60 protein-coding genes and 1 riboswitch (2 of these 61 cut by a window edge) are annotated in these 55064 nt (G+C 66.3%); of the genes, 21 read left to right on the forward strand and 39 right to left on the reverse strand.

All coding sequences use genetic code 11. From position 1 onward, the window contains the following. From ABWY06_RS08380 to ABWY06_RS08400, 5 genes are all read left to right on the forward strand, one after another. Nucleotides 1-175: the final stretch of an SMP-30/gluconolactonase/LRE family protein gene (locus ABWY06_RS08380; RefSeq protein WP_353925111.1), read on the forward strand. The gene continues 710 nt to the left of window position 1, outside the view; the window shows 175 of its 885 coding nt (coding positions 711-885); its start codon lies beyond the left edge, outside the window; it ends in the stop codon at nt 173-175. Between the two features lie 59 nt (nt 176-234). Next, nucleotides 235-1206, forward strand: coding sequence for a TRAP transporter substrate-binding protein (locus ABWY06_RS08385; RefSeq protein WP_353925112.1), 972 nt, complete (start codon nt 235-237; stop codon nt 1204-1206). Nucleotides 1207-1273: 67 nt separating this feature from the next. Further along, complete coding sequence (locus ABWY06_RS08390; RefSeq protein ID WP_353925113.1) at nt 1274-1801, forward strand: TRAP transporter small permease; 528 nt, start codon at nt 1274-1276, stop codon at nt 1799-1801. Further along, nucleotides 1802-3082, forward strand: coding sequence for a TRAP transporter large permease (locus tag ABWY06_RS08395; RefSeq protein WP_353925114.1), 1281 nt, complete (start codon nt 1802-1804; stop codon nt 3080-3082). Nucleotides 3083-3148: 66 nt separating this feature from the next. Next, complete coding sequence (locus tag ABWY06_RS08400) at nt 3149-4063, forward strand: EamA family transporter (protein WP_353925115.1); 915 nt, start codon at nt 3149-3151, stop codon at nt 4061-4063. Between the two features lie 32 nt (nt 4064-4095). Here the strand turns inward: ABWY06_RS08400 and ABWY06_RS08405 are convergent, their stop codons facing one another. Continuing rightward, on the reverse strand, nt 4096-4839 hold the full coding sequence (locus ABWY06_RS08405; RefSeq protein WP_353925116.1) for a FadR/GntR family transcriptional regulator: 744 nt from the start codon (nt 4837-4839) through the stop codon (nt 4096-4098). A gap of 118 nt (nt 4840-4957) precedes the next feature. Between ABWY06_RS08405 and ABWY06_RS08410 the strand changes: the two genes are divergently transcribed. From ABWY06_RS08410 to ABWY06_RS08430, 5 genes are all read left to right on the forward strand, one after another. Continuing rightward, a complete protein-coding gene (locus ABWY06_RS08410) occupies nt 4958-5839 on the forward strand; it encodes an aldose 1-epimerase (protein ID WP_353925117.1) in 882 nt (293 codons plus the stop codon). A gap of 150 nt (nt 5840-5989) precedes the next feature. Continuing rightward, entirely contained in the window at nt 5990-6625 is a 636-nt protein-coding gene (locus ABWY06_RS08415; protein ID WP_353925118.1) for a tetratricopeptide repeat protein, read from the forward strand. A gap of 193 nt (nt 6626-6818) precedes the next feature. Next, nucleotides 6819-7298 carry a hypothetical protein gene (locus tag ABWY06_RS08420; protein ID WP_353925119.1) on the forward strand — a complete coding sequence of 160 codons (480 nt, stop codon included), beginning with the start codon at nt 6819-6821 and terminating at the stop codon, nt 7296-7298. A 227-nt stretch (nt 7299-7525) separates the two neighbouring features. Further along, the gene (locus ABWY06_RS08425) at nt 7526-8800 is read left to right on the forward strand and encodes an outer membrane protein transport protein (protein WP_353925120.1); all 1275 of its coding nucleotides are present in this window, start codon (nt 7526-7528) and stop codon (nt 8798-8800) included. A gap of 70 nt (nt 8801-8870) precedes the next feature. Continuing rightward, on the forward strand, nt 8871-9488 hold the full coding sequence (locus tag ABWY06_RS08430) for a response regulator transcription factor (RefSeq protein ID WP_353925121.1): 618 nt from the start codon (nt 8871-8873) through the stop codon (nt 9486-9488). Here the strand turns inward: ABWY06_RS08430 and ABWY06_RS08435 are convergent. From ABWY06_RS08435 to ABWY06_RS08470, 8 genes are all read right to left on the reverse strand, one after another. Beyond that, complete coding sequence (locus ABWY06_RS08435; protein WP_353925122.1) at nt 9457-11232, reverse strand: hybrid sensor histidine kinase/response regulator; 1776 nt, start codon at nt 11230-11232, stop codon at nt 9457-9459. The two genes, ABWY06_RS08430 and ABWY06_RS08435, sit on opposite strands and share 32 nt — an antisense overlap. A gap of 3 nt (nt 11233-11235) precedes the next feature. After that, a complete protein-coding gene (locus ABWY06_RS08440; protein ID WP_353925123.1) occupies nt 11236-12315 on the reverse strand; it encodes a lipase secretion chaperone in 1080 nt (359 codons plus the stop codon). Between the two features lie 87 nt (nt 12316-12402). Further along, nucleotides 12403-13329, reverse strand: a complete 927-nt coding sequence (locus tag ABWY06_RS08445; RefSeq protein WP_353925124.1) for an esterase/lipase family protein — start codon at nt 13327-13329, stop codon at nt 12403-12405. Between the two features lie 403 nt (nt 13330-13732). Further along, on the reverse strand, nt 13733-14284 hold the full coding sequence (locus tag ABWY06_RS08450; RefSeq protein WP_353925125.1) for a glutathione peroxidase: 552 nt from the start codon (nt 14282-14284) through the stop codon (nt 13733-13735). Nucleotides 14285-14481: 197 nt separating this feature from the next. Then, complete coding sequence (locus tag ABWY06_RS08455) at nt 14482-15267, reverse strand: glutathione S-transferase family protein (protein WP_353925126.1); 786 nt, start codon at nt 15265-15267, stop codon at nt 14482-14484. A 67-nt stretch (nt 15268-15334) separates the two neighbouring features. After that, on the reverse strand, nt 15335-15460 hold the full coding sequence (locus ABWY06_RS08460) for a hypothetical protein (protein ID WP_353925174.1): 126 nt from the start codon (nt 15458-15460) through the stop codon (nt 15335-15337). Continuing rightward, on the reverse strand, nt 15457-16659 hold the full coding sequence (locus ABWY06_RS08465; RefSeq protein WP_353925127.1) for an MFS transporter: 1203 nt from the start codon (nt 16657-16659) through the stop codon (nt 15457-15459). Before ABWY06_RS08465 ends, ABWY06_RS08460 begins: the two co-directional genes overlap by 4 nt. A gap of 49 nt (nt 16660-16708) precedes the next feature. Beyond that, the gene (locus tag ABWY06_RS08470) at nt 16709-17122 is read right to left on the reverse strand and encodes a MarR family winged helix-turn-helix transcriptional regulator (protein ID WP_353925128.1); all 414 of its coding nucleotides are present in this window, start codon (nt 17120-17122) and stop codon (nt 16709-16711) included. 168 nt (nt 17123-17290) lie between these two features. On the opposite strand from ABWY06_RS08470, the gene ABWY06_RS08475 reads away from it, so the two are divergent. After that, complete coding sequence (locus tag ABWY06_RS08475; protein ID WP_353925129.1) at nt 17291-17629, forward strand: four-helix bundle copper-binding protein; 339 nt, start codon at nt 17291-17293, stop codon at nt 17627-17629. Between the two features lie 149 nt (nt 17630-17778). Here the strand turns inward: ABWY06_RS08475 and ABWY06_RS08480 are convergent, their stop codons facing one another. The 10 genes from ABWY06_RS08480 to cobO form a co-directional block, all read right to left on the reverse strand. Then, nucleotides 17779-18504, reverse strand: a complete 726-nt coding sequence (locus ABWY06_RS08480; RefSeq protein WP_353925130.1) for an adenosylcobinamide-GDP ribazoletransferase — start codon at nt 18502-18504, stop codon at nt 17779-17781. A 28-nt stretch (nt 18505-18532) separates the two neighbouring features. Beyond that, a complete protein-coding gene (cobC, locus tag ABWY06_RS08485) occupies nt 18533-19111 on the reverse strand; it encodes an alpha-ribazole phosphatase family protein (protein ID WP_353925131.1) in 579 nt (192 codons plus the stop codon). Further along, nucleotides 19108-20163 carry a nicotinate-nucleotide--dimethylbenzimidazole phosphoribosyltransferase gene (gene cobT, locus ABWY06_RS08490; RefSeq protein ID WP_353925132.1) on the reverse strand — a complete coding sequence of 352 codons (1056 nt, stop codon included), beginning with the start codon at nt 20161-20163 and terminating at the stop codon, nt 19108-19110. The genes cobC and cobT overlap by 4 nt, the downstream gene beginning before the upstream one ends. 83 nt (nt 20164-20246) lie before the next feature. After that, nucleotides 20247-20768, reverse strand: coding sequence for a bifunctional adenosylcobinamide kinase/adenosylcobinamide-phosphate guanylyltransferase (gene cobU / locus ABWY06_RS08495; RefSeq protein WP_353925133.1), 522 nt, complete (start codon nt 20766-20768; stop codon nt 20247-20249). Then, a complete protein-coding gene (locus ABWY06_RS08500; RefSeq protein ID WP_353925134.1) occupies nt 20761-22266 on the reverse strand; it encodes a cobyric acid synthase in 1506 nt (501 codons plus the stop codon). The genes cobU and ABWY06_RS08500 overlap by 8 nt, the downstream gene beginning before the upstream one ends. Continuing rightward, a complete protein-coding gene (gene cobD, locus ABWY06_RS08505) occupies nt 22263-23255 on the reverse strand; it encodes a threonine-phosphate decarboxylase CobD (protein ID WP_353925173.1) in 993 nt (330 codons plus the stop codon). Before cobD ends, ABWY06_RS08500 begins: the two co-directional genes overlap by 4 nt. Before the next feature lie 10 nt (nt 23256-23265). Further along, nucleotides 23266-24243, reverse strand: coding sequence for an adenosylcobinamide-phosphate synthase CbiB (gene cbiB, locus ABWY06_RS08510; RefSeq protein ID WP_353925135.1), 978 nt, complete (start codon nt 24241-24243; stop codon nt 23266-23268). Between the two features lie 40 nt (nt 24244-24283). Then, entirely contained in the window at nt 24284-24967 is a 684-nt protein-coding gene (gene bluB, locus ABWY06_RS08515; RefSeq protein ID WP_353925136.1) for a 5,6-dimethylbenzimidazole synthase, read from the reverse strand. Next, a complete protein-coding gene (locus tag ABWY06_RS08520; protein WP_353925137.1) occupies nt 24964-26274 on the reverse strand; it encodes a cobyrinic acid a,c-diamide synthase CobB in 1311 nt (436 codons plus the stop codon). Before ABWY06_RS08520 ends, bluB begins: the two co-directional genes overlap by 4 nt. Further along, nucleotides 26271-26882: a cob(I)yrinic acid a,c-diamide adenosyltransferase gene (cobO, locus tag ABWY06_RS08525; RefSeq protein ID WP_353925138.1), complete on the reverse strand. Its 612-nt coding sequence runs from the start codon at nt 26880-26882 to the stop codon at nt 26271-26273. The genes ABWY06_RS08520 and cobO overlap by 4 nt, the downstream gene beginning before the upstream one ends. A 223-nt stretch (nt 26883-27105) precedes the next feature. Further along, a riboswitch (cobalamin riboswitch) is annotated at nt 27106-27293 on the reverse strand. A 133-nt stretch (nt 27294-27426) separates the two neighbouring features. Here cobO and ABWY06_RS08530 point away from each other — a divergent pair. Together ABWY06_RS08530 and ABWY06_RS08535 are read left to right on the forward strand one after the other, a co-directional pair. After that, nucleotides 27427-28290, forward strand: a complete 864-nt coding sequence (locus tag ABWY06_RS08530; RefSeq protein WP_353925139.1) for a hypothetical protein — start codon at nt 27427-27429, stop codon at nt 28288-28290. Between the two features lie 63 nt (nt 28291-28353). Next, a complete protein-coding gene (locus ABWY06_RS08535; protein WP_353925140.1) occupies nt 28354-29175 on the forward strand; it encodes a metallophosphoesterase family protein in 822 nt (273 codons plus the stop codon). 8 nt (nt 29176-29183) lie between these two features. On the opposite strand, the gene ABWY06_RS08540 is transcribed toward ABWY06_RS08535, so the two are convergent. From ABWY06_RS08540 to ttcA, 6 genes are all read right to left on the reverse strand, one after another. Continuing rightward, complete coding sequence (locus ABWY06_RS08540; RefSeq protein ID WP_353925141.1) at nt 29184-29846, reverse strand: O-methyltransferase; 663 nt, start codon at nt 29844-29846, stop codon at nt 29184-29186. A 57-nt stretch (nt 29847-29903) separates the two neighbouring features. After that, complete coding sequence (locus ABWY06_RS08545) at nt 29904-30425, reverse strand: C40 family peptidase (protein WP_353925142.1); 522 nt, start codon at nt 30423-30425, stop codon at nt 29904-29906. Nucleotides 30426-30503: 78 nt separating this feature from the next. Next, nucleotides 30504-31139 (reverse strand): C40 family peptidase, encoded by a 636-nt coding sequence (locus tag ABWY06_RS08550; protein ID WP_353925143.1) that lies wholly within the window; start codon nt 31137-31139, stop codon nt 30504-30506. 65 nt (nt 31140-31204) lie between these two features. Then, a complete protein-coding gene (locus tag ABWY06_RS08555; protein ID WP_353925144.1) occupies nt 31205-31972 on the reverse strand; it encodes an NAD-dependent deacylase in 768 nt (255 codons plus the stop codon). A 98-nt stretch (nt 31973-32070) separates the two neighbouring features. Then, the gene (locus ABWY06_RS08560) at nt 32071-32742 is read right to left on the reverse strand and encodes a DNA-3-methyladenine glycosylase I (RefSeq protein WP_353925145.1); all 672 of its coding nucleotides are present in this window, start codon (nt 32740-32742) and stop codon (nt 32071-32073) included. Nucleotides 32743-32798: 56 nt separating this feature from the next. After that, nucleotides 32799-33623 carry a tRNA 2-thiocytidine(32) synthetase TtcA gene (gene ttcA, locus ABWY06_RS08565; RefSeq protein WP_353925146.1) on the reverse strand — a complete coding sequence of 275 codons (825 nt, stop codon included), beginning with the start codon at nt 33621-33623 and terminating at the stop codon, nt 32799-32801. A gap of 149 nt (nt 33624-33772) precedes the next feature. Between ttcA and ABWY06_RS08570 the strand changes: the two genes are divergently transcribed. From ABWY06_RS08570 to ABWY06_RS08580, 3 genes are all read left to right on the forward strand, one after another. After that, entirely contained in the window at nt 33773-34369 is a 597-nt protein-coding gene (locus tag ABWY06_RS08570) for a DNA-J related domain-containing protein (RefSeq protein ID WP_353925147.1), read from the forward strand. Between the two features lie 166 nt (nt 34370-34535). After that, entirely contained in the window at nt 34536-35135 is a 600-nt protein-coding gene (locus ABWY06_RS08575; protein ID WP_353925148.1) for a Yip1 family protein, read from the forward strand. A 425-nt stretch (nt 35136-35560) separates the two neighbouring features. Then, entirely contained in the window at nt 35561-36055 is a 495-nt protein-coding gene (locus ABWY06_RS08580; RefSeq protein ID WP_353925149.1) for a SprT family zinc-dependent metalloprotease, read from the forward strand. Nucleotides 36056-36062: 7 nt separating this feature from the next. On the opposite strand, the gene ABWY06_RS08585 is transcribed toward ABWY06_RS08580, so the two are convergent. The 11 genes from ABWY06_RS08585 to ABWY06_RS08635 form a co-directional block, all read right to left on the reverse strand. Then, the gene (locus ABWY06_RS08585) at nt 36063-36560 is read right to left on the reverse strand and encodes a P-loop nucleotide/nucleoside kinase family protein (RefSeq protein ID WP_353925150.1); all 498 of its coding nucleotides are present in this window, start codon (nt 36558-36560) and stop codon (nt 36063-36065) included. Nucleotides 36561-36617: 57 nt separating this feature from the next. After that, nucleotides 36618-36923 (reverse strand): NIPSNAP family protein, encoded by a 306-nt coding sequence (locus ABWY06_RS08590; RefSeq protein WP_353925151.1) that lies wholly within the window; start codon nt 36921-36923, stop codon nt 36618-36620. Between the two features lie 49 nt (nt 36924-36972). After that, the gene (locus ABWY06_RS08595) at nt 36973-37584 is read right to left on the reverse strand and encodes a LysE family translocator (protein WP_353925152.1); all 612 of its coding nucleotides are present in this window, start codon (nt 37582-37584) and stop codon (nt 36973-36975) included. Between the two features lie 132 nt (nt 37585-37716). Then, nucleotides 37717-38079: a DUF6463 family protein gene (locus ABWY06_RS08600; protein ID WP_353925153.1), complete on the reverse strand. Its 363-nt coding sequence runs from the start codon at nt 38077-38079 to the stop codon at nt 37717-37719. A gap of 49 nt (nt 38080-38128) precedes the next feature. Further along, nucleotides 38129-38482 (reverse strand): DUF1801 domain-containing protein, encoded by a 354-nt coding sequence (locus ABWY06_RS08605; RefSeq protein WP_353925154.1) that lies wholly within the window; start codon nt 38480-38482, stop codon nt 38129-38131. Between the two features lie 94 nt (nt 38483-38576). Then, nucleotides 38577-39194, reverse strand: a complete 618-nt coding sequence (trhA, locus tag ABWY06_RS08610; RefSeq protein WP_353925155.1) for a PAQR family membrane homeostasis protein TrhA — start codon at nt 39192-39194, stop codon at nt 38577-38579. Nucleotides 39195-39445: 251 nt separating this feature from the next. After that, the gene (locus ABWY06_RS08615) at nt 39446-40627 is read right to left on the reverse strand and encodes a CaiB/BaiF CoA transferase family protein (protein WP_353925156.1); all 1182 of its coding nucleotides are present in this window, start codon (nt 40625-40627) and stop codon (nt 39446-39448) included. A 45-nt stretch (nt 40628-40672) separates the two neighbouring features. Then, nucleotides 40673-42310 (reverse strand): AMP-binding protein, encoded by a 1638-nt coding sequence (locus tag ABWY06_RS08620; protein ID WP_353925157.1) that lies wholly within the window; start codon nt 42308-42310, stop codon nt 40673-40675. Between the two features lie 63 nt (nt 42311-42373). Next, a complete protein-coding gene (locus ABWY06_RS08625) occupies nt 42374-43201 on the reverse strand; it encodes an amidohydrolase family protein (RefSeq protein ID WP_353925158.1) in 828 nt (275 codons plus the stop codon). A gap of 49 nt (nt 43202-43250) precedes the next feature. Continuing rightward, nucleotides 43251-44390: an acyl-CoA dehydrogenase family protein gene (locus ABWY06_RS08630; RefSeq protein WP_353925159.1), complete on the reverse strand. Its 1140-nt coding sequence runs from the start codon at nt 44388-44390 to the stop codon at nt 43251-43253. A 217-nt stretch (nt 44391-44607) separates the two neighbouring features. Beyond that, entirely contained in the window at nt 44608-45900 is a 1293-nt protein-coding gene (locus ABWY06_RS08635) for a dicarboxylate/amino acid:cation symporter (protein WP_353925160.1), read from the reverse strand. A 391-nt stretch (nt 45901-46291) separates the two neighbouring features. Between ABWY06_RS08635 and ABWY06_RS08640 the strand changes: the two genes are divergently transcribed. The 5 genes from ABWY06_RS08640 to fhuB all read left to right on the forward strand — a co-directional run bounded on the left by ABWY06_RS08640 (nt 46292) and on the right by fhuB (nt 52093). Then, entirely contained in the window at nt 46292-47290 is a 999-nt protein-coding gene (locus tag ABWY06_RS08640; RefSeq protein ID WP_353925161.1) for an AraC family transcriptional regulator, read from the forward strand. A 381-nt stretch (nt 47291-47671) separates the two neighbouring features. Next, the gene (locus ABWY06_RS08645) at nt 47672-48376 is read left to right on the forward strand and encodes a 4'-phosphopantetheinyl transferase family protein (RefSeq protein WP_353925162.1); all 705 of its coding nucleotides are present in this window, start codon (nt 47672-47674) and stop codon (nt 48374-48376) included. A 92-nt stretch (nt 48377-48468) separates the two neighbouring features. After that, nucleotides 48469-49230: an ATP-binding cassette domain-containing protein gene (locus ABWY06_RS08650; RefSeq protein WP_353925163.1), complete on the forward strand. Its 762-nt coding sequence runs from the start codon at nt 48469-48471 to the stop codon at nt 49228-49230. Continuing rightward, nucleotides 49230-50090 carry an ABC transporter substrate-binding protein gene (locus ABWY06_RS08655; protein ID WP_353925164.1) on the forward strand — a complete coding sequence of 287 codons (861 nt, stop codon included), beginning with the start codon at nt 49230-49232 and terminating at the stop codon, nt 50088-50090. Before ABWY06_RS08650 ends, ABWY06_RS08655 begins: the two co-directional genes overlap by 1 nt. Next, nucleotides 50087-52093: a Fe(3+)-hydroxamate ABC transporter permease FhuB gene (fhuB, locus tag ABWY06_RS08660; RefSeq protein ID WP_353925165.1), complete on the forward strand. Its 2007-nt coding sequence runs from the start codon at nt 50087-50089 to the stop codon at nt 52091-52093. Before ABWY06_RS08655 ends, fhuB begins: the two co-directional genes overlap by 4 nt. 399 nt (nt 52094-52492) lie before the next feature. On the opposite strand, the gene fhuF is transcribed toward fhuB, so the two are convergent. The 3 genes from fhuF to ABWY06_RS08675 form a co-directional block, all read right to left on the reverse strand. Further along, complete coding sequence (fhuF, locus tag ABWY06_RS08665) at nt 52493-53239, reverse strand: siderophore-iron reductase FhuF (protein WP_353925166.1); 747 nt, start codon at nt 53237-53239, stop codon at nt 52493-52495. A gap of 58 nt (nt 53240-53297) precedes the next feature. After that, complete coding sequence (locus tag ABWY06_RS08670; RefSeq protein ID WP_353925167.1) at nt 53298-54605, reverse strand: lysine N(6)-hydroxylase/L-ornithine N(5)-oxygenase family protein; 1308 nt, start codon at nt 54603-54605, stop codon at nt 53298-53300. A gap of 146 nt (nt 54606-54751) precedes the next feature. Then, nucleotides 54752-55064 carry the final stretch of a GNAT family N-acetyltransferase gene (locus ABWY06_RS08675; RefSeq protein WP_353925168.1) on the reverse strand. 698 nt of this gene lie beyond the right edge of the window, so 313 of the gene's 1011 nt are visible here — the last part of the coding sequence; the start codon falls outside the window, past its right edge — the gene reads right to left on this strand; its stop codon occupies nt 54752-54754.

A 55064-nucleotide genomic window follows, 5' to 3' on the forward strand; every position in this document is an offset into this window, starting at 1 on the left:
GGCCGTGCCGGTGAAAAAACCGACCATGTGCGCCTTCGGCGGCAGCCGCCTGGACACCCTGTACGTCACCTCCATTCGCCCCGACGGCGACCTGACCGACCAGCCCCTGGCCGGGGCGGTGTTCGCCCTGCAAGCGGGGGTCAGCGGCCTGGAGGAGACCTGCTTTCACGGCTGAACCTGATCACTGCATCCACCCAACACCGACATCACAAAAACAAGACCGGAGAACCACCGATGAACGTCAAACGCACCCTGCTCACCCTCGCCGTGCCTGTCGCCTTCAGCCTGTCGGGCTTGGCACAGGCGCTGGACATCAAGTTCGCCGACATCCACCCGGCCGGCTATCCAACGGTGGTGGCCGAGGAGAACATGGGTAAAAAACTGGTCGCCGCCAGCAATGGCGAGCTGACCTTCCGCATGTTCGCTGGCGGCGTGCTCGGCTCAGAGAAGGAAGTCATCGAACAGGCCCAGCTCGGCGCCGTGCAGATGGCCCGTGTCAGTCTCGGCGTGGTCGGGCCGGTGGTGCCGGACGTCAATGTCTTCAACATGCCGTTCGTCTTTCGCGACCAGGCCCATATGCGCAAGGTCATCGACGGCGAGATCGGCCAGGAGATCCTCGACAAGATCACCCAGTCCGAATTCAACCTGGTGGCACTGGCCTGGATGGACGGCGGCACCCGCAACATCTACAGCAAGAAGCCGGTGCGCACCCTCGAGGACCTCAAGGGCATGAAGATCCGCGTGCAGGGCAACCCACTGTTTATCGACACCATCAACGCCATGGGCGGCAACGGCCTCGCCATGGACACCGGCGAGATCTTCAGCGCCCTGCAGACCGGCGTGATCGATGGCGCGGAAAACAACCCGCCGACCATGCTCGAGCACAACCACTACCAGAACGCCAAGTACTACAGCCTGACCGGCCACCTGATCCTGCCCGAGCCGCTGGTGATGTCCAAGGCCACCTGGGAGAAGCTGACCCCCGAGCAGCAAGCCCTGGTGACCAAGGTGGCCAAGGAAGCACAACAGGAAGAGCGGGTGTTGTGGGACGCCAAGTCCGCCAGCAGCGAAGCCAAGCTGAAGGCGGCCGGCGTCGAGTTCATCACGGTCGACAAAAAGCCCTTCTACGACGCCACCGCGTCGGTCCGCGCCCAGTACGGCGCGCCCTACGCCGCGATGATCAAGCGTATCGAGGCCGTGCAGTAATCCCGTCACTCTGATAATGCCGCGGCGCCGGGTACAGACCCGGGCGCTGCGAGCGTGGTGAAGCCCCATGAGAAGTACGCTGCTGCAGTTTAACGACAGGCTCTACATGGCCTGCATCTGGGTCGCCGGCCTGGCCGTGCTGACCATGACCCTGATCATCCCCTGGGGCATCTTTGCCCGTTACGTACTGGGCACCGGTTCCAGCTGGCCCGAGCCGACCGCCATTTTGCTGATGGTGGTGTTCACCTTTATCGGCGCCGCCGCCAGCTACCGGGCCGGCGCGCATATGGCGGTGGCCATGGTGACCGACCGGATGCCCCCGCCGCTGAAGGCCTCTGCCGCCATCCTGGTGCAGCTGCTGATGGCGGTCATCTGCCTGTTTATGACCATCAAGGGCTATTCGCTGTGCAAGGCCACCTGGGGCCAGTACATGAGTGCGATGCCGACCCTGCGAGTCGGCCTCACCTATGCGCCGATCCCCCTCGGCGGCCTGCTGACCCTGGTCTTCGTGCTGGAAAAACTCTTTCTGGGCGACCAGAGCAACCGCCGGGTCGTACGTTTCGACCTGGTCGAAGAAAACGAAGGTGCCGCTTAAATGGACGCGCTAATCCTGTTGGGCAGTTTTATCGTCCTGATCCTGCTGGGCATGCCGGTGGCTTACGCCCTGGGGCTGTCGGCGCTGATCGGCGCCTGGTGGATCGATATTCCGTTCGATGCCCTGATGATCCAGGTCGCGGGGGGCGTCAACAAGTTCTCCCTGATGGCCATTCCGTTCTTTGTCCTGGCCGGGGCAATCATGGCCGAAGGCGGCATGTCCAGACGGCTGGTGGCATTCGCCGGGGTGCTGGTGGGTTTCGTGCGCGGCGGCCTGTCGCTGGTCAATATCGTCGCCTCGACCTTCTTCGGCGCCATCTCCGGTTCCTCGGTGGCCGATACCGCCTCGGTCGGTTCGGTGCTGATCCCGGAAATGGTCAAGAACGGCTACCCCCGGGATTTTTCCACCGCGGTCACCGTCAGCGGTTCGGTGCAGGCGCTGCTGACCCCGCCCAGCCACAACTCGGTGCTCTACTCCCTGGCCGCCGGCGGCACGGTGTCGATCGCCTCGCTGTTTATGGCCGGGGTGATGCCGGGCCTGTTGCTCAGCGCGGTGATGATGGGCCTGTGCCTGATCTTCGCGCGCAAACGCAACTACCCCAAGGGTGAAGTGATACCGCTGCGCCAGGCACTGAAAATCGCCGGCGAGGCGCTCTGGGGCCTGATGGCCATGGTGATCATCCTCGGCGGCATCCTCTCCGGGATCTTTACCGCCACCGAGTCGGCGGCGATCGCCGTGGTCTGGTCGTTCTTCGTCACCATGTTCATCTACCGCGACTACAAGTGGCGCGAGCTGCCCAAGCTGATGCACCGCACCGTGCGGACCATCTCCATCGTGATGATCCTGATCGGCTTCGCCGCCAGCTTCGGCTATATCATGACCCTGATGCAGATCCCGATGAAGATCACCACGGCGTTCCTGACCCTGTCGGACAACCGCTACGTGATCCTGATGTGCATCAATGTCATGCTGCTGATGCTGGGCACCGTGATGGACATGGCGCCGTTGATCCTGATCCTGACGCCGATCCTGATGCCGGTGATCCTCGGCATCGGCGTCGACCCGGTGCATTTCGGCATGATCATGCTGGTGAACCTGGGCATCGGACTGCTCACTCCACCGGTGGGCGCGGTGCTGTTCGTCGGCGCGGCGGTCGGCAAGGTCAGCATCGAAAGCACGGTCAAGGCCTTGCTGCCCTTCTATGCCGCCCTGTTCCTGGTACTGATGCTGGTGACCTACGTGCCGGCGATCTCGCTGTGGCTGCCAAGCGTGGTGCTGTAACCTCGACGCCCCGGGACGCGCCGCCCGGGGCGGCGTTTCCCATTGGTCCAAGGAATCCCGCCGCTGATGCCCGCCTCCGCCCCCTTCCCGCGCCACTTCGCCGTTTTGCTGTTGGCCTTGCTGGCCAGCGCCTTTGCCGCCAACCATATCGCCGCACGGATCGCCTTCGACCACGACACCGGCCTGCTGCTGGCGATCCTCTGCCGTTCGGGGGTAACCCTGCTGGTGCTCGCTGGCCTGCTGTTGTGGCAACGCCAGTCGCTGCGCCTGCCGGCGGCTACCTGGCGCTGGCAGCTGCTGACGGGGCTGCTGATTGCCATCCAGAGTTTCTGCATCTATTCGGCCGTGGCACGGATTCCAGTGGCGCTCGCGCTGCTGGTGGTGAACCTGGCGCCGATCCTGCTGGCGCTGCTGACCTGGGCCCTGGGCGGCGGCGCACCGAGTCGCCGCTCGGCGCTGCTGATGGGGCTGATCCTGGTCGGCCTGGTGTTCGCCCTGGATGTGCCCGCGCGCCTGGCCGGACAAGGCACGACCGACGCCCGCTGGTGGCAGGGCATCGGCTTTGGCCTGACGGCCGCCGCGGTGTTCGCCTGCGCGCTGCGCATCACCGATACCCGCTTGAAGCAGCTGAACGGCACCCTGCGCAGCACCCTGACGCTGCTGGTGGTGTTTCTCAGCACGGCGGTGGCCGGTCTCAGCGGCCTGTTGCCTGGCGGTCTGGGCTTGCCCACGGCCGCGCCTGGCTGGTGGGCGCTGGCCTGCCTGGTGCTGTTGTACGGGGTGGCGTTTTCCCTGCTGTTCGGCTGCATGGCGCGCCTGGACATCGGCCGCAATGCGCCGGTGATGAACGTCGAACCGGTGGCGGGGCTGTTCTTTGGCTGGCTGATCCTCGACCAGACGCTCAGCGGCGGCCAGTTGTTCGGCGCGCTGATCGTGGTCGCCGGGATCCTGTTGCTGACCTACCGGCGCACGCCAGGATGAGCGGAAACTCCGCCCCGGCCCCGGAGTGGGACTCAGGCCGGGGTTTCGGCTTCTTCGTGGGCCCGGCGCAAGCGCTCGCGGCTGTTGGTCAGGTGCAGACGCATGGCCGCCCGCGCCGCCTCGGGGTCCTGACGGGCGATGGCCTCGTAGATTTCCTCATGCTCGCGGCTCAGCCGCGCCAGGTAGTGCTGCTGGTCGTCGTGGGCGATGCGCGCGGAGTTCAAGCGGGTACGCGGGATGATGCTGGTCCCCAGGTGCGTCATGATGTCGGTGAAATAGCGATTGCCGGTGGCCTCGGCGATCTGCAGGTGGAACTGGAAGTCCGACACCACCGCATCGCTGGCATGGGCGGCGTTATGAAAACCGTCCAGCGCCGCGCGCATCAAAGCCAGCTCCTCGGTGCTGCGCCGCGCCGCGGCCAAGCCGGCGGACTCCACTTCCAGGCTGATGCGCAGCTCCAGAATCGCCATCACGTCGCGCAGGGTGACCACGGTCGCCGGGTCGATGCGAAAGCCGCTGGGGCTGGGGGTGTCGAGCACGAAAGTGCCGATGCCGTGGCGGGTTTCCACCAACCCCGAGGCCTGCAGCCGGGAGATCGCCTCACGCACCACGGTGCGGCTGACCCCCTGGGTCAGCATGATGGCCGACTCGGTCGGCAACTTGTCACCCCGCTTGATCAACCCATCGCGGATCTGCTGGGACAGTTCAGTCACCAGTTCCTGGGCAAGGCTGCGGTGCTTTCTGCGCACACGCGGCTCGGGGCTCGGGGTGTCCATATCGGTGTTCGGTCTCGGCTGAAGGGCAAGGCCCTTATGATAGCCCAGGCAGTTGTACGATGACACCGCCACGGCCGCGCCTGTGCGTGGGCCTTTACTCAGGCTCCAGGAGGTTGCCGTGTCCCCTGACTTCTTGACCCTCGCAGACGGCCTGACTCGCCTGACCCTGGCGCCCGCCTGCGGCGGCAGCATCGCCAACTGGCAGCTGCTTGCCGGCGGCCAGCCCCTGCTGCGCCATGCCAATGAACAGGCGCTGGCCAGCGGCCTGCCTCGCCAACTGGGCTGCTACCCGCTGGCGCCCTGGTCGAACCGCATCGCCGACGGCGGCATGGCCCTGCCGTCGGGCTGGCTGGCCCTGGCGGCGAACACCGACCATGACCCTTATCCCCTGCATGGCAGCGCCTGGCAGCAACCCTGGCAGGTGATCAAGCACGCCCCCCGACGCGCGCACCTGCGCCTGGAGAGCGACCAGCCGTTCGCTTACCGCGCCGAGCAAGTGTTCACCCTGCAGGGCGGCTGCCTGAACATTCGCCTGGACGTCATCCATCGGGCCTCCTTCAGCGCTTGGCATGGCCTTGGGCTGCACCCCTACTTCCCGCGCACCCCCGCGACCCGCCTGCTGGCAGCGGCCAAGGAGGTGTGGGTGGGCGAGCCCGGCCGGTTGCCGCACCGCCAGGTCGAGCTGCCGGCGGCCTGGGATTTTCGCCAGCTGAGTACGCTGCCCGAGACAACGGTCGACCACGGCTTCAGCGGCTGGAACGGGCACTGCCGGATCCTGCAACCAGACCTCGGCTACGCCCTGGACTGTGCCGCCAGCGGCGCCGACCACTACCTGCTGTATTGCCCCGCCGCGGCGCCGTTCTTCTGCCTGGAGCCGGTCAGCCATCCGATCAATGCCCACCATTTACCTGGCCGGCCTGGCCTGCGCCTGCTCGAGCCCGGCGAGTCTCTGCGCCTGGAGTGGCAGCTGCGCTGCTCGCCGCTCGACGAGGGTCACTGACCGCCCGCGACCGCATCCGGCACGGTACGCTTGGCCCGGAGCGACGAGTCAGTCACAACTGGACAAAACATAGCCAAATGCTATTGCCGTGCTTGCCGGTTTTTTGGAAAATCGCAGCCCCCCAACTGATCACTCTCAAAGGCCTTTGAAATGGACTTTCCCCTCGCCAAACGGCTTGCTCCCCTGTTGTTCTGCCTTAGCCTGGCCAGCGGCATTGCCGGCGCGGCCGAGTTCGAGAGCGAAACCTGCACCATTGAAGATGAGTACTCGGATCTGACGGGCACCGATGTGCTGCGTGCAGCCAAAGAGGGCCACGCCACGGCGCAATTCAGCCTGGCCTGGAACTATGAATCCGGCTCCGAAGGTTTCAAGCAGGACGAAACCAAAGCCACCCAGTGGTACCAGAAGGCCGCCGAGCAAGGCCATGTCTGCGCGCAGTTCAACCTGGCCCACGCCTACGAAAATGGCACCGGCATCGAGATCGACGAGGAAAAATCCTTCTACTGGTACACCCAGTCCGCCAAACAGGGTGACAGTGACGCGCAGTACAACCTGGCGGTGTCCTATGAAGAAGGCACCGGCACCAAGCAGGATTACGCTCAAGCCCTGGTCTGGTACCGCAAGTCCGCCGACCAGGGCGACCCGGATGCGCAATTCGAAGTCGGCAATTTCTACGCCAAGGGTTACTCGGTGAAAGCCGACCCCAAAGAAGCGCGCAAGTGGTATGAGAAGGCCGCGACCCAGGGCCATGAAGCCGCCTTCGATGCCCTGGAAGCCATGGACTGAAGGTAGCGGTTAAGCACAATGCGCTATATGCGTCATAACCGGGCAATAGAAACGATTTAAAAACAGCCATTTACGACGTAAAGATACCACTACACTTGAGGTTAAGCGGTCTACCGCTTCCGGCCGGGACCGACGTCCATAACTGCGCTGCCACGCACCCAGGTCCCGGCCGGTCTTCTTCAGTGAGGGCCTTATGGGTATCGCCGCCAGTGAACTGAGCCAGCACGTGATCCGCCCCACCCTGATTTACCTGGGGCGGCATAACGCCAGTGCCGAAGCCTTGTTGCTCGGGGCGGCGGCCAGCCAATCGGCCCTCGGCTGGGCTCTGGACGACCGCCGTGGCCATGGCCTCTACCGGATCGACGCCCGCCGCCATCAGCTGCTCTGGGACCGCCACTTGGCCCGTGACCCCGAGCTGGCCAGCCAGGTACGCGGACTCGCCAGCCAGCACGCCTTCCTGGCCGCACCGCACCTGGAACTGACGGTTAACCTGCGTTATGCCACCGCCATCGCCTGGATGCTGGTGGAGGCCGAACAGCTCCCCCTGCCCGCCGCCGACGACCTGCTCGGGCTGGCGCGCCTGTGGCGCCAGGTATTCCAACCCCAGGGTCGCCTGCGGGATTTCACCGATGCCTGGTCGCGCTGCGTCGGCACCCTGCCGCAAGTGGCCTGACTCCGGCCCAAGTCTGATGATGGCGCACCGACAGCGCCGCGCACCCGCCGCTCTCGCCTCCTGGCGAGACAACTGCGGAGCACTGCACAGTACTCGCTAAAAGGCCCTTAAAAACAGTCAGACTGTCAGACAATATCCTTATAAATCATAAGCTTCTGTAGTTGGCAGCGGTCTGGGAACTCTGCTAGTTTGCCTCCCCCGCTGCCTTCCCTGCACAGGAGTTCCCGATGAAACACGCCTGGATCAAGACCACCCTCGCCCTGACCATCGGCACCGTGGCCGGCCACAGCCTGGCCAACGGCATCGCCATTAACGAGCAAAGCGTCAGTGGCATGGGTACCGCCTTCGCCGGCCGTTCGTCCTCCGCCCAGGATGCCAGCACGGTGTTCGGCAACCCGGCCGGGCTGGCCAAGCTGAAGCGTCGGGAAGTCAGCGGCGGTATGGCCGTGGTCGATGCCAGCGTGGACATCCACGATGCCCAGGGGCCAGCCGACAGCAGCAACAAAGGCGATATGGTGCCGTTCGCCGCCGTACCCTTCGGTTACTTCGCCACGCCCCTGAACGACGACTGGCACTTCGGTTTTGGCCTCTACGTGCCCTTCGGCGTGATCAGCGACTACGAGAAGAGCTTCCAGGGCCGCTACAAGGGCTTGTACAGCAAGGTCCAGGTGGTGACGCTGCAACCCACCCTCAGCTACAAGGTCAATGAGCGGGTCTCCGTCGGCTTCGGACCGACCTTCAACACCATCGACGGCAAGCTGACCAACAACCTGGCGACCAAGGGCCTGCTGGGCGCCGAACGCGACACCAAGCTCAGTATCAAGGGCAACGACACGGCGCTGGGCTACAACCTCGGCGTGCTGGTCGACCTGACCCCGAGCACGGCATGGGGCCTGACCTATCACTCCAAGGTCGACTACAGCCTGGAAGGCCATACCCAGGTCAGCAACGCGCCGGCTGGTCTGAACCTCAATGGCAACTATGACGCGGGGCTGGACATCAGCCTGCCGGAGTCGGTGGATACCTCGCTGACCCATCAACTCGACGAGCACTGGACCCTCTACGGCGGCGCGACCTGGACCCGCTGGAGCCGCCTGGAACAGATCCTGGTGGAGAACCAGGGCGTACCGGCCTTGGGCCAGAGTCTGGGTTTCGGCACCCTGACCGAACAACTGCAGTGGGAAGACACCTGGTCCTACGCCTTGGGCGCCGCCTACCAGTTGAACCCGCAATGGGTGTTGCGTGCCGGTTTGGCGCTGGACGCCGCACCGACCACCAATGCCCAGCGCAGCGTGCGCATTCCGGTGGGCAACCGCAAGGTCGTCTCGCTTGGCGCCGGCTGGTCACCGAACCCGGACCTGACGGTGGATATCGCCTACTCCTACCTGCGGGAAAACGAAGCGCCGATCGACCAGCATGAATCGGATTTCCAGCCGGCCTACAGCGCCAAGTTCGAGAACAGTGCCCACGGTCTGGGCACGCAAATCACCTACCGCTTCTGATAGCCAAGGCTGATTGCGCTACACTCGCGCGGCGAGCATAACCACAAGAAAAAGCCGCGCGAGGTACGCCATGACAGCGCTCTGCACTGCCCTGCCCGAACAACTCTGCCTGTTGCTGGTGGATGACCATCGGATTTTCCTCGACGGCCTGAGCCTGGCCCTCGGCCCGCTGAGCCCGGGCCTGCAGATCCATACCGCACAAACCGCCGCCGAAGCCGAAACCTGCTTGGAGCAGCGTGATTTCGACCTGATTCTGCTCGACCTGCGCTTGCCCGATCTGCCGGGCCTGGAACTGCTGCAACGCTGGCAGCAGGCCGGGCGAATGACCCCGGTGGCGATCCTCAGCGCCAGCGATTCGGCCCAGGATGCCGAGGCCGCACTGGCCGCAGGGGCCCTGGGTTTTATTCGCAAAAGCGCCGACGGTGAGGACCTGCGCCTGGCCGTGACCCGGGTATTGCTTGGCGAGACCCTGCCGGCACCGCTGCAGGCGCCGGGCAGCGCCCCCACGCCCCGCCAGCGCGATATCCTGCTGCTGCTCGCCGAAGGCCTGCCGAACAAGGCCATCAGCCGCAAGATCGGCCTGTCCGAAGACACGGTGAAAACCCACCTGCGCGCCTTGTTCCAGGAACTCGACGTGCACACCCGCACCGCCTGCGTCAGTGCGGCGCGGCAGCGTGGCTGGCTGTGACGGCCGGTGGCAGCAACAAGCCCAGCGCCTGACGCAGCCGCGCCGGCAGCAGCGGCTTGGCCAGCAGCGTGACATGGACCAGGGAGCAGCGCTCCTGCAGTTCGGGGCTGACATCGGCACTGATCAGCACGGCCGGCAGCATCCGCCCGGTTCGCTCGCGCAAGGCCTCGATGGCGCTCAGGCCGTCTTCCGCCGCGGCCAGGCGGTAGTCACTGATCAGCAGCTGCGGCAAGGCCTCTGCCAGCACCCCGAGGGCCTCCGACAGGTCCGCGCAGGGCCAGACCTCGCAGCCCCAGCGCTGCAGTAAGCCAGCCAGCGCTTCACGACCCGCCGCGTCGTCCTCTAGCAGCAGAATCCGCCCGTCCAGCGCCTTGCCGAGCACCGGCGCTGGCGCGGCAGGGCCCGCGGCACTGAGGGCCAGGCGCAGGCGAAAACGCGCGCCCTGCCCCGGGCTCGACTGCAACACCAGCGAGTGTTCGAGCAGCGCCGCCAGTTGACGGACGATGGCCAGGCCCAGGCCCAGACCGCGTTCGACATTGCGCCCCGGGTTGTCCAGCTGACGGAACTCCTCGAACACCACCTGCTGTTCCGCCGCCGTCAGGCCGCGACCGTCGTCGCCCACCTCGAGCATCACCGCGTCGTCTTGCCGTTCGGCGCGCAACCAGATCCGCCGGGCCTGGGCATGGCGCTGGGCATTGTTCAGCAGGTTGCGCAACAGACGTTCGAGCAACAGCGGGTCGCTGCGCACCCAGAGCGGCGGGCAGTCGAGGTCGAGCGGCGTGCCCTCGGGGCCGGCGGCCAGCCGCGCCTCGTCGACCAGACGGCCAAGCAGAGGTTGCAGGTTTACCGCCTCGGGGCGCGCATGCACCCCGCCCGGCAAGGTCAGGCGGGTGTAGTCGAGCAGCGACTGCAACAGCCGGCTGAGCTGCTCCACGGACGTGCTGAGACGGGTGCAGACCTGGCGGATGGCCGGCTCCTGGGCCTGTTCGAGCAAATGTTGGGCGTACAACCCCATGGCATTGAGCGGCTGGCGCAAATCGTGACTGGCCGCCGCCAGCAGGCGCAACTTGCGCGAGTCGTCGGCCTCGGCGCGCAACCGCGCCAGGTCCAGCAGCCGCAGATTGAGCCAGGCGCTGCGCTGGCCCTGCTCCTGCAGGTAGGCGCCGACACTGCCGATCAGGTTGGCGCAGCCGAGAAAGAGTCCCTGGTAGGCGAGGCTCGCCCCCGCATCGGTCAGCAGCAGACCGAGCAGCAGGAACAGGCCACAAAAGGCCCAGGCCGCCAGGCTGGCGGCGCGAAACGACAGGCCCAGCAGCACATAGCCAAACAGCAGCAGCAGGAACAGGCCATCGTAGGGCATGGCCACGCCCTGGGCCCAACACAGGTGAACGATCAGGGCGACGCTGGCGCCGTTGATCACATAAGTCAGGCCATACAGCCGCTGCGCGCGACGCGCGGGACTCTGCGGGCGGCGGCAGTACAGGTAGGCCAGCAGCAGACTGGCCAGGGCCAGCAGACGCAGTGGCAGCACCGACAACGCCACGGCGTTGGGCATCAGGGCGAAGTCCAGCAGGGTGTAGACCAACTGAAACAGGACGGCCGAGCTGGCAATCAGCAACAGCCGCCGGCGCATGCGTTGGACCCGGTGTTCGAGGAACGCGGACTCCAGCTCGGGAGCAAAACGCAGCCCGCGAAAGCCCCGCTGCTGCTGGGCCAGCAGCAGGCGCTCGACCTCGGCGGTCATGTCTCAGAGACCGGGCGTCGGGTCGGCCTCGGTTTGTTTGGCGGCAATCGCGTCATAGGTCTCCACCCGGTGCTGGTCGTCGGCCGAGAACAGACGCTGGCGCAACTGCTGGGCCTGGGCGCGTTGATCGTCGACACCAAGGCCGGTACTGGACAAACGAGTCAGCTCCTGACGGTAACTGTCGTAGTGCTGTTGCCAGGCACGATCGGCGCGCTGTTCGGCGAGCAAACGCTCGACCGTCGGCGGATCATAGGTCATTGCCAGGACAGCGCGCACCTGCTCTTCGCTGGCACCGTCGCGCCACAGTTGCTCGCGTTGCGCCTGCTGCTCGAGGGCCTGGGCCTGGCGCAGTTCGCTGTCGCGCAGGGCCTGGGGCAGCTGTTCGCGCAACGCCTCCACCGCCTCGGCCTTGGCCGTGGCCGACAGGTCCTCGCGGGCCTGCAGGCTCATGGCGTCCAGGGTGTAGCGTGCATAGCTCTCCTCGGCGCCGAACAGGGCCTCGACGGCCGCGTCGCTCAGGTGCGCTCGACGCAGCTGGGCCAGGCTGTCAAAGGCCTGCTGCAAGGCCTGCAACTGACCGGCGGGCGCACCCTGTTGCGCCGCGCTCAGGGGTTGCTGCAGCAGCGCCAGGCTGGCGGTCTTGTACTCCAGGTAATCGCCCAGCAGGCGTGACAGCTGGCCCAAGGCCGGCTCCTGCAGACGCCCGCCGGCATTTTCCACCAAGGCGCCCACGGCGGCGTCCAGGCCGACCTGATCGGCGGCGCTGAGGAAATAATCGAAATAATCGCGAAGCGCCAGGTCCAGCACCAAGTTGCCGGCGGCATCGGTTTTCAGCTCACCGTCGATCTCGGTGCCCGCCATGCCCGGCACCAGCGGTTGACGCAGCGCCTGGGTGGCGAGAGGCCGCGCGGCCAGGAGCGCCGGCAATGGACGGGGCGCAGTCGTGGCTACAGCCGCGGAGACAGGCGCCGGGTTTGTCATCGCAGGCGCGGCAGGACTCGGCCAGCGCCCATACAGGGTCAAGCCGGCAGCGCCCAAGCCCAGCAGCAGGGCCAGGCCAGGAATCAGGAAGGAACGTGTCATTTGAACTCCAGCGACGGCGCCAGGCAGCGCCGAGGGGGGAACCATACGCCGCCAGCCGGACCCCGGGGCCCGGCCGCCGACGCCCTGTTAGACGCCCTTGAGTTTCAGGCGATTGGCATGCTGGCGGTACAGCGACACCGGGTCGCTCCAGCCGCGAACACCGAACAGGTGGTTGATCGCATCGACGTGGTTCATGTTGTAGCCATCGCCGAGCATCTCGCCCAGGTAGGTGGAGCAGGTGCCCACCAGGCCATCGTTTTTCTCGCCGGCGAACACCAGCCCGGTGATCGCCAGGAACGGATCGACGGCGTCGAACACGTTGGTGTACGCCGAGTTGCCGGTCCAGGAGTAGTAAAGAATGGTCTTGCCGCGCACGTTCTGCACCGCGCTGGACTTGGCGCAGTAGCTCGCGGTGTTGACGCCCCAGGGATGGCGACTGTTGAGCGCGGCGGTGCCGGGAGTGGTCAGGGTTTTCAGCGCGGCCAGGCCGTCCTGGTTGTTGTCGCTGCCCGACAGCAGGTTGATCACCGCACCGATGGCATTGGCGATGGCATTGGCCCCGCCTTCGACGCCACTGCCGGGCGGTACGATGCCGCGCAGCACGTCGGCGACCCTGGAGCCCTTGTTGACGCCATTGACCGAGGTCACCGAGGCGACCAGGTCCGGGCGCAGCGAGGCCGCCACCCGGGAAGTGGGCGACCCCTGGCTATGGCCGATCAGGTTGACCTTGCCGCCGTTGGCGGTGGCCCAGGGCACGATCTGCCGCGCCAGCTCGGCACCGCGCTGTTCGCTGTCGTTGAACGCGGCAACGCTGGCGACATAGACCTTGGCGCCGTCGCGCTCAAGGTTCCAGGGGATGGTGTGGAAGTAATTGACCAGGCCACCGAGGGTATTGAACCCGGTGACCCCGTGCACCAGCACGATGGGGTATTTGGTCTGGGTGTAGTTGGCGTGGGCTTCGACGGCTCCGAAGAGCGCCACACTCGCCAGGGCGGTGGTCAGTACACGACGCATAAGTGCCTCCTGTCATTTTTTATTGTTATTGAACGTCCGGGCACGCCGGGCAAGGCTGTCCGGCGTAGGGCGAGTCTAGGCACGCGCAGCGTCCCGGCCTATCGCCCAGATGGGTGAACCCAACCAAGGATGGCTAACGACAATTCCGCTCTGTGCTAGGGCCGGCCGTGCGGATAGTGTCCACAGGCCCTAGGCCCTGTGAACCATCACCTTGCAGGCGGCCAGGGTGACTCTGGCCCGCGCCTGGGCTGGGGCCATTTTTTGCGGCAACGCGGCGTGTATGGCGAGCTCGCGATCGCCAGCCGCGGCTCGATGTGTCGTGCGCCTGGGGCATAAAAACCACAGGCAAAAAAAACCGGGACTGGCGCCCGGTGCGTTCAGCAGGTGACGTTCTCAAGTCGGGTCAAGGCGGCGAGGCGATCGCCTGCTCCACCGCCTCGATCAGCGCCGGATCATCGGGTTTGACCTTGCTGCCAAAACGGCTTAACACCCGGCCCTGGCGGTCGACCACGTACTTGGTGAAGTTCCAGCTCGGCGCCTCGCTTTGCGCCGCCAACTCACGGAACAGGGGAATGGCGTCGGCGCCGCCAACGACCTGGGGCTCGGTCATGCTGAAGGTCACGCCGTAATTGAGGAAGCAGACCTTGGCGGTTTCATCGCTGTCCTGCGCCTCCTGACGGAAGTCATCCGAGGGTACGCCCAGTACCTCGAAGCCCTGGTCCCTGTAACGCTGATAGAGGGCTTCAAGCCCCTTGAACTGCGGAGTGAAACCACAATGGCTGGCGGTATTGACCACCAGCAACGGCTTGCCGGCAAAGCGCTCACAAAGGTCGATAGACGCCTTACCGCGCAGCTGGGTCAACTCGCCCTGGAGCAGCGGCGGGCATTCGGCGGCCTGCAGCGTGGACGCGCCAAGTAACACAAGCAGGGCCAACAGTGGGCGCAAAGGGTTCATCGGACTGACTCCAGACAGGACAGATCAGACCCTAGCAGATCCTCGTATTCCGTTGCAGCGACAGCCGTCCACGGGACTCCCAGGCTCAGCCGCAGAGCTCCGACACAATAGCAGCAGGCCCGCGATCAAACCGGGGGCGGTTACGCCGGGCTTATCCGCACCCGTGCCACCGGCTCGATTGGGCGCCGGCACCAGCGTCATTGCCCGTTCGGCAGCGCCGGCGGCGAAGGCGGAAAATACGCCCGCCCGCGCTGCACTTCCCCGTCCAGGAAGGCCTCGAGTCCATGGCGAAAGGCGAATTCGATTCGCTCACCCCGCCACTGATGGCGCAGCTGCTTGGTACTGGCCCGGGCACGGGCGAAGGCCTCTTCCACGGCGACGGCATCCTGCTCGCCAATAGGGGTTTGCCGGATGCGCCTCATCCAGGCCGACAGCGTGGGGAAGGCATCCACTGCAACGCCCAGGGGGACCACACCGACCAGTTGGGCGTACAGCGCGATATCGGCGAGGCACAATCGGTCACCACAGAGGAACCGCTGCGAGCCAAGCTCGCGCTCGAACTGCGCCGCCAACGCCCGCACTTCATCGGCCCCCTGGGCGGCCATGGCACTCGCCAACGGCGCGTCCTTGCAGATCACCTTTCCGGCGAACACTGCATAGATGGCGGCGTCGAGGGTGCTGTCGCAGAGCGCCTCCAGCTGCCTGGAGCGTGCGCGCTGCCCAGGTTCAGCGGGCAGCATGGGGTTCGCCGGGTAGGCCTCTTCGAGGTATTCGCAGATCACCCTGGAGTCCCAGATCACCCGATCGCCATCCTGGAGGATCGGCACCTCTCCACGCGGCGACTTCAGCTTCAGTTCGGCGCTGGCGCCCCCTTCGCCGAACAGCCCCTCCATGACGCAGCTGTAGACCAGACCCTTATGGTCGAGCGCCATCTTCACCTTACGGGAATAGGGAGAAAACGGATTCCAGAACAGGATGATCATTGGCGCTCCTAACAATCGCCGGCCAGGGCGTGTCGCCCCACTCTACCCCATGGACAGGCCAGTCTTCCTAGCAAATCCCCACCCCCAGTTGCAGCAGCGCCAGGCCGCCGCGCTGCCAGGCCCAGGCGATCAACCCCAGCACCAGGAGCAGCAGGCCCAAGGCCAAAACGCCCCAGAGTCGCGGGCGGTTCACGCCGGGCTCATGCGCAAGCGCGCCACCGGTTGTTCGCGCACCGGCCAGTTGAGCGCGGCCGCCAGCAGGCTGAGGCCGATCGACAGCTGCCAGACCAGGTCATAGCTGCCCGTACGGTCGTACAGGTAACCGCCCAACCAGCCACCGAGAAATGCCCCGAGTTGATGAAACAGAAACACGATGCCGCCGAGCATGGACAGGTTACGCACGCCGAACAGGGTCGCCACCGTGCCATTGGTCAGGGGCACCGTGGACAACCACAGCAGCCCCATCGCCACGCCAAAGGCGTAGGCACTCCAGACGCTGAGCGGCGCCATGACAAAGGCGCCGATGACCACCGCGCGCGCCAGGTAGAGGGCAGTCAGCAGCCGCGGCTTGGACATCCGCCCACCCAGCCAACCGGCCAGGTAGGTGCCGAACACGTTGAACAGCCCCACCAGCGCCAGCACCGTGGTGCCGACCAGGGCCGGCAAATGCTGGTCGACCAGATACGCCGGCAAATGCACGCCGATAAACACCACCTGGAAACCGCAGACGAAAAACCCCAGGGCCAGCAGCCAGAAACCCGAATGTACCGAGGCTTCGCGCAGCGCCTCGCCCAGGGTCTGTTCATGGGCCTGGGGCGGCAGCGGTTTGTCGTGCAGCAGCCGGGTCAACGGCAGGATCAAGGCCACCAGCACACCCAGTACCAGCAGGGCCGTCGACCAGCCCAACCAGCCGATCAGGCCGAGGGTACCGGGCAGCATGGCGAACTGGCCGAAGGAGCCGGCGGCACTGGCGATGCCCATGGCCATGCTGCGCTTCTCGGCCGGCACCGCCCGCCCGACCGCGCCGAGGATCACCGAAAAGGAGGTGCCGGACAGACCGATACCGATCAGCAGACCGGCGCTCAACGACAACCCCAGGGGCGACTCGGACAACCCCATGCACAGCAGGCCGACCGCGTACAGCACCCCGCCGACCAGCACCACGCGGGCCGCGCCAAAACGGTCGGCCAAGGCCCCGGTGAAGGGCTGGGCCAGGCCCCAGATCAGGTTCTGCAGGGCGATGGCAAAGGCAAACACCTCGCGTCCCCAACCGAACTGCGCGCTCATCGGCGGCAGAAACAGGCCGAAGCCGTGACGCGTGCCCAGCGACAGGGCCAGGATCAACGACCCGCCCACCAGCATCCACAGACTTGCCCGCCAGACCGCCGTCATCATTCACTCCAAATAAGGGTATATACCCGCTTAACCGCATAAATCAACGTCAGTCCAGGTGTTCAAGATCATCCAATAGCACCAGCAACGCCTGGCGCTTGTCTTCGCCCAGGTAGTGGCCGACCTGCACCTGGGCTGAGCGCCAGGCCTTGTCCCCGGCAGTCAGCCGCGCCAGACCCAGGCCACTCAAACGCACCAGGCGGTTACGCTGGTCATCGCCGCCGGCGAGGTCCACCAGCCCGTCGGCCTGCAGCACCTTGAGGTTACGCCCCAGGGTACTGCGGTCCAACCCCATGGCCTCGGCCAGCACCGAGATGCTCGGCAGGTCCAGGCGCTGCAAATGCCGCAGCAGCGAGTACTGGGCCGCGCTGAGGCCAACCCCGGCCAAGGCGTCGTCGTAGATTTTGGTGACCGCGCGCGCCGCGCGGCGAAGTTTGGTGCAGAGGCATTCGGTGGTCAGCATATTTAGATGTATATACCCGCAATTAGCGGCAGTCAATCCTGGCCATTGTTCCCGACGTCGTCCAGGTTTGAGGGCCACAACGACAGGCGTCATTGCCCCACCCGTCAGACCAGACGAACGTCCACTGGCGCGCTCCGGTCAATGCTTAACCCCCCGGAGAAACCCACCATGAATAATACCCAGCGCTACCTGCCTGTGATCGAAGCCTGCACGGCCTCTGCCGTCGCCTGCGAGACCTGCGCCAACGCCTGCCTGAAAACGGCAGCGGGTTCCGATCGGGATATCTGTATCGCCCTCTACCACGACTGCATCGATCTATGCCGGCTGGCGGTGCGTCTGATGCAACGGCAAAGCGCGCTGGTCGACGAGATCTGCCGCCTGTGTGCCATTACCTGCCAGGCCGTGGCCCAGCAGTGCAACAAGTACGCCGACCTCCACTGCCAGGAATGCGCCCAGGTCTGCCAGCGCTGCGTCGAACAGTGCGAAGAGATCACCGCAGGGGCCTGACGGGGATGCATTCGCCGCTGGCGATAGACCATCCCACCTGACATCCAGGGTGCTGATCCGGGCCGGTGTGGCGGGCTGTCGCTGAACGGCGCGCCGAGGCCGCCCTACCCGCTGGTGGAGCAACTCGCGGCGGTCACTGTGCGGCCTCGCTACAAGGCCAACCCGACCAGCACCGCAGATTCCACCAGTTCCACCAGCGCACCGGCGGTGTCGCCGGTGGTGCCGCCCAGGCGGGCCAGCATCATGCGCCGCAGACCGGCGAACACCGCCAGCGCCAGCAGCAGGGCCAGCCATCCCGCGGCGCCACCGAGCAGCACCAGTACCGCCCACCCCGCCAGCAGCGCAGGCACGCGGTCACGGGGCAGGTGGTCGGCCAGGGCCTGGCCCAGGCCGCCGGCCCGTACATAGGGCGTGGTCAACCACAGCAGCGGCAACAGCCCGCGCGCCAGCCAGGGCGCCAGCACCAGCGCCAGTGCGTGGCCCTGCTCGACCAGCGCCACCAAGGCGGCGAACTTGAGCACCAGCACCAGCACCAGCACCACCACGGCCAAGGGCCCGCTGCGCGGATCCTTCATGATCAGCAGCGTGCGCGCCCGGTCGCCCAGACCGCCGAGCCAAGCGTCGGCGCTGTCGGCCAGGCCATCGAGGTGCAGTCCACCGCTCAAGGCCACCCAGGTCGTCAGCAGCAGCGCCGCGTGCAGCAGCGGGGGGCTGCCGGCCAGCACCCGGTTCAGGCCGAACAACGCCAACCCGACCAGCAACCCCACCAGGGGGTACCACAGCAGCGAGCGACCCAGTTGCTCGGCGCTGGGCATGCCCGCCAGGCGAATCGGCAGGCAGGTCAAAAATTGCAAGGCGATCAACAAGGGCTGCATGCTCATCCTCTCCGGTGTGGGCACGGAATCAGGGCTCTACCAGGCACAGCGGCGCTGGGCCTGTGACCCGCAGGGCGAACAGGGCCGCGTGTGCCACCTCGACCTGCAGCAACTGTTCGCGCGGCAATCCGCGGGCCCGGGCCAGCAACAGGCGCATCACCCCGGCATGGCTGACCAACAGCACCGATTGCCCGGCGAACTGCCGGTGCAGGTCGTCGATCGCCAGCAGTACCCGCTGGGCGAAGGCGGCCACGGGCTCGCCGTCGGGCGGGGTAAACTCATAGGGGTCGCGCCAGAACTGGCCCAGGGCATCGGCCTCGGTGTCCATCAGGGCCGCGGCGCTGCGGCCTTCCCAGGCCCCGAAATGCAGCTCGCTCAGCCGCGCGTCCAGGTGCAGCGGGATCTGCAGCCGGCCGGCCAGCTCGCTGGCGAAGCGCGCACAGCGCTGCAGGGGCGAACTGACGATGCGGGCCCAGCCTTTACGCCCGTCCAGCGCCACGCGCATCTGCGCCCAGCCCTGCTCCGTCAGCTGATCGTCCAGGCTGCCACGAAAACCGCCGCCACGTTCGGTCTCGCCATGCCGGAGCAGGTCCAGGTGCAAGGTCATGCCGGCTTATCGGCCACCGCCGCCTCGGCGAAGGTGGCCATTTCGTTGTGCAGGCGGCACGCCAGCTGCAGCAGGGGCACCGCCAGCGCCGCACCACTGCCCTCGCCCAGGCGCAGCCCCAGCTGCAGCAACGGTTCGGCGTCCAGGGCCTGCAGCACCCGCCCATGGCCCGGCTCGGCGCCGCGGTGGGCGAACAGCAACCAGGCGCGACAGCCCGGGTTCAGCCGCACCGCCAGCAGCGCGGCGACACTGCAGATAAAACCGTCCACCAGCACCGGCAGGCCCTGCTGGGCGCAGGCCAGGTAGGCGCCGACCAGGGCGGCGATCTCCAATCCGCCCAGACGACGCAACAACTCCAGCGGCGTGTCCAGCTGCGCGCCGTGAAAGCGCAGCGCCGCTTCGATGACCTGGGCCTTGTGCGCCACACCGGCGCTGTCCAGACCGGTGCCCGGCCCGGCCAGCTCCAAGGGGACGCAGTCGAGCAGCACACAGGCCAGGGCGCTGGCCGCCGTGGTATTGCCGATCCCCATTTCGCCGCCGAGGTACAGCTGCGCCCCTCCTTCCCCCGCGCGCAGCACGCTGTCGCGGCCAGCGGCCAGCGCGAGCAGCAGCTGCTCGCTGCTCATCGCCGGGCCCTGGACAAAATTCCCGGTGCCACGGCCCAGGTCCAGGTGGCGCACGCCAGTCAGCGGCTCGAGGGGCACCGCGGTACCCAGGTCGAGCACTTCCAGCCTGGCATCGAGCTGGCGGGCCAGCACGCTGATCGCCGCACCGCCGCTCACGAAATTGCGCAGCATCTGCCCGGTGACCGCTTGGGGGAACGCCGACACCCCTTCGGCGACCACCCCATGGTCGGCGGCGAAAATGGCGATCCACAGGCTGTCGACACAGGGGCGCGCGCGCCCCTGCAAGCCGGCCAGGGTTACCGCCACCTGCTCTAGCAAACCCAGCGAGCCGGCCGGTTTGGTCAGCTGTCGCTGGCGCGCGGCGGCCTCTTCGAGGATCAGGGGATCCGCCGTCCGACAGCTTGTTTCCCACCAATATTCATTCATCTCGCCTCTCCCTTGTGAACCCTCGGCAAACCCGCCACGGTGAACGTCAGCAGCACCCCGCCCGGGCCGGTTGAAGCCCCCACTCATATCGCCTTGCCCTTTAAAACCATCGGCAAACCCGCCACGGTAAAAATAACCCGTTCACAACGCGCGGCCAGCGCCTGGTGCAACCAGCCGGCCTGGTCGACGTAACGCCGGGTCAGCTCGCCCAGCGGCACCACCCCGAGGCCGGTTTCATTGCTCACCAGCAACAAGCGGCCTGGCAGCTCGTCCAAGCACGCCAGCAGCGCCTCGCGCTCGGCCAGCAGGCGCGACCCATCGTCCAGCAGCAGCAGGTTGGTCAGCCACAATGTCAGGCAGTCCACCAGCAGGCACCGCCCCTCGGCCGCCTGTTCGGTCAGCACCCGCGCCAGGGCCAACGGCTCCTCGACCAGGCCCCAGGCCGCGGGGCGCCGCGCCCGGTGCTCGGCCACCCGCTCGCTCATTTCGCCATCCAGCGCCTGGCTGGTGGCGATATAGGTCACTGGCCAGCCGCTGTCGCTGGCCAGGCGCTCGGCCAGGCGACTTTTACCGGAACGCGCGCCGCCCAGAATCAGCTCACGCATGACCGGCTCCGGCAGCGGCGCCCGGTTGCAAGCCGCACAGGTCGCGCAGCACCGCCAGGTCCAGGTGCTGCTCGACCATGTCCGCCAAACGTTCGATGTCGCGCTCGCGCAAGGCGTGGTAGTCGACCGTTTGCACCGCTTCCAGGCCAGCCCAGCGCAGCAACGCGCTGCAGGCCGCCGAAGACTCGAACAAACCGTGCAGGTAGGTACCGATGATCTGCCCGTCAGCGCTGCAGGCGCCGTCGTCCCGCCCGTCCTCCAGCCGCACCGCGGGGCGCGCCAGGCCGGGACCGCTGCACAGCCCGGCGTGAATCTCGTAGCCGGAGACCGCGGCGTCCTCCAGGACCAGTTGGCCGCGCACGCTGCGCAGCTGTTTGTCCGCCTGCAGCACGGTATCGATCTCCAGCAACCCCAGGCCCGCACTCGTGCCCGCTGCGCCCTCCAGACCCAGGGGGTCGGCCAGGGTACGCCCGAGCATCTGCAGGCCACCGCAGATGCCCAGCAGCTTGCCGCCGTAGCGCAGGTGCCGGCGCAATGCCGGCTCCCAGCCCTGGGCGCGCAGAAAGGCCAGGTCGGCGCGCACGCTTTTCGAGCCTGGCAGAATGATCAGATCCGCCGGCGGAATGGGTTGGCCGGGCCCGATAAACTGCAGGTCGACCTGAGGGTGCAGGCGCAGGGGATCGAAGTCGGTGTGGTTGCTGATGCGCGGCAGCACCGGCACCAGCACCTTGAGCGGCCGCCCGGCTTTTTCCGCCTGACGCAGGTCGATGGCGTCCTCGGCTTCCAGGTGGAATTCGGTCAGGTAGGGCAGCACCCCTAGCACCGGTTTGCCGGTGCGCTGCTCGAGCCAGTCCAGGCCGGGCTGCAGCAAGCTCAGCGCGCCGCGAAAACGGTTGATCACAAAGCCCCTGACCCGCGCCTGCTCCGACACGGACAGCAGCTCCAGGGTGCCGACCAGATGGGCGAAGACGCCACCGCGGTCGATATCGGCGACCAGGATGACCGGGCAATCCACCGCTTCGGCAAAGCCCATATTGGCGATATCACCGGCGCGCAGGTTGATTTCCGCCGGCGAACCGGCGCCCTCGACCATCACCACCTGGTAGGCATCACTCAGGCGGGCATGGGACTGCAGCACCGCCTGCATCGCCACCTGCTTGTAGTCGTGGTACGCCGCCGCCTCCATGGTGCTGATCGCGCGGCCCTGGATGATCACCTGCGCCCCGGTGTCGCTGTTGGGCTTGAGCAACACCGGGTTCATGTCGCTGTGTGGCGTCAGGCCGCAGGCCTGGGCTTGCACCGCCTGGGCCCGGCCGATCTCGCCGCCGTCGACGGTGACCGCCGAATTGAGCGCCATGTTCTGCGGCTTGAACGGCACCACGGCCACGCCCTGGCGCCGCAGCCAGCGGCACAGCGCCGCCACCAGGGTGCTTTTGCCCGCATCGGAGGTGGTGCCCTGGACCATCAGGGTGGTCGCGCCGGAGGTCGAACGGGTCATGGCAATGCCTCGGTGAATGCGTGCAGGCCCTGCTCCAGCCGCTGCCAACCGGCTTCATCCGGGGGCAGGCCAAAGCGCAGGCTGGGAGGATGGTTGAACAGTCGCAGCAGAATGCCGCGTCGGGCCAGGAAGACCTGCAAGGCTTCCGCCCGCGCGCTGGTACACCACTGGAACAGGTCGCAGCCGCCGTCAGGTGCCAGCCCATGCTGCGCCAGCAACGCACCCAGGCGATGGCTGGCCGCCGCCGCACGCGCGGCCTGGACCTGGTGCCCTGGCAGGTCGCGCAGGCACACCTGGCCCACCCACCGCGCCGGACCGCTGAGGGTCCACGGCCCGAGTTGCGCGGCCAGGCGCCGCAACAGGGGCGCCTCGGCCAGCACAAAGCCCAGGCGCAGGCCGGCCAGGCCGAAGAACTTGCCAAACGAGCGCAGCACGATCAGGCCCGGCAATTGGCTGTGACCGGCCAGGCTGAAGGCCGGGGTGCTGTCCATAAACGCCTCGTCGACCACCAGCCAGCCGCCTCGGTTGGCCAGCCGGGCGTGCCAGTCGAGCAACTGCTCGGGGGGTAGGCGCCGGCCTGTGGGGTTGTTCGGATTGACCAGCACCAGCACCTGCAGTCGCTCGAGCCAGGCCTCGACCTGCGACTCCGGCAGTTCGTGTACCTGGTGCCCGGCCTGCCGCCAGGCCCGCGCATGTTCGGCGTAACAGGGCGACAGCACACCGACCGCGGCGGCCGGGCGCAGGCGCGGCAGCAGCTGGATGGCCGCTTGCGAACCGGCCACGGGCAGCACCTGGGCGGCGCCGTAGAACCCCTGCGCCGCCTGCTCCAGGCCGTCGTCGGTTTCCGGCAGGCGTGCCCAGGCCCGTTGTGGAATCGACGGCAGCGGCCAGGGCCAGGGGGCGATGCCGCTGGACAGGTCGAGCCAGTCGGCCTCGGCAATGCCGTAGTGGCGCGCGGCCGCGCGCAGGCGGCCACCGTGTTCGAGCAGGCCCTCGGATTCACCCATGCAGACAGCCTCCCAGCAGCAGGATCAGCAACCACAGCAAGACACCACGGCGGACCAGTGCCAGCGCCCGCTCGAGGCTCTGTACGCTGGCCGGCGCCCCCGCGCCCAGCACAGGGCGCGGGTGCAGCTCGCCGTGGTAGACCGCCGGGCCGCCCAGGACCACCCCCAAGGCGCCGGCGCCAGCGGCCATCACCGGGCCGGCGTTGGGACTGTCCCAGGTCGGTGCCTGCCGGCGCCAACAGCGCAAGGCCAGGCAGGTATTGCCGAGCACCGCATAAGTCAGCGCCACCAGGCGCGCCGGCACATAATTGAGCAGGTCATCGATACGCGCCGCCGCCCAACCGAACCGCTCGAAACGCGGGGTGCGGTAACCCCACATGGCGTCCAGGGTGTTGCTCAGCCGGTACAACACCACGCCCGGCGCCCCGAGCACGGCGAACCAGAACAGCGCGGCGAACACCGCGTCGCTGCCGTTTTCCAGCACCGACTCGGTCGCCGCCCGGGCCACCCCCGCTTCGTCCAGTTCGGCGGTCTCGCGACTGACCAGATAACCGACCCGCTGCCGGGCCAGTGGCAGATCATCCCGGCGCAGGGCCTGGGCAATGGGCCCGGCGTGCTCGCCCAGGCTGCGCAGGCCGAGGGCGGCGTAGAGCGCCAGCACCGCCACCAGCGTGCCCAGCCCCGGCACCTGCCCCAGCAGATGCACCAGCAGGGTCAGCGGCAGCACCGCCAGCACCCAGGCCGACACGCCGTGGCTGCGCCAACCGCTGCCGGCGTTGGGCTTGGGCGGTAGCGGCTGCGCGTCGCCCCGGTTGACCGAAGCCAGCGTCGAATCATAAAAGGGTCGGTTGAAGCGACGCTCCAGGGCGTCGGCCAGGCGGCCAAAGCCCACCAGCGGATGCCAACGCCTGGGCTCGCCCAGCAACGCGTCCAGCGCCACCCCGGCCACACTGAGCAGGGCCAGGCTCATGGCCGCCCGCTTCGCGGTGAAGGACCGAACAGCGGGGCCGTCAGCATCCCTGCGCACCCCACTGGTCATCGAACAGTAACTCGCTCAGTGGCCGCGGCTGTGCCCAGCCCTGCTGCTGCAACATGGGTTGAGCGTAAAACGCCGGTACCGGCCCCAGGCAGAGGATGGCGGCGGCCTTGGCGCCGGGCGGCAGACCCAGCAGCGCGCCCAGCGCGACGGGATCGAACAGCGACACCCAGCCCAGCCCCAGGCCTTCGACCCGGGCAGCCAGCCAGAGGTTCTGGATGGCGCAGGCCAGCGACGCCAGGTCCATCTCCGGCAGGGTACGACGGCCGAACACATGCTGCTCACGGCCATCCATCAAGGCCACCACCAACAGCTCGGCGCAGTCGCGAATGCCTTCGACCTTAAGCCGCATAAAATCCGCGCCACGCGGACCCAGGGCTGCGGCGGTGTGCACGCGTTCGGCCTCAACCAGCGCGGCGATCGCTTCGCGCAGCGCCGGGCGGCGAATACGGATAAACCGCCAGGGCTGCATCAAGCCGACACTGGGGGCCTGGTGCGCCGCTTCGAGCAGGCGCGCGAGCAGCTCGGGCGCCACTTCGCCGCCGCTGAAATGGCGCATGTCGCGCCGCGCGGCGATGGCCCGGTAGACCGCCGCCCGTTCGGCTTCGCTAAAGGCCAGCGTTTCGGGGTCCGGCTGGGCCGGCGGCGACTGGGTCATGGCCGAAACAAGGCCGCGGCGGCGCGCGGGTTGGACGGAAAATACAGGTGGATATAGGAAGCGGTCAGCCGGCCGAGGCGGTAGACGGCCTCGGCGGTGCGCTGGTAGGTCGGGCAGACGCCACGGGCCAATGGCGCCAGATCGCAGGCCAGGGAGGAGTAATGGTAGCTGTGGCCACGCAAAAGGCCCTCCGGCAGTTCGACCCCTTGCAAGGCCAGCGCCTTCATGCGCGGGTGCATGGTCGCTTCGCCCGGCAACAGGCCCAGCAGGGCGCCCCTGGCGCCGTCCTTGTCGGTCAGGCCATCGAGCAAGTAGAGCATGCCGCCACATTCGGCGTGCAGGGGTTTGCCCGCGGCCTGGTGGGCACGGATAGCCGCGCGCATCGAGGCATTGCCGGCCAGGCGCTCGAGGTGCAGCTCGGGGTACCCCCCCGGCAGGTACAGGCTGTCGACCTCGGGCAACGCGGCGTCGGCCAGCGGCGAGAAGAACCGCAGTTCGGCGCCCAACGCCCGCAGCAGGTCGAGATTGGCCTGATAGAGAAAGGCGAACGAGGTGTCCCGCGCCACACCGATGCGCACCCCGGCCAGCCAGGGTTCGAGCTCAGGGGACTGGTCTGGCGCGGCAAAGCGCACCGGCGCCGGCAGCCGGGTATCGGCGCTGGCAGCCAGGGCATCGGCCGCCGCGTCCAGGCGCAGGTCCAGGTCCTGCAGCTCCTCGGCCTGCACCAGGCCCAGATGGCGGCTCGGCAACTCGATCGCCGTGCTGCGCGGCAAGGCGCCGTACCAGGTGATCGACGGCGGCAGGCAGTCGCGCAGGATCTCGCCGTGACGGGGGCTGCCGGTGCGGTTGGCCATCACCCCGGCGAACGGCAGGTCGAGCTGGTAAGTGGCCATGCCATGGGCCATGGCACCGAAGGTCTGGGCCATGCCGGAACCGTCGATCAGCGCCAGCACCGGCACTCCGAAGTGACGCGCCAGGTCGGCCGCCGAAGGTGTGCCATCGAACAGGCCCATAACGCCTTCGATCAGGATCAGGTCGGCCTCGCCGGCCGCCTCCCACAGCAGACGGCGGCTCTCGGCTTCCCCGACCATCCACAGGTCCAGCTGATAGACCGGCGCGCCGCTGGCCCGTGCCAGGATCATCGGATCGAGAAAGTCCGGCCCGCACTTGAACACCCGCACCCGCTTGCCCTGGCGCCGGTGCAGGCGCGCCAAGGCCGCGGTCACGGTGGTCTTGCCTTGCCCGGACGCCGGCGCGGCGATCAGCAGGGCCGGGCACTGGCGCGCCTGGGTGAGGGACGTACTCACCACTCGATGCCTTTTTGCGCCTTCACCCCGGACTTGAAGGCATGCTTGACCAGGGTCATGTCGGTGACGGTATCGGCCGCCTCGATCAAGCCAGGCGGTGCGCCACGACCGGTGGCGACCACGTGCTGCAGCAGCGGGCGGCCGCCGATATCCGCCAGCACCTCCTCCAACGGCAGGTAGCCATGTTTCAGCGCGATATTCAGTTCATCCAGCACCACCAGGCCGATCTGCGGATCCTGCAGCAAGCCGCGGGCCACTGCCCAGGCAGCGACCGCCTTGTCGATATCGCGCTGGCGGTCCTGGGTATCCCAGGTGTAGCCCTCCCCCATCACGTGGTAGCTGACCTCGTCGGGAAAGCGCCGGAAGAAGCTTTCCTCGCCGGTGCTCGCCGCGCCCTTAATAAACTGCACCACGCCCACTTTCAGGCCGTGGCCCAGGGCACGGGCGACCATGCCGAAAGCCGAGCTGCTCTTGCCCTTGCCAGTGCCGGTGTGCACCAGCAGCAGCCCGTATTCATCCTGGGCCTGGGCGATCTTTTCATCGATCAGGGCTTTTTTGCGCGCCATGCGCAGCTTGTGGCGGACGTCACGCTCTGCGGATTCGTTCATGCTCGGCCCTCGGGTGGGTGTCGGCTAATGGCCTGCGAACCCTGGCGGCGGACAGCGTCAGCCCGCCCGGGAGCCCGCGCAGGCCCGTCGGCAAAGGAAGTGGGGTCGTTCATCGGCGAATCTCCGTCGTGCCACCTGCGACTGGCAGGTCAAACAAACGGAGACAGTAGACGCGGGGCCACCCGCGCACAGGAGCCCACACGCCAGACAAAGCCCTCCGCAATGCCATGGACTGCGACAGGCCGGTCTCCGGGCTCACGAACCGGGGGTTCGTCTACCGTTGCGGGGGCAGCGCCGGGATGCTTGGCTATCCCGCCAAGGGCATTGAACCCCGGGGATGGCAAAGGCACCGGCTTCCCTGTTTCACCCCGTTGCGCATCGCGCAGGGGCACCTGAAGCAAGCCGCGCAGGTTAGAGGGTTGCCCGCGGAGCGTCAATCACGGCGCGGTCCACGGCCACCCATCGGCCTGGCGGCAGGCGCTAAAAGGCACTGCTAATTTTCAGGAGCACGCTTTCAATGGACGACTGAAAAAGGCGGACTCGGATGAAAATCGTCAGTTTCACCCTCAGGGACGGCAACAAATACGTGGGCAGCATCGATGGCCAGGAGTTCGCCATCGGCCGCCGGGTCAGTTTCGAAGGCAACAAGGGGCTGATGAATATCAGCGGCACTGCCGAACAACGTTACCAGCGCGACGAGTATCGCCCGCTCTACGGCCTCTGGGCCGACCTGATCCACCCTACGGCGGTGGTCGAGGGCGCGCTCTACCACACGCTCAACACCTACGACCGCGCGCATTTCACCTTCACCTTCTTGCAATTCGCCGCCCATGTACCCGAGGGCGACTTCGTGCAGTTTTTTCGCGCGCTGCTCAAACTGCCCCAAGCCGAGGACTATTTCCCCGACCTGCAGCTCAAGGATGGGCGCATCTGCCGAATTTCCGAGCACGGCTTGCAGGCGCTGGAAAGCAGCAGTTCGACCGAGGCGCTGATGCGCTACCTGAACCCGAGCACCGCCCAGGTGGAAGACACCGAGGTGATCCAGGCCGCGCGTTTTATCCACTGGTCGCAGAACGACCTGGCGCACCGGCAGACGCAGATTGAAGTCGGCATCCGTTTTTTCAAGGAAAAAATGGCCCGCTATGCCCAGCAGTACCGTCTCGATGGGGCCGCGGACAGTATCTGCCTGGTGGTGGCCGATATCCGTCACCAGGGCCGTGCGCGCAGCCCGGAAATCGCCAGCGCGCTGGCCAGCGCCGAGCCGCTGCGGGCGTTGCTGAAGATCGGCGAAAGCCGTTACCCGCAACGGGTCGGCGACCTGCGCCGGGAAGTCGAGAAACTCACGGCCGAGGGCACCCTGGGCGAGCATGTCTACAGCCGCGAGCTGGGAGACTTCGTCCCCCGTTGACCCGCGCTGCGGCACCGGGCATTTTTTGCCGAAGCCTGCCGCAACGCAGGTATGCTGTACGCCATGACGACTATTGTGCAGATTTCCGACACGCATTTCGGGACCGAGCAACCGGCGGTGGTCGCAGCCATGGAAGCCCATGTGCGCGAACACGGCGCCGACCTGCTGGTGCTGTCCGGCGATATCACCCAACGCGCGCGGGGCAGTCAGTTCGCCGCCGCCCAGGCCTTCCTGCAGCGCCTGCAGGGCTATGGCGTACCGGCGCGACTGGTGATCCCGGGCAACCACGACCTGCCGTTGCTTAACCTGGTCTCGCGCTTTATGGCGCCCTACGACAATTACCAGCGGTATTTCGGCGACGACCTGGAGCCGAGCTTCGAAAACGACCAACTGCTGGTCATCGGGCTCAACACCACCCACCCCAAGCGCCACAAGGACGGCCTGGTCACCCACGAGCAGGTCCTGGCCGTAAGCGAACGGCTACGCCGCAGCGACCCGGGCAAGGTGCGGATAGTCGTGGCCCATCAGCCCTTCGGTTCCCTGGTACTCAGCGACCTGGAGAACATCCAGCACGGCGCGCTCGCCGCCCTCAGCCGCTGGGCCGACGATGGCCTGGACCTGGTCATGGGCGGGCACATCCACCTGCCCTACGTGCTGCCGCTGCGCAACCAGTACCCCAGCCTGTCGCGGGATATCTGGATAGTCCAGGCCGGCACCACGCTGTCGTCGCGGGTGCGCGGCACGGCGCCGAACTCCTTCAATCGCCTGTACCTGGATACCCGCGCCGGCAAGCAGGCGCGGGTGGAGCGCTGGGATTACCAGGACACCGAGGGTGGTGTCTTCGCCATCGGTGCCACCTACGCACTGGCGTGGCCCGCGCCCTAGGCCCTGGTTCAGCGCTTGCGGCACAGCGTCAGGCCATCGCCCAACGGCAGCAGCGACAGGTCCAGACGCTGGTCGTTTTTCAGGCGCCGGTTGAGGCCCTGGATCGCCCGGGTATCGGCACTTTCCGGATTGCTCTCGAGAACCCGACCGCTCCACAGCGTATTGTCGAACAGCAGCAGGCCACCGGTACGCAACAAGACCAGGGCGTGCTCCAGGTAGGACGGGTAATTGGCCTTGTCGGCATCGATGAAGATCAGGTCGAAACTGCCGCTCTGCCCCGAGCGCTCCAGGTTGGCCAGGGTTTCCAGGGCCGGCGCCAGGCGCAGCTCGATACGCTCGGCCAGCCCCGCCTCCTGCCAGTAGCGCCGCGCGATGGCGGTGTGCTGCTCGTCGATGTCGCAGCACAGCAGCTGTCCGTCGGCCGGCATCGCCTGGGCCAGGCACAGGGCGCTGTAGCCGGTGAAGGTGCCGATCTCCAGCAGCCGCCGGGCCCCGGTCAATTGCACCAGCAGCGCCATAAACTGGCCCTGCTCGGGGGCGATCTGCCAGCGCGCCACCGACAAAGCGGCGGTTTCCGCGCGCAGGCGCTGCAGCAGGGGCGACTCGCGCAGCGAGACGTCCAGTAAGTATTGATAAAGCCCCTCGTCGAGGTTGAGGCTGCGATTGGTCATGCCAGGCTCCATGCGTGGAAGCGCCCGGGAGTGGCGCCGACGCGCCACCGCAGGACGTCAGGGGGTGCGTGCCAGGTGCGCGGGATCCAGCACCCGCTTGGCGCTCAGGTAGGTCTTTTGCCAGTAGGTTTCGCCCAGGTTATCCAGGCGAACCGTGCCGCCACTGGAGGGGGCGTGGACGAATCGCCCCTCCCCGACATAGATACCGGCGTGGCTGACTTTGCCGCCGCCGTTGGTGGCGAAAAACAGCAAGTCGCCACTCTGCAGGGCCTGGCGCGCCACCAGCGGCGCCCCCAGGCCTTGCAACGCTGCGGTAGAACGCGGCAGATTGAGGCCGGCCGCATCGCGGTACACGTAACCAATCAGTCCACTGCAGTCGAAGCCGCCCTCCGGCGTGTTGCCACCGTAGCGGTACGGGGTACCGACCAGGCCAAGGGCGCGAAACAGCACGTCTTCGGCCTCGGGCGAGAACGCCACGGGCGGCGCCGTGCCATGGGGTTCCAACGAAGGCGAATGGGTAGAACAGGCGCCGAGCAGCGCGAACAGGACCAGCAAGGCGATACGGGCCGTAACAGGCATGACGAAGCGGTCCTGAACGATGATGGCGCTACTCTGCCGTTCATCGGGGCCGCGCGCAAGTCGCGCGCAGCAAGCCGATCAGCGTTGCGCCGGTTTGCCGCTGCTGGGTGCCATGGCCAAGGCGCGTTTGGCCTCGATAAAGGTCCGGCTCCAGTAGCGATCATCCAGGCTGTCGACACGGACACCACCACTGCGGCTGCTGGAGGAGTGGATGAACTGGTCGTCCCCCAGGTAGATGCCGGCGTGGCTGACACGCCCCCGGCCCTTGGTGCCGAAGAACACCAGGTCGCCCGGTTTGAGCTCGGTACGCGCCACCAGGGGCGCATCGATATTGATCATGTCGCGGGACGAACGCGGCAGTTGCATGCCGACTTCCTGCTTGAACAGGTAGCCGATAAAGCCGCTGCAATCGAACCCGGAGGTGACCGAAGTCCCCCCGAAACGGTAGCGCGTGCCCACCAGCGCCAGACCATGGGCCAGGATGCTGTCGGCGAAACTGGGCAGTACATAGGGTTTGCCGCTGGCGAAATCCTTCCACTCCTGGGTGTCCTGGGGTGCGATGGGTTCGGCGGGGGCGTCGAGCAGGGAGGGCTCGAAGGGTGCTGAAACGATGTCGAAGGGGTGTGGCTCTGGGGGTGTCGGGCTATGGCCGGCACACGCCGCCAGCAGGAAACTGAGTGCGAGGGGCACGAGGGGTGCGAAGCGATTTAGCATGGGCACGACCGTGGCTGATTTCTAAGAAGTCGCGACTATGCCTTCTATGCCCTCTATTTGCAAATTCAATCGAACTTAATGTGACTCACGAGTTCCGGCAAGACATCTAAGGCCCTGCCGGCGATTTGCACCTCGGCTAAGCGCCCTAACGCCGTGACCGAGGGGTTGATGTCGACGGTAAATCCCCCGGCTAGACGGGTGCGCGTAACCGGCTCGACTATGTAGGGGAAGCTGGCTGTGGTGCCGACGGTCAGCACCACCTCGAAACCCTGGCGCAATTGCGCGTAGAGGGAATCGACGGCCGGTTCCGGCAACATTTCCTCGAACAGCACCACAGGCGGGCGCAGCACCCCGGCGCACAAGGCGCACAAGGGCGGCAGCGGCAGTTGCAAATGCGCCGCAAGGTCCGGGCTAAGGGCACCGCAGGATTGACAGTAGAGCGGCGACAGCTCGCCATGGATCTCGATCAGGCGCTCGGCCGCACTGCCGGCGGCACGGTGATAACCATCGATGTTCTGCGTCAGCACCCAGCACTGGGGCTTTCCCTGCTGCAACCGGGCGATGGCATGATGGCCGGCATTGGGCTGGGCGCCCAGGCACGCCCGCCCCAGCTCGGCCAGGTACTTCCAGCACAGGGCCGGATCACGGCGCAGCATGGGGCCGGACAAGGCCTCTTCGATCGGCAGCCCTTCCTGGGTCACAGCGTTGTACAGCCCCCCCAGGCCCCGGTAGGTGGGCAATCCCGAATCGGCGGACAGCCCGGCCCCGGTAATGACCAGGATACGCTCGGTCTGTTGCAGTTTTTCGGCCACCCTGCGGATGGTCTCGTCCATCGCCTGCCTCCCTCTCGTGGATCGTCCCCAACGCCTCAGCTTACCGCAGCCAGGGCGGGTGGGGCACCGCTGTGCCGGGCCGACCGCAGGCAAACGCGTCAGTGATTGACGGTATGCGCCAGCATCACCGACAGCTGGCACAGCGGCCGGCCGCTTTCGGCGTGCCACTGGTTAAAGGCGGCTTGCACGGCGGCCAGGTCGCGCAGGCTGGTGGGAACCTTGTCGACGATTTTTTGCGCCTTGAGCGCGGCGACCATGTCGTCGGATGGAATGAACGTGTCCTTGCCGACCATCCGCAGGAACCGCGGTGCCGACAACCCGCCCATCTGGCTGCCGTGCTTGGCCAGGTATTTCCACAAGCCGACGATATCGGTCACCGGCCAGTCGGCGATCAACTGGCCGAAACCGCCCTTCTCCTGGGCCACGTCCAGGACGAACTGGGCGTTGCGCGGCACGCTCTTGAGTTTGCCCAGGTGGCGGATCAGGCGCGCATCCTGCATCAGCCGCTCGAGGTGCTCGGCGCCCATCAGCACCACCTTGTGCGGTTCGAAGCCAAAAAACGCCTGCTCGAACGCCGGCCACTTGGCGTCCACCAGGCTGTGCTTGAGGCCGGCGCGAAACACCCGCAAGGCGATCAGCGACAGGTAACGGTCATCGCTCAGCGCCCGCAACTGCGCGTCGGGCAGCGGTTGCGGCAGGCGTGCCTCGAGGGCGGCCGCAGAGCCGAAACGGTTGAGGCAGTAGTGGTTCAGCCAGCTGTAATCGCGCATGGAAGCCCTTGCAGGGTGGGCGGCCAGGGTCGCCGCGGGCGGCGGCCCCGACGGCCTCAGAGATTGGTCAGGTTGACGAAGCGTGGCGCCGCCGTGTCATCGATGCGCAGGCTGGCGAAGTCGAACAGGTTGCGGTCGGCCAGTTGCGAGGGCATCACATTCTGCAGGGCACGGAACATGCTCTCGGTGCGGCCCGGCGCCTTGCGCTCCCATTCCAGCAGCATGTCCTTGACCACCTGGCGTTGCAGGTTTTCCTGGGAGCCGCAGAGGTTGCACGGAATGATCGGGAACTGCATCAACTGCGAGTAGGCCTCGATATCCCGTTCGCTGCAGTAGGCCAGCGGGCGGATCACCACGTTGCGGCCATCGTCGGCCTTGAGCTTGGGCGGCATGGCCTTGAGCGTGCCGCCGTAAAACAGGTTGAGAAAGAAGGTTTCCAGGATATCGTCGCGGTGGTGCCCCAGGGCCATCTTGGTCGCGCCGATCTCGTCGGCGAAGGTGTACAGGGTGCCGCGACGCAGGCGTGAACACAGCGAGCAGGTGGTCTTGCCCTCCGGGATCTTCTCCTTGACCACCGAATAGGTGTCTTTTTCGACGATGTGATAAGGCACGCCGATGGACTCGAGGTACGCCGGCAACACGTGCTCGGGAAAGCCTGGCTGTTTCTGGTCCAGGTTGACCGCGACCAGCTCGAAGCGGATGGGCGCGACCTTTTGCAGGTGCAACAGCACATCGAGCAGGGTGTAGCTGTCCTTGCCCCCGGACAGGCAGACCATCACCTTGTCGCCCTCCTCGATCATGGCGAAATCGGCCACGGCCTCGCCGGCCTGGCGGCGCAAGCGTTTTTGCAGTTTGTTCTGAGTAACCGACAGAGTGCCCATGGTGCGCTGGAATCCGGGGAGCCACGAAAGCCGAGCATTTTACCCAGAAAGTCCGCTCAGCCCCAGCCCACGACCCCATGGCAGTACCAGCGTCACATTCGCCATGACCGGAAAATCGCCGCCCCAGCGCCCTGTGATAGGCTCGCCCGATGAACGCCAACCTGGACCCCGCATCCGACCTCGCGCAGCAACTGCTGGACCTGCTGCGCGCGGCACCCGACGGCTGCAGCGAATACGGGCTGATCCAGCGGCTCAGGGCGCGCCAGTCGCCGCATGTGCCGCAGCAGCCCCTGACCGACAAGCTGGTGCTGTTTCGCACTCACTTCCTGCTGTTCAACGCCTTGTACCAGCTGCGCGACCGCCTGTGGCAGAGCGGCAGCGGCCACCTGGCGATCAGCCCCTTGTGCATCCAGCTGCTGCCCTACCAGCCGGAATCGGCGGCACTGACCCAGCACGACCCGCTACGCAGCTATTACCTGGACCTCAGTCAACTGCAGGACACCGGCGAGCGGGAGGTGGAGCAACTGTTGGCCAGCTTCTGGCAACGCCTGCGCGGCGGCGACGAAAAGCAGGCGGCCCTGCAGCTGTTCGAGCTCGACGCGGCCTCGCCATCCCTCGACCTGGCCACCGTTAAATACCGCTACCGCCAGCTGGTCAGCCAACATCACCCCGACCGCGGCGGCAGCCACGAGCGCCTGCAATCGATCAATCTGGCGATGGAGATACTGGAACGCTATTACCAATAGCGTTTACAGATCGATTCGCTCTAGCCCACAGCCCGCTTGCTCTCCAGCCCTTGCCTATACTGCGACATACGGTCGCAGAGGTTCGGCCTTGTACCCGTCTTGTGCACCCTGTGCGCGGCGGGCACACGCCGGGGGGCGACCGCCATAATAAGAGGAGGTGTTTGGCATGATTCATCACGTTTGGGGGCTCTTCACTCATCCCGATCAGGAATGGCAGGAAATCCGTGGCGAAGAAGAAAGCATTAGCCACATGTACCTTACCCATGTACTGATCCTGGCGGCCATTCCGGCCATCTCCGCCTATATTGGCACCTCGCAGGTCGGCTGGTCGATCGGTGACCGGGCGCCGGTCATGCTCACCGAAAGCAGCGCCATGCAGCTGACCTTTATGTCCTACCTGGCAATGCTGGCGGGCGTGGCGGTCATGGGCGCCTTTATCAACTGGATGTCCCGTACCTACGATGCCAGCCCAAGCATGGCGCAATGCGTGGTGTTCGCCGCCTACACCGCCACCCCGCTGTTCGTCGGCGGCCTGGCCGCACTTTATCCGAATATCTGGCTGGCCATGTTCGTCGGCACCGCGGCGATCTGTTACACGGTCTACCTGCTTTATGTCGGCATCCCGACCTTTATGAGCATCCCGCAGGACGAGGGCTTTCTGTTCTCCAGCTCGGTACTGGCGGTCGGCCTGGTGATGCTGGTGTCCATGATGGCCTTGTCGGTGATCGTCTGGGGCCACGGTGTGGGGCCGGTCTATACCAGCTGACCACCAACCAGCCCCACTTAAAAAGGCCGCCCAAGGGCGGCTTTTTTATGGGCGTCCCTATCACCACCCAGGCTCAAGCAAACCGCACAGGGCCGGCCATCAAGGCTTTCTTAAGCGCGTCGCCTAAGGCCTGTGGACAGTGCCCGTATCGCCGCGGCCCCGGCCAACGCCGCAGCAGACCTGCGTTGATCCAGCACTGCCCGCCCCACCCCGACCGGGCCCGGGAGGCAGTTCGCACCCGGGAACAGCGGCGCCAGCCTGCTGCCGCTGGCGCCGATTCCGGCGGTCTGCCGGGCTGTCGGCACTGCCAGCTGGGCGGGAGCCAGGTGGAGCCGGCCCAGGTGACGGCCATGGAAGCATCAGGCGACCAGTGACAGCAGCCCGCCGGGGTTTTGCGGCATAATTGCCGGCCGGAGGTCCCCCGTATGCCCGATCTGCTTTATGCCCGCGTGGACGCTTGTTATGAACAAGCGGAGATATTCTTCAAACGCCGGTTCATTCGTGCCGAAGTCAGCCTGAAGCTGCGCGGACAAAAAGCCGGCGTGGCGCACTTGGACGAGAACCTGCTGCGCTTTAATCCGCAGCTGTACCGGGAAAACCGCGACGACTTCCTCACGCAGACCGTGGCCCACGAGGTGGCGCATATGGTCGCGCGGCAGATGTTCGGCTCGCGGATCCAGCCCCACGGCGAGGAATGGCAGCTGATCATGCGCGGCGTCTACGGCCTGCCGCCCAATCGTTGCCATACCTATGCGATCAGCCGCCGCCAGGCCACCCGCTACGTCTATCACTGCCAATGCCCGGACAACGACTTCGCCTTTTCCGCCCAGCGCCACACCCTGGTGACCAAGGGGCGCCGTTACCTGTGTCGGCGCTGCCGTGGGCCACTGGTGTTCAGCGGCCAGCAACGGCTGGAGTAACGGTCGATCAAGCGGTGCTAAACAGGGTCGCCCGGGCCAATTCTTCCGCGCTGGGCGCTTCGAATTGCGACTCCATAAAATCGAACATGGCTGGCGTCACCTCGAAGGCAAAGGTCTCGCCTCGCGCGGCATTGCGCGCCAGTACGCGCTCACGGCGCAACGCCAGCGGCGCCGTCACAGGGTGCAATTGCACCGAGTAGCTTTCAGCCTCGGCCAACGCCAGGAAACGCGACCGGTCGGCGACCTTCATAAAACCCAGGTCGAGCACCACCCGACCACCGGTGCCAATGACCTGCAGGGCCGTCGACCAGATGCGCTGCTCGCAGCGCCTTACGCGCGCCATGATCCAGTGCAGGTCCAGGGGCTGTGGCATGTCGGGGCCATACAGTTCGCCCATCCATTCGTCGATGGAAAAACGCACCGCCCCGAACTCGGCGGCCAGTTGCAACGCATAGGTGCTTTTACCGGCGCCTTGGGCGCCAAATACCAGGTGGAGCTGGGTCATAAGCATCTCGCTAAGAAAAGTCAGGGCTGCGCGGCTTCGATCGAAGCCTGGGTGTGCCTACTCGAACACCGGCCGGAAAAAACTGCGCTCGTAGCTGAGGATGCAACCGGTCTGCTGGGCATAGCCGAATGCCGCCAGGCACTCCACATCGGTCATGGAGTCGATGCGGTACTGCTCGTAGGTGGCCAGACTGGGGAAGGTAAACAGCGCCAGGGCGATATTGTTGGCCCCTTCGGAGGGCAAAAAGTAGCCGTGGTGCTGGCCGCCAAATTTCTCCACCAGGGGAATCCAGAGTTTGCCGTAGTGCTCGAACTCGCGCACTTTGGTTGGATCGAGCACATAACGCAGGTAGCAGGTGACCATGGGGGTTCCTTGTGGACAGGGGTTCAGAAACGGATCGATCCGCCAGGAATCAGCGTTTGGCCGTCGCCAGCGCCGCGCCAAAACCGATAAAGGTCGCCCCGCCGAGGCGGTTGAGCAGCCGACCGCCACGCGGTGCGCTGAGCCAGCCTTTCGCCCGCTGGGCGAACAGCGCGTAGCCGCAATGGATCAGCACCACCAGCGCGCTGTAGGTCAGCACCAGGCTGGCGAACTGCACGGCGTAATCCCGACCCGGGTCGATAAACTGGGGAAACACCGAAAGAAAAAAGAAGATCGCCTTGGGGTTGGTCAGTTGCAGGGACAGGCCCTCGACGAAACGCCGGCCGAAGCGCGGACGGGCCGCCACGCCCGTGTCGAAGTGCAGCGGTGGCGCCCGCCACAGCTTCACCCCCAGGTAGATCAGATACGCCGCACCGATTAACTTGAGCACCGTAAAGGCCAAGGCCGAAGCGGCCAACAGCAACCCCAGGCTGGTCGCCGAGATGCCCGCGACGATCAACGCACCCACGGCAATGCCCAGGATACCGCTGACGGTGCCCTTGAACCCCGACTGCAAGGCGTTAGTCAGGGTCATCAGCACCCCGGGCCCCGGGCTGAAGACGGTGGCGGTGGCCACGGCGAGAAACAGCAGATATGGCGTCATAAGGCGTCCTGCCTCGAATTCATGTGGAAACAGCGCAGCGCGGTTTAGCGCCAGACTGGCATGCTCCTTGATACCACGCGGGCCGTTGCCTCGACCAGTCCCAGGCCGGAGCTGTTGGAGCAACCAGGGCGCTCAGGAAATCCAGCCGTAGCCGCCCGCGATAAAAACCGGGGCCAGCAGCAAGGCGCCCCAGAACGGTGACTTTGGCAGCGCCAGTACACTGACCAGGGAAATACCGAAGGTATAAAAGCCGATGATTTTGATCAGGCCGTAATCGGCATGACTGACCGCATACACCGCGATATGCCCACCCATGGCCAGCAGCGGGCCGAAAATGATGAACCAAAACGCCAACCGCCGCGCCTCGATGCCCATGAACTGACCGATAAAACCCTGGGCCAACGCCTCCTTGACCGGTGTCTTGAACCAGACCACGCCATACAGCACATGCAGGATCCCGAGCGCGAACAAACACCAGGCCGCCGTCATCAACATAAGTCGCTCCTTATTTTATATTTATGAGATTTTTCAGCCGCCAGGACCTTTAGCCTGCGGCGGCGAACGCCTGAGCGAGATACGCCACCACCCGGCACCGTTCGATATCCTCGGCGCTCCTCAGTTTCAGGTGGCGACGGCCCTTGCCCTGCCCTTCGAGCAGCCCATGCGAGTCGGCCAGGGCCGCGCCCTGACTGAACTCCAGGGACACATGCCCGCCGTAACTGAAAATGCCGCATAACGGTAGGGGCCGCGAATACACCAGGCCGCCGTATTTGACCTGTTCCTCGACCTCGGGGCCCAGGGCCAGCACTCGCGCCCGCACCTGCAGTACCCAGGCATGACGATCCGGGTCGATCAAGTGCAGGTCGGCAAGCCAGGTTTCGATAGGGGCAGCGAGCACGCAGGTACTCCTCACGAGGCAAACGCCGATCCTCGCATGTTGGTACGACAGCCACCACCGCCAGGTCGGGCATGTGCACCAGGGCCGGTGGACACTAGAGCACGTAGTAACGCACCGCGACAAAGTGCAGGGCGCTGCCGGCCATGACAAACAGGTGCCAGATACCGTGCCAATGGCGGAAGCGGCTGTCATAGGCGAAGAAAATGATGCCGACCGTGTAAAACACCCCGCCGCCGGCCAGCCAGGCGAAACCAGTGGTGCCCAGGCCGGCGATCAACGGCTGGACCGCCACCAGCACTATCCAGCCCATCACCGCGTAGATCACGATGGACAGCACCCGCGCTTCCGAGCGCGGCTTGATTTCCTGCAGCATGCCCAGCACTGCCAATCCCCACACCGTGCCGAACAGCGACCAACCCCAGGGCCCGCGCAAGGTCACCAGGCAGAACGGGGTGTAGCTGCCGGCGATCAACAGGTAGATCGACAGGTGGTCGAGTTTCTGCATCAGCCGCTTGGACGGCCCGCGGGCGCAGTGATAGAGGGTCGAGATGCTATACAGCAGGACCAGGGTAAAGCCATAGAGGGCGACGCTGACGATCTTCCAGGGATCGCCGTCCTGCCCTGCCAGGACCAGCAGCCAGAGCGCACCCAGACAGGCCAGAACCGCACCGACCAGGTGGGTCCAGGCATTGAATTTTTCACCCGAATACATGCGTTGTCCCAGACAGATGAAATAGCCCCTGGCTTATGCCTGAAAACCCTGGACTTGGCGAGCCATGCGAGGCGGGAAATTTTGCTCCCGGTGGACGCAGCCTCAGGCCGCTTTTGCAGACCCGGGCTCGGGTACGGCGCCTGCGGCCGCGGCCGCCCTGCGCTCATTCGACCGGGCGGAAAATACCTAAAGCCTGTGGACACTGGCCACACGCACCGCGTTGCCGCAAAAATGGCCCCAGGCCCTGGCCTTTAGGCCACCACCTTGTCGGCCCGCAGCTGGGCGATCTGCTCGGCGGCATAACCCAGTTCGCGCAGCACCTCCTCGGTGTGCGCCCCCAGCGCGGCGCCGATATGCCGGGGGGCGGGCAAGCCGGCGGAAAACTTGATCGGACAGGCGATCTGCGCCTGTGGCGGATGATCGCCACGGGGCACCTGGGTGACCAGGCCACGGGCCTGCAGCTGCGGGTGCTCGACCGCTTCGGCCAAGCTCAGCATCGGCTCGACGCAGGCATCCAGCGCGGCGAAACGCTCGCGCCAGTCGGCGAAATCGCGTTTCTCGAACTCCAGCTGAATCTGCGCCTTAAGCGCCTGCTGATCCTCGGGGCGCTGCGACAAGCCGCGGGACGCCAGCTCAGGGCGCTCGATGGCGGCGCACAGCAGTTGCATAAAGGCCGGTTCCAGGCTGCCCACGGCGAACCAGCGGCCGTCGCGGCTGCGGTAGTAGTCGTAGAAACTGCCGCCATTGAGCGCCTGGTTTTCCAACTCCGGCTCGACGCCGGCCGCCAGGTAGCCCGCCCCGGCCAAGCCGTGCAAGCCAAAGGCGCAGTCGGTCATGCTGATATCGACCTGTTGGCCGAGGCCGGTCGCCTGACGTTGGATCACCGCCGCCAGCAAGCCGATCACCCCGTGCAGCGAACCTCCGGCGATGTCGGCCGCCTGGATCCCCAGCGGCAAGGGACCGCTGTCGCGCCGCCCGGTGTAACTGGCGATACCGGACAACGCCAGGTAATTGATGTCGTGGCCGGCGCGGTCCTTGTAGGGGCCGGTTTGGCCATAGCCGGTGATCGAGACGTAGATCAAACGCGGGTTGATCGCGCTGAGCGCGGCGTACCCCACCCCCAGCTTGTCCATCACCCCGGGGCGGAACTGCTCCAGGACGATGTCGTACTCGCTTACCAGTTGCTTGACCACCGCCACCGCGGCCGCCTGCTTGAGGTCCAGCGCCATGCCGCGTTTGTTGCGGTTCAGGTAGGCGTGGCTGGCGGAGACACCACCGTCGTGGGGCGGCAGCACCCGCACCAGGTCCATCCGGCTGGGCGACTCCACCCGCAGCACCTCGGCGCCCATGTCGGCCAACAACAGGGAGGCGAAAGGCCCTGGCAGCAGGGTGGAAAAATCGAGGATTTTCAGCGTGGACAACGGGCCGTTCATGGCAGCTCCTGGGATCGTAAAAGGGTCATCGGGCCCGGCGCGCGCTTACTGCCAATGCAAGGCTGGCTCGGCATCGAGCCTGGCCACCTGGTCGGCGAAGCGCGCTTCCAGCACCGCGCGGCGGATCTTCATGGTCGGTGTCATGCAGCCGTTATCCACCGTCCAGGGCTCGCGTACCAGCACGAAATGGCTAAGACGTTCGTGGGGCAGCAGCTGCTCGTTGAGCCGCCGCAGGCTGGCCTCCAGCGCCGCCGTGACCTGCTCGCGGGCCAAGGCCCGGGCCGCCGGGCTGAGCTCGATCAGGGCCAGGGGCTGGTCCAGGCCGCTGCCCATCAGGCACACCTGTTCGACCATCAGGTTCTGCGCGATCGCCCCTTCGATGGGACCGGGCGCGACGTACTTGCCCTTGCTGGTCTTGAAGATGTCCTTTAGCCGGCCGGTGATGCGCAGGTAGCCCTCGGCGTCGACCTCACCCTTGTCGCCGGTGTGCAGCCAGCCGTCGCGCAAGGTTTTCGCGGTCTTTTCCGGGTCCAGGTAATAACCCAGCATCAGCGCCGGGCTGCGAAAGAGGATCTCGCCGTCTTCGGCGATGCGCAGCTCGTTGTCCGGCATGCTTCTGCCGACCGAGCCGAAGCGCACCTGACCGGGACGGTTGAAGGTGCCGTAGGCGAAGTGTTCGGTCATGCCATAACCCTCGCACAGGGTCAGGCCGATGCGCCGGTACCAGTCGAGCAGGGCCGGGGCGATGGCCGCCGCACCGCTGACCAGCACCCGGGCGCGGTCCAGGCCGAGCCCCTGTCGGATCTTCCAGGCCAGCAACCGGCCCAGCAGCGGCACTCGCAACAGCCGCTGCAGCCGTGCCTGGGGCAGCCGCTCCAGCACCCCCAGCTGGAAGCGCGTCCACAGGCGCGGCACGGAAAAAAACACCGTCGGCCGCACATGCCGCAGGTCGCGGGCGAAACTCTCCAGGGACTCGACGAAGGCCACCCGCCCACCGCTATAGAGGCTGTTCATCTGCACCAGAAAACGCTCGGCGGCATGGGACAGCGGCAAATAGGAGAAAAACCGGTCGCGCTCGTCGAGGCGCATTTCGGCCACCGAGCGGCTGGCGGCGAACGCGAAGGCACGCGGGCTGAGCATCACGCCCTTGGGCTGGCCGGTGGTGCCCGAGGTGTAGAGGATGCTGGCCAGTTCGTCTGGCCGCTGCCAGTGCCCCGCGGCCAACGGCGGGTAATGGCTCAACAGCTCGTTCCAGTGATGCTGCGCGGCCAGGGTCGGATAAGGCAGGGCGATGCGGATGACTTCGGCCGGAATGCCGGCGGCCAGTTTGTCCGGCTCGTCCAGCTTGCCGAGGAAGATCGCCTTGCACTGGGCGTGACGCAGCACGTAGTCGATGCTCTCGGGCGCCTGCAAGGGGTAAAGGGGTACGCTGACCAGCCCGGCGAGCATGATCGCCAGGTCGGCGATAAACCATTCGGCGCAGTTCTTCGCCAGCAGCGCCACCCGCTCCCCCGGCTGGCAGCCCAACCCACGCAGCGCACTGGCCATGCGCCGCGCCTGCTCGTCGACCTGGCACCAGGTCAGGTCGTGCCACTGCCCGTCCACCGGCTGGCTTAGCCATACCACCTGCGGGCGTTGGGCGACCCAGTGGGCCAGGCGCTGCAGCGGCAACTGCTCGCTCATCCTTTTTTCCCTTTTCTTATTATTGTCCGGGGGCCTTGCACCCAACCGCCAGCGACACGCCTTTTACAGTTTGAACACCCGCCGGGCATTGCCGTGCAGGAACTTGTCGCGCACCGCCTCCGACAGACCCAGCTCATCGACCTGCGCCATGCAACGGCTCAGGGACAATTGCGGGAAGTTGCTGCCGAACAGCACCTTGTCCTGGCCGTAGCTGCCCATGAACTGCAGCAGCTGCGGCGGGTAGTAGCGCGGCAGATAGGCCGAGGTGTCGATATGGATATTGTCGTGTTTCCAGGCCAGGCCGATCATCTCGTCGGTCCAGGGATGGCCGATATGTCCGGCGACGATACGCAGCTCCGGGAAATCCAGCGCCACCTCGTCCAGGTAGGGCACCGGCCGGCCGGTCTCGGACGGCATCAGCGGCCCGGTATGCCCGACCTGGGTACAGAACGGGATATCCAGCTCGATGCATTTCACGTAAAGGGGGTAATACCAGCGGTGGTTGGGTGGCAGCTGCCATAACCAGGGCACGATGCGCAGGGCCTTGCAGCCCAGCTCGGTGACCGCCCGCTCCAGCTCGCGCACCGCCGCCAGCGGCTTGCTCAGGTCGACCGTGGCCACCCCGACGAAGCGCTCGGGAAAGGCCCGGGTAAAGACCGCGATCTCGTCGTTGCTGCAGACCCAGCGACCAGGCCGGCACCAGGCCGACAACAACAAGGTAGCCACGCCGGCCTGGTCCATCTCGGCCACCGTCTCTTCGGGGGTCAGGCGGCGATCGAGCAGCTCGGCCGAACCGGACTTCTCGAACAGCCGCACCACCTCGGGCATGCTTTCACGGTAGGCACCAGCGGGCTGGGCCCAGGCATCGATGGCCAGGTTAACGGGGTTCATGGTCTCTCCTTTTGCTCAATCCGCTGACCCGGGACAGGGCCCACGCGGGTTACAGCTTCATGCCGCGGCTGATGATCTCTTTCATGATTTCCGAGGTACCGGCGAAGATGCGCTGGATACGCGCGTTCGCGTACATCTTGCAGATCGGGTACTCCCACATGTAGCCCCAGCCGCCGTGCAGTTGCACACCCTCATCCACCACCTTGCCCAGCAGTTCGGTGGTGAACAGCTTGGCCTCGGCGGCGACCTCGGGGGTGAGTTTTTTCTGGTTGTGGTCCATCACGCAGCGGTCGACAAAGACCTGGGCGACGTCCACCTGGGTGCGCATCTCCGCCAGCTTGAAGCGGGTGTTCTGGAAGTGCGAAATCGGCCGGTCGAAGGCCTTGCGCTCCTTGACGTAATCGATGGTGACCTGCAACGCCGCCTCGGCCCCGCCGACCGCGCCGCAGGCATTGGTCAGGCGCTCCTGGGCCAGCATGTTCATCAGGTAGAAGAACCCGCCCTTGGCATCGCCCAGCAGGTTTTCCTTGGGCACCTTCACCTGGTTGAAAAACAGCTCGGCGGTGTCCTGGCTCTTCATCCCGAGTTTTTTCAGCGGCGTGCCGCGCTCGAAGCCGGGCATGCCGCGCTCCACCAGGAACAGCCCCATGGCGTGCTTGTTGGCCGGGTCGGTCTTGGCCGCGACTATCACCAGGTCGGCCAGCAGGCCATTGGAGATAAACACCTTGGAGCCGTTGAGTTCGTAGTGATCGCCCTTGTCCACCGCCGTGGTGCGCATGCCCGCCAGGTCCGAACCGGCGCTCGGCTCGGTCATGGCCACCGCCAGGATGCACTCGCCGCGGATAATGCCCGGCATAAAGCGGGCTTTCTGCTCGGCGTTGCCGTACTCGGCGATATAGGGCCCGCACAACGCCGAATGCAACGGCAGCATAAAGCCAGCCTCGTTGATCGCGGCCAACTCCTCGCACATGATCTGCTCGTAGCGGAAATCCTTCAGCCCGCTGCCGCCGTACTCTTCCTCGGCCCAGGGCAGCAGAAAGCCCATTTCGCCGGCCTTGCGCCAGACCTCGCGGCTGACCACGCCGGCCTCCTCCCAGGCGTCCTGGTGCGGCACCACCTCCTTTTTCAGGAAGCTGCGAAAGGACTCGCGAAACATCTGGTGCTCGGTGTCGAAATGGATGCGTTGCATGGGGGCCACTCGCGGCAGTTGACTCGTCCTGCAGGGTAGGCCCCCAGTCGCCCTGCCCTCAATGACCCAAGCGCTCAGCCGCGATTGACCCTTTCGGCCACGCCGCGGGCCAAAAAAAGCCCGCATCGAGGCGGGCTGCAGGAGCCCCCGCCCTTGTGGAGTGGGGGTAAGGGAAATCACGGCAACGGCGGCCAGCAGGCGCGCCGCGCCGGTTCGCTCAAGACAGTGCGGTGACGGGTTTGAGGTCCGCTTGCGGGGTGCCGTTCAGCTCACGCTGCAGGCAGTCCTCGTCCAGCTGCTTGCACCACTTGGCGACGACTATGGTGGCCACGCCATTGCCGATCAGGTTGGTCAGGGCACGGGCCTCGGACATAAAACGGTCGATGCCGAGGATCAACGCCAGGCCCGCCACCGGCAGATGGCCGACCGCCGAGAGGGTCGCGGCCAGCACGATAAAACCGCTGCCGGTCACTCCGGCGGCGCCTTTCGAGGCGATCAGCAGCACCGCCAGCAGGGTCAGCTGATGGGACAGGTCCATATGGGTATTGGTGGCCTGGGCGATAAACACCGCGGCCATGGTCAGGTAGATCGAGGTGCCGTCCAGGTTGAACGAGTAACCGGTGGGAATCACCAGACCGACGACCGACTTCTGCGCGCCCAGTTTTTCCATCTTGGCCAGCATGCGTGGCAAGGCCGACTCGGACGACGAGGTGCCCAGCACGATCATCAGCTCCTCGCGGATGTACTTGATAAAACGCAGGATGCTGAAGCCATGGGCCCGGGCGATACCCCCCAGCACCACCAGGATAAAGAACACGCAGGTGATATAGAAACACAGCATCAGTTGGCCGAGCTGGACCAGCGAGCCAACGCCGTACTGACCGATGGTGAAGGCTATGGCACCAAACGCACCGATCGGCGCCAGCTTCATGATCACGCCAATGATGTTGAACATCACGTGGGCGATGCGATCGATAAATTCCAGCACCGGACGACCGTAGTCGCCCATGCGATGCAGGGCGTAGCCGAACAGCAAGGAGAAGAACAGCACCTGCAGGATATCGCCGTTGGCGAAGGCACCGACCACCGTGCCCGGGATGATATTGAGCAGGAAGGCCACGGTGCTCTGCTGGGCGCCGGCCTGGGTGTAGGCCGCGATGCCCTTGGTGTCCAGGGTAGTGGGGTCGATGTTCATGCCCACGCCCGGCTCGACCACATTGACCACGATCAGGCCGATGATCAGCGCGATGGTCGACACGATCTCGAAATACAACAGCGCGTAGCCGCCGGTCTTGCCCACCGACTTCATGCTCTGCATGCCGGCGATGCCGCTGACCACGGTACAGAAGATGATCGGGGCGATGACCATCTTGATCAATTTGACGAAACCGTCGCCCAGGGGTTTGAGCGCTACACCGGTTTCCGGATAGAAGTGGCCGAGGGCGATACCGATGGCGATGGCCACCAGCACCTGGACATACAAACTCTTGTAGAAGGGAGTACGGGTCATGACAGGAATCCTCAGGGGTGCTGCACCGCACCAACCTCGGTGTGTGCGTCACTGCTTATGCCCTCCTGCTCCGAAGGGCTTTCTTGTGCCCCGGCCACAGCCTGGGGTAACAGCCCTATCGCAAAGCCCGTGCCATTTTTTTTATTCTTTTTTTATGTTTAAAAACAATAAGTTATAAAATACAAAGAGACCTGCAAGGGAGATTGATGGCGGCTTTCCGCCCGCTCGCTGGCGGGATTCCCACCAACCACCCCATGTCCTCCGAACGGTGCGTGGCATCACGCCACGCCTCCCAGGCAGGCCCTGCCAGAGGTTCTATTCGCGCGCCTGGGACTTGTTCCTGCCGCCCGTGGCGGCCTACCATCCGGGCAGTTTTCCGACGAGCCCCGCCATGCGCGAACGCACCATCGCCAGCCATTTTGTCCGTGCCGCCCTGCGCGGTGCCGAACGCCAGGGCCACGACTGCAGCGCCCTGCTGCGCCAGGTGGCGATCCAGCCCGCACTCCTGGAGGAACCGCGCGCGCGCATCGCCCCCGAGCAGTTCACCCGGCTGCTGCAAGGCTTGTGGGAGGCCCTGGACGACGAGTACATGGGGCTGGGCGAGCAGCCGAGCAAGCGCGGCACCTTCGCCATGATGTGCCATGCCATCATCCATTGCCGCACCCTGGACAAGGCCCTGAACCGCGGCGCGCTGTTCTATGGCCTGTTTCCGGCGTCACCAGGTATCCAGTTGCAGCGCGAAGGCGACTGGGCACGGCTGACGGTCGACGGTGCGGCGCTACGGGACCCGGAACATTTCCTGGTGGAGAGCCTGCTGGTGATCTGGCACCGCCTGGGCAGCTGGTTGATCGGTCAACGCATCCGCCTGGAGGAAGCCACCTTCACCTACGTCGAACCGCCCCACGTCGGCGAGTATGACCTGCTCTTCCCCTGTTCCCGGCGGTTTGCCGCCGGGCGCACCAGCCTGCTGTTCCACGCGCGTTACCTGGACATGCCGCTGCTGCAGGACGAACGTACGCTCAAGCATTTTCTTGAGCATTCGCCGGCCGACCTGTTGGCCCGTCCCGACGGGGGCGACAGTCTGAGCAGCCAGATCCGCCGCCTGCTGGGGCGCACCTGCAGCGACTGGCCGGACCTGGACGCGGTCGCCCAGCACTTGCACATCAGCCCGCAGACCCTGCGCCGGCACCTGCGCGAGGAGGGTTCGAGCTTCCAGGAGCTCAAGGACCACCTGCGCCGGGACCTGGCGATCTACCACCTGGGGCGCGCCGACCTGTCGATCCAGGACATCGCCGAACAGCTGGGATTTTCCGAGCCCTCGGCCTTTCATCGCGCCTTCAAGAAATGGACCGGGCTGACCCCGGGCGCCTACCGCGCCCAGGAAAATTAGCCCGGTACAAAGCTGGTGTATTAGAGGGACAAACCACCGCACCGCCGGCCCCATAGGGCGGCCTCGGCGCGCCGTCCAGCGTCAGCCCGCCGCGGCGAATCGCCGCCCGCAGTGCGCGCAACAGGATAAAACGCAAAAAAAAAACGGGAGCCCAAACGGGCTCCCGTACTCAATCTCAGAGAAAAGGTCGACACCTGCGAAGACGTCGACAGTAACCTCACCTGCGTTCCCGAAGAAACACAGCCTGCAGTCTGCGCGGAACCTGTTCGCACTTCCGTTGAGCCTTTGTAGGCTATTTGCAACGAAGTGTAACCGGGCGAACCACCCGATGAGCGTACCCTCGACTCGCCGCCGCCCCTCCTGATCGGGCAGAATGCGGCGATGAACCTGCCTCCCCTGCCTGCCTGCTGCACCCCGCTGGACGATCGCTGGCCCCTGCCCTTCCCCGTGCCGGGCGCGCGACTGTTGCGCACGCGCTTTGATCCGGCGCTGTGGCAACCCGAGGATTTCCCTCGCCAGGGCATCGCCCCGGCCCGTGGCGTGGCCAAGCGCCAAAGCGAATTTCTCGCCGGACGCATCTGCGCCCGGGCGGCGCTGCTGCAGCTGACCGGCCACGCCAGTGTCCCGGCGGTCGGCGACGATGGCGCGCCGCAGTGGCCGCCCGGCCTGGTCGGTTCGATCACCCACGGCGCCGGTTGGGCCGCCGCGGTGGTCGCCCCCGCGAGCGGCTGCCAGGGCCTCGGCCTGGACCTGGAGCAACTGCTGAGCGCCGAACGCGCCGAGCGCCTGGCTGAGCAGATCCTGACTGCCAATGAGCTGCAGCGCCTGCAGCAGCTCCCCCAGGAACAACGCGCCCTGTTGGTGACCCTGACCTTTTCCCTCAAGGAGAGCCTGTTCAAGGCACTCTACCCGCTGGTGCGGACCCGCTTCTATTTCGAACATGCCGAGCTGCTGGAATGGTCAACGGACGGCCGGGCGCGCCTGCGCCTGCTGATCGACCTGAGCACCGACTGGCATCAGGGCCGCGCGCTCGAGGGGCAATTCAGCCAGGACGACGATCGCCTGCTGAGCCTGGTAGCCGTCTAATTAATTGATAACCATTAGCATTTTGATTTAAGGTTTCCCTCTTTTCGATACATCTGTCTCACTCCGGTCCGCCCGGAGTTGCCGGAGCCTTTATGTTCGAGTTGGAAGCCGTCAGTTTCAGCCTGCCCGATCGTCCGCTGCTACAGCCCTTGAGCTTGCAGATCCTACCCGGGCAGATGGTCGGCCTGATCGGCCATAACGGCTCGGGCAAATCCACCCTGCTCAAGTTGCTGGCCCGCCAGCAACCCCCTTCCTCCGGGCGGCTAAGCCTGGACGGCAGGCCCCTGTCCCAGTGGCAGGAGCGTGCCTTCGCCCGCCAGGTGGCCTACCTGCCGCAGCAGCTGCCGGCCGCCGAAAACCTCACAGTCCGCGAGCTGGTCGAATTCGGCCGCTACCCCTGGCACGGCCTGCTCGGGCGCTTCAGTGCCGAGGACCACGCCCAGGTGCAGCGTGCGCTGGAGCTGACCGATAGCCTGCGGTTCGCCGAACGTCAGGCCGACAGCCTGTCCGGCGGCGAACGCCAGCGCGTCTGGCTGGCCCTGCTGCTGGCGCAGAACAGCCGTTACCTGCTGCTCGACGAGCCGACGTCGGCGCTGGATATCGCCCACCAGGAAGAGGTGCTGGCCCTGGTCCGCCAGCTGTCCCAGAGCCTGGGCCTGGGCGTGGTGGTGGTGCTGCACGACGTCAACCTGGCCAGCCGCTACTGTGACCGCCTGATTGCCCTGCACAGCGGCCGCCTGCTGGTGCAAGGCAGCCCCGCCGAGCTGATGCGCAGCGACACCCTGCAGGCCATCTATGGCATCCCGATGACGGTGCTGCGGCACCGCGACCGTTCGATCGCGGTGGTGCACTGATGCGCTGGCTGTTCGGGTTGCTGGCGGCCGTCGCCCTCGCCTGCCAGGCCGCCGCGCCAGTAACGCCGCCGCGCATCGCGGTGATCGACTGGGGCCTGACCGAAACCCTGCTCGGCCTCGGCGTGACACCGGTGGCCGTGGCGCAGACCGAGGGCTACCGGCGCTGGGTCGGTGCCCCGGCGCTGCCGGCGCAGGTCATCGACCTGGGCATGCGCGTGGAGCCCAATCTGGAACTGCTCAGCCGCCTGACACCGGACCTGATCCTGATCACCCCGCAGTTCGCCGCCAGTCGCGCCCAACTGGAGCGCATCGCGCCGGTCAAGGTGCTGGCCATCTACACCCCGGAGGCCGAAGCCTATGTTGGCGCCCAGCGGGTCACCCGCGAGCTGGCCAGCCTGCTGCACCGCGAGGCGGCGGGCGAAGCGCTGATCGCCCGGGTCGAGGCGCGCCTGGCCGAGGTGCGTGGCCGCCTGGCCAGCCGCACGCAGCCGCCCTTCTACGTGGCGACCTTTCTCGATCAGCGTCACGTGCGGCTGTTCGGTAAACACAGCATTTATCAGGGGGTGCTCGATCGAGTCGGCCTGCAGAACGCCTGGCAGGGACCCACCAACTACTGGGGCTTTAGCCAACAAGGTATCGAGCGCCTGGCGGAACGCCCGGAGGCGGCCCTGCTCTACCTCGAACCCTTGCCCCCCGGTACCTCCCAGGGCCTGGCCGCCAGCGCCCTGTGGCAACGCCTGCCGCTGGTGCGCCAGGGCCGAGTAACGGCCTTGCCGCCGGTGTGGAGTTTCAACGGCCTGCTGGCCGCCGAGCGCTTCGCCGGCTTGCTGGAACAGCACCTGGCCGGGGCGGCCTTATGAGCAGCTCCAGCAGCACTGTTTCCTGGCCCACCCACGGCTGGGGCTTCGCCCGCCATCCGGCCTGGCTCTGCGGCCTGCTGCTGGCGATCGCCCTGGCCTTGGCCCTGAGCGACCTGGCCAACCGCCTGCCGGCGTCGCTCTGGTTACAGGCCCTGTGGGCCCCCGATGAAGCGGACATGCGCCAGTTGATCCTGCACTTCAGCTGGTTGCCGCGCCTGGTGATGGCCGGCCTGTGCGGCGCCACCCTGGCGCTGGCCGGCACCCTGATGCAACAGGTGCTGCGCAACCCGCTCGCCTCGCCGACCACCCTGGGCATGGCCAGCGGCGCGCAGCTGGCGCTGCTGATGGCCACGCTCTGGGCCCCGGGCCTGCTGCTGGGCCGCGAATGGGTGGCCCTGGCCGGCGGCGGCGCCGCGACTTTGCTGGTGTTCGCCCTGGCCTGGCGCCGCGGGCTGGCGCCGTTGACGCTGATCCTCGCCGGGCTGGTGGTCAGCCTGTACCTCAGCGCCCTGAGCACCAGCCTGATGCTGATCCAGCAGGAGGACCTCAACGCGCTGTTTATCTTCGGCTCCGGCTCGCTCAGCCAGAACGGCTGGCAGGGGGTGAGTTTTCTGCTGCCGCGCCTGGCCATCGGCCTGCTGCTGGTGCTGCCGTTGCTGCGACCGCTGGCCTTGCTGGAACTGGACGACAGCGGCGCCCGCAGCCTCGGCGTGCCGCTGCGCGCCTTGCGGGTGGCCAGCCTGGCGCTGGCGGTGTTCCTCAGCGCCTGCGTGGTCAGCACGGTCGGGGTCATCGGCTTTATCGGGCTGGCGGCCCCGGCGCTGGTGCGCCTGCTCGGCGCCCGCCGTCTGGGTGAGCGGCTGATCTGGGCACCGCTGCTGGGCGCGGTGCTGCTCTGGGTCACCGACCTGGGCGTACAGCGCCTGGCCGGCAGCCTGGCCGAACTGGTACCCACCGGCGCCGCCACCGCCCTGCTCGGCGCGCCATTGCTGCTCTGGTTGCTGCCGCGGCTGAAACTGGCCGGCGGCCAACCCCAGGCCAGCAGCGTTGCCAGCGCCGTGACCGCGTCGGCGCCACGCCGGCTGGCCGGGCTGTTGTTGCTGCTCGGCCTGGCGCTGTTGCTGGCCCTGGCGGTCGGTCAGGGGCCCCAGGGCTGGGACTGGCAGCTCGGCCAAGGGCGGCTGCTGGACTGGCGGACGCCGCGGGTGGTCGCGGCCGCCGCGGCCGGCCTGATGCTGGCCGTGGCCGGCACCCTGCTGCAGCGACTGACCGGTAACCCCATGGCCAGCCCGGAAGTGCTGGGCATCAGCACCGGTGCCGCGCTGGGGCTGATCGCCGTGCTCTTTTTGCTACCCGGGTCGGGCCTGCCGATGCAGCTGCTGCTGGGCGCCGCGGGCGCCTCCCTGGTATTGCTGCTGGTGTTGGGCATGAGCGGCAGGAGCGGCTTCGCCCCGGAGCGGGTGTTGCTGATCGGCATCGCGCTTGGCTCTTTTTTCGACGCCTTGCAGATCATCGTCCTGGCCGGGGGCGATCCGCGCGGGCAGAACCTGCTGAGCTGGATGTCCGGCTCGACCTATTTCGTCGGCCCGCAGACGGCCGCTTGGGTGCTGGGCTGCGCCGCGCTGCTGCTGCTCGCCACCTTGCCCATGGCCCGCTGGCTGGAGTTGTTGCCCCTGGGCGAGGCGCCCGCGCGGGCACTCGGCTTGCCGATTGGCCGCAGCCGCCTGGTGCTGCTGCTGTTGGCCGCGCTGCTGACCGCCGGTGCGACCCTGGTGATCGGCCCGCTGAGTTTTATCGGCCTGCTGGCACCGCACCTGGCGCGCCTGCTCGGCCTTAACCGGGCCCTGGCGCAGCTACTGGGCGCTGGCCTGCTGGGCGCGCTGGTGATGGTGCTGGCCGACTGGTTGGGCCGTAACCTGCTGTTTCCCGCACAACTGCCCGCCGGCCTGCTCGCCTCCCTGGTCGGCGGCGCCTATTTTATGCTGTGCCTGGGACGACGCTAGCCCGTTGGGCGCCTGGACATTGCGCCCTTGGCTGAGAATACGAGCCCTGTCCGCACAGCCTTTTTCGTCATTCCCGCGAAGGCGGGAATCCAGTAACGCGCGAGCCTTGATAGCAGGCACGGCTCGACGCCTGCTCACCTGATCTTCGTGGGCGCGACTGAATCACCAGGGCTGGATACCCGCCGGCGCGGGTATGACGACGTCGGTGAATGAAGCTGTGCGCCTGGGCAGAAACACAGCTGGTCGTCAGGGCATTGGCTGGCATCGGCACCCTGGATGCAGACCTGGATCAGATGCGTTCACCGTCATTCCCGCGAAGGCGGGAATCCAGGTGCGATAAGGTCTCTGGACACCTGCAGCGGCCTCGGCGCGCCGTCCGCGCCAGCCCGCCGCAGTCTTTTAATCCAGCACCGCTTCAGTGGCTGGCGGGCTGTCCAGGTGGGGGCAGTTGTCGCACATCTCCATGGCCAGCTGGTTGCGGATGCAACAGGTGCGCCGTTGCCGCCAGGGGTCGCAGCCGGGGCCCTGGTCGATATAACGGATCGGCTGGTACAGCGGATTGCGCGTGCCGTCCGGACGCTGCGCCTGCTGCAGCACGGCCCAGCCGTCGGCCAGCATGGCCGCGGGAAACGGCAACTTGCCGAGGGTCGACATAAACCACTCGAAGTAGTTGCCGGCATTGCTCCAGAGCACCCGCGGAGCCACCTTCTGGTAGGCGTTCAGGGCCTGGATAAACGGCTTGAGGTTACCCTCCAGCAATTCGGCGAAGCGCTCAAAGGGCGCCTGCGGCTTGGGTTGCCAGGGGCTCCCAGCATGGGGCAGTTTAAAGGCCTCGGGCAGGCCATCGGCCCCCACCACCACCTCGATCTCGTCGAAGGCCAACGGCAGGCGCCAGTTGCAAATCAGGCTGGCCGCCACCACGGGCGGGATCAGGCGCAGGAAATAGTACTTGGACCACAGCGACAGCAGCGCCCGGCGATCACCCGCCAGGTGCTCCGAGCCGAACCGCGCCAGCCACTCCTCAAGCCGGGCGGGCTCGACGAAGGCCCGGGCCGGCAGCGACTGCCGGGGGTCGTCGGGCAAGGCCAGGACGTCGCGATAATGGGCGAAGCCGCCCTGGAACAAGGGCGCCAGGGCAGCAATCATGGCCGCGGACCCCAGGGACGAGCGCCCCCGGATGTCACGGTCGCCGACGCGGCAACCCTTAAGCGCATGCCGCCGCCTGTTGCGGTCGTCGTCGGTTCAGCAACAGCGCATCGACCACTTCTTGGGACCGCACCGCCAGCACCGAGAGCAAGGTATCGCTCAGGCCGTGGCTGGCTTCGCAGCACCCCTGCAGGAAGATGTTCGGCTGGAAATGCGCCAGCGTCGGCTGCCGGTAGCTGCGCTCCACCTCGGCATCGGCGAAGTACTGGCTGACCCCTTCGAGCAGGTCCTTGTGTCCGTCGCGGCGATAACCGGTGGCCAGGACCACCGCGTCGAAGCCCCGCACATCCGGGCCGCCACCCTCGTCGCCGGCGCTCAGGGTCAGCTGGATGCCTTCGGGCTGCGCCTGGACGCCGAGGATCTGCCGGTTGTTCAGCAACTGATGCTGCACCTTGCCGGTCACCTGCTGCAGGTACAGCCGCTCGTACACCCGCTCGATCAGGTCCAGGTCGACCACCGAGTAGTTGGTATGGGCATGGGAACGGATCAGCGCCTGACGCACCGCGTGCGGCTGCTGGTAGATCACGTCGGTGTAGGACGGGTTGAAGATCTCGTTGACGAAGGGGCTGTCGTCCGCCGGCCGCAGGGCCTGGCCGCGCATCACCAGGGACACTTCCGAGTTCGGGAAACGCCCGGCCAGGTCATTGAAGATCTCCGCCGCGCTCTGCCCGGAGCCGATCACCGCCAGGCGGTGCCGGCCGTCACGCTGGGCGCACAGGTCATCGATGCGTGCCTGGTAGGTCGAAGAGTGGATCACCCGCGGATCGCGTGCCGGGCGAAACACCTCGGGCACGCTGGGCAAGCCACCGATGCTGACCACCAGGTTCCGGGTGATGCGCGTACGGGTACGGCCATCGGCGCTGCGTGACAGCACCCGCAGGCGACGCACCTCACCCTGTTCTTCCAGCGCTTCGACGCCTATCACTTCTTCGCCGTAATGCACACGCTCGGCGAAATGCCCGGCGGCCCAGCCCAGGTAGTCGTTGTATTCGAGCCGGGTCGGGTAGAAGGTGCCGATATTGCTGAAGGATTCCAGCCGGCGCTTCTGGTGCAGGTAATTGATAAAGGTGAAGGCACTGGCCGGGTTGCGCAGGGTGGCCAGGTCCTTGATAAAGGACACCTGCATGCGGCTGTCCTCCAGCAACATGCCACCGTGCCATTCGAAGGCCGGTTTTTTCTCCAGGAAACAGTAACGCAGGCCGCTTTCGCTGACCCGTGCATCTTCTTCCAGGGCCACCGCGATGGCCAGGTTGGCCGGGCCGAAGCCCAGACCTATTACATCGTATTCCAACGTTTCTATGCTCATGTCAGGCACCGACTTCCTCGTCTGTGGCTTGCTCAATCAGGGGGTGCGACTGCACCGCCCTCGCCCAACCTCATCAGCTTGCTGGCCGCATGCCACGGCTCGTATTGTTGTGCCGCAGGCCGCGAGGCCTGCTGGTGAAATAGCCATCAAGCCAGGGGACAGCGCTCGAAAAAGGCTTCGCGACGCAGCGCCATCAGGGCCGCGCGCTTGTGCGGAAAATCGAATTCCTTCTCCTTGAAAAACCCCAGGCTTTGCAGGTAGCCGATCATCTTCAGGTTGTCGGCCCGCGGCTCCAGCACCAGGGTCTGGGTCCGCGGTTCGTCCAGAAACAGGTAGTGCACCAGGGCCCCCAGCCAGGCGGCGACCTTGTGCGGGCCCCGGTGATGCTCTTCGCCCACCAGCAGGTGGATGCCACGGTCGTAGTCCCCGGCCGCGTAGAACGGCGCGATACGGTCCTCC

This window comes from Pseudomonas sp., assembly GCF_040514055.1.
Classification (GTDB): Bacteria; Pseudomonadota; Gammaproteobacteria; order Pseudomonadales; family Pseudomonadaceae; genus Aquipseudomonas.

Coding starts and splice junctions, on each gene's coding strand:
- ABWY06_RS08615 (WP_353925156.1), bottom strand. CDS start 40,627: ATGAACGGCCCGTTGTCCACGCTGAAAATCCTCGATTTTTCCACCCTG.
- ABWY06_RS08580 (WP_353925149.1), top strand. CDS start 35,561: ATGCCCGATCTGCTTTATGCCCGCGTGGACGCTTGTTATGAACAAGCG.
- cobU (WP_353925133.1), bottom strand. CDS start 20,768: ATGCGTGAGCTGATTCTGGGCGGCGCGCGTTCCGGTAAAAGTCGCCTG.
- cbiB (WP_353925135.1), bottom strand. CDS start 24,243: ATGAGCCTGGCCCTGCTCAGTGTGGCCGGGGTGGCGCTGGACGCGTTG.
- ABWY06_RS08620 (WP_353925157.1), bottom strand. CDS start 42,310: ATGAGCGAGCAGTTGCCGCTGCAGCGCCTGGCCCACTGGGTCGCCCAA.
- ABWY06_RS08645 (WP_353925162.1), top strand. CDS start 47,672: ATGAACCTGCCTCCCCTGCCTGCCTGCTGCACCCCGCTGGACGATCGC.
- ABWY06_RS08420 (WP_353925119.1), top strand. CDS start 6,819: ATGGGTATCGCCGCCAGTGAACTGAGCCAGCACGTGATCCGCCCCACC.
- ABWY06_RS08470 (WP_353925128.1), bottom strand. CDS start 17,122: ATGCTGACCACCGAATGCCTCTGCACCAAACTTCGCCGCGCGGCGCGC.
- ABWY06_RS08445 (WP_353925124.1), bottom strand. CDS start 13,329: ATGCGTCGTGTACTGACCACCGCCCTGGCGAGTGTGGCGCTCTTCGGA.
- ABWY06_RS08535 (WP_353925140.1), top strand. CDS start 28,354: ATGACGACTATTGTGCAGATTTCCGACACGCATTTCGGGACCGAGCAA.
- bluB (WP_353925136.1), bottom strand. CDS start 24,967: ATGACCCAGTCGCCGCCGGCCCAGCCGGACCCCGAAACGCTGGCCTTT.
- ABWY06_RS08475 (WP_353925129.1), top strand. CDS start 17,291: ATGAATAATACCCAGCGCTACCTGCCTGTGATCGAAGCCTGCACGGCC.
- ABWY06_RS08640 (WP_353925161.1), top strand. CDS start 46,292: ATGCGCGAACGCACCATCGCCAGCCATTTTGTCCGTGCCGCCCTGCGC.
- ABWY06_RS08575 (WP_353925148.1), top strand. CDS start 34,536: ATGATTCATCACGTTTGGGGGCTCTTCACTCATCCCGATCAGGAATGG.
- ABWY06_RS08595 (WP_353925152.1), bottom strand. CDS start 37,584: ATGACGCCATATCTGCTGTTTCTCGCCGTGGCCACCGCCACCGTCTTC.
- ABWY06_RS08590 (WP_353925151.1), bottom strand. CDS start 36,923: ATGGTCACCTGCTACCTGCGTTATGTGCTCGATCCAACCAAAGTGCGC.
- ABWY06_RS08530 (WP_353925139.1), top strand. CDS start 27,427: ATGAAAATCGTCAGTTTCACCCTCAGGGACGGCAACAAATACGTGGGC.
- ABWY06_RS08450 (WP_353925125.1), bottom strand. CDS start 14,284: ATGAACCCTTTGCGCCCACTGTTGGCCCTGCTTGTGTTACTTGGCGCG.
- ABWY06_RS08635 (WP_353925160.1), bottom strand. CDS start 45,900: ATGACCCGTACTCCCTTCTACAAGAGTTTGTATGTCCAGGTGCTGGTG.
- ABWY06_RS08385 (WP_353925112.1), top strand. CDS start 235: ATGAACGTCAAACGCACCCTGCTCACCCTCGCCGTGCCTGTCGCCTTC.
- ABWY06_RS08440 (WP_353925123.1), bottom strand. CDS start 12,315: ATGACACGTTCCTTCCTGATTCCTGGCCTGGCCCTGCTGCTGGGCTTG.
- ABWY06_RS08395 (WP_353925114.1), top strand. CDS start 1,802: ATGGACGCGCTAATCCTGTTGGGCAGTTTTATCGTCCTGATCCTGCTG.
- ABWY06_RS08555 (WP_353925144.1), bottom strand. CDS start 31,972: ATGGACGAGACCATCCGCAGGGTGGCCGAAAAACTGCAACAGACCGAG.
- ABWY06_RS08435 (WP_353925122.1), bottom strand. CDS start 11,232: ATGACCGCCGAGGTCGAGCGCCTGCTGCTGGCCCAGCAGCAGCGGGGC.
- ABWY06_RS08585 (WP_353925150.1), bottom strand. CDS start 36,560: ATGACCCAGCTCCACCTGGTATTTGGCGCCCAAGGCGCCGGTAAAAGC.
- ABWY06_RS08600 (WP_353925153.1), bottom strand. CDS start 38,079: ATGTTGATGACGGCGGCCTGGTGTTTGTTCGCGCTCGGGATCCTGCAT.
- fhuF (WP_353925166.1), bottom strand. CDS start 53,239: ATGATTGCTGCCCTGGCGCCCTTGTTCCAGGGCGGCTTCGCCCATTAT.
- cobT (WP_353925132.1), bottom strand. CDS start 20,163: ATGAATGAATATTGGTGGGAAACAAGCTGTCGGACGGCGGATCCCCTG.
- ABWY06_RS08430 (WP_353925121.1), top strand. CDS start 8,871: ATGACAGCGCTCTGCACTGCCCTGCCCGAACAACTCTGCCTGTTGCTG.
- ABWY06_RS08545 (WP_353925142.1), bottom strand. CDS start 30,425: ATGCCTGTTACGGCCCGTATCGCCTTGCTGGTCCTGTTCGCGCTGCTC.
- ABWY06_RS08550 (WP_353925143.1), bottom strand. CDS start 31,139: ATGCTAAATCGCTTCGCACCCCTCGTGCCCCTCGCACTCAGTTTCCTG.
- ABWY06_RS08480 (WP_353925130.1), bottom strand. CDS start 18,504: ATGCAGCCCTTGTTGATCGCCTTGCAATTTTTGACCTGCCTGCCGATT.
- ABWY06_RS08625 (WP_353925158.1), bottom strand. CDS start 43,201: ATGAACCCCGTTAACCTGGCCATCGATGCCTGGGCCCAGCCCGCTGGT.
- ABWY06_RS08670 (WP_353925167.1), bottom strand. CDS start 54,605: ATGAGCATAGAAACGTTGGAATACGATGTAATAGGTCTGGGCTTCGGC.
- cobC (WP_353925131.1), bottom strand. CDS start 19,111: ATGACCTTGCACCTGGACCTGCTCCGGCATGGCGAGACCGAACGTGGC.
- ABWY06_RS08630 (WP_353925159.1), bottom strand. CDS start 44,390: ATGCAACGCATCCATTTCGACACCGAGCACCAGATGTTTCGCGAGTCC.
- ABWY06_RS08650 (WP_353925163.1), top strand. CDS start 48,469: ATGTTCGAGTTGGAAGCCGTCAGTTTCAGCCTGCCCGATCGTCCGCTG.
- ABWY06_RS08465 (WP_353925127.1), bottom strand. CDS start 16,659: ATGACGGCGGTCTGGCGGGCAAGTCTGTGGATGCTGGTGGGCGGGTCG.
- ABWY06_RS08655 (WP_353925164.1), top strand. CDS start 49,230: ATGCGCTGGCTGTTCGGGTTGCTGGCGGCCGTCGCCCTCGCCTGCCAG.
- ABWY06_RS08540 (WP_353925141.1), bottom strand. CDS start 29,846: ATGACCAATCGCAGCCTCAACCTCGACGAGGGGCTTTATCAATACTTA.
- ABWY06_RS08390 (WP_353925113.1), top strand. CDS start 1,274: ATGAGAAGTACGCTGCTGCAGTTTAACGACAGGCTCTACATGGCCTGC.
- fhuB (WP_353925165.1), top strand. CDS start 50,087: ATGAGCAGCTCCAGCAGCACTGTTTCCTGGCCCACCCACGGCTGGGGC.
- trhA (WP_353925155.1), bottom strand. CDS start 39,194: ATGTATTCGGGTGAAAAATTCAATGCCTGGACCCACCTGGTCGGTGCG.
- ttcA (WP_353925146.1), bottom strand. CDS start 33,623: ATGGGCACTCTGTCGGTTACTCAGAACAAACTGCAAAAACGCTTGCGC.
- ABWY06_RS08455 (WP_353925126.1), bottom strand. CDS start 15,267: ATGATCATCCTGTTCTGGAATCCGTTTTCTCCCTATTCCCGTAAGGTG.
- ABWY06_RS08400 (WP_353925115.1), top strand. CDS start 3,149: ATGCCCGCCTCCGCCCCCTTCCCGCGCCACTTCGCCGTTTTGCTGTTG.
- ABWY06_RS08405 (WP_353925116.1), bottom strand. CDS start 4,839: ATGGACACCCCGAGCCCCGAGCCGCGTGTGCGCAGAAAGCACCGCAGC.
- ABWY06_RS08425 (WP_353925120.1), top strand. CDS start 7,526: ATGAAACACGCCTGGATCAAGACCACCCTCGCCCTGACCATCGGCACC.
- ABWY06_RS08500 (WP_353925134.1), bottom strand. CDS start 22,266: ATGACCCGTTCGACCTCCGGCGCGACCACCCTGATGGTCCAGGGCACC.
- ABWY06_RS08415 (WP_353925118.1), top strand. CDS start 5,990: ATGGACTTTCCCCTCGCCAAACGGCTTGCTCCCCTGTTGTTCTGCCTT.
- ABWY06_RS08570 (WP_353925147.1), top strand. CDS start 33,773: ATGAACGCCAACCTGGACCCCGCATCCGACCTCGCGCAGCAACTGCTG.
- ABWY06_RS08560 (WP_353925145.1), bottom strand. CDS start 32,742: ATGCGCGATTACAGCTGGCTGAACCACTACTGCCTCAACCGTTTCGGC.
- cobO (WP_353925138.1), bottom strand. CDS start 26,882: ATGAACGAATCCGCAGAGCGTGACGTCCGCCACAAGCTGCGCATGGCG.